This is a genomic window from Nocardia sp. NPDC003726, assembly GCF_053586955.1.
On record NZ_JBSFNF010000005.1, the window covers coordinates 181,367 to 237,015 of the forward strand.

The window sequence follows — 55,649 nt, forward strand, 5'->3', positions numbered from 1 at the left end:
GATCACGTCGGCCCAGTGCGCCGTCGCGCCCGCGGGGACCCGATCCGGCCCGAGCGCGCGTTCGTAGACCGTGCGCAGGTCGTGCACGGACCGCACCCGGCGGTCGGTCAGCGCGGCCAGATCCTCCGGCGTCGCGTTGTTCAGCTGCCCGGTCCGATACACGAGACCGGTGCGCACGGTCCTGCCGTCGGTCGTGCGATACCCGCCGATGTCCCTGGCGTTCTGCACCCCTTGCAAGTGCAGGGAGGGATCGGCGACGACGGCCGCGGGCGGGTCGGCCTGCGCGATGGCGGATACCGGCCCGAAGGCGACCGCCAGGCCGGCCGCCATCGCGACCGGGGCGCGGAAACGAGTGGCCATTCGGCTGCTCCTGTCATCGGGACTGCACGGCTTGCTTACTCGTAGACCGGATCGGCCTTGGTCAGGCCGCGACCTCGAATCGCGACAGCGCGAGCAAACGGGAGATGGCGCGCAGGTACTTCTTGCGGTAGCCGCCCTCGAGCATCTCGGCGGAGAAGATCTCGTCGAGCTTCGCGCCGGATACCGTCACCGGCACGCTCGCGTCGTAGAGCCGGTCGGCCAGCACCACGATGCGCAGCGCCACGGCCTGATCGGTGACCGGATGAACGCCGGAGACGAACACCGACGACACCCCGGAGATGAGCGCGCCGTACTTCGACGGATGCAGGGTGCTGAGGTGCTTCAGCAGCGCGTCGAACTCGTCGAGCGTGGAACCCGGCGTGCTCGCCGCCCGTTCGGCCAGCACCTCGGGGGCGGTCGGCTCCGGCGCAGGCGGCAGGTCGCGGTGGCGGTAGTCGGGACCGTCCACGCGCACCGCCTCGAAGATGGCGCCCAGCTTCTTGATCTCGCGCATGAAATCCTGTGCCGCGAAACGTCCTTCCCCGAGCTGCCCCGGCAACGTGTTCGACGTGGCCGCGATCGAGACACCGGCCGCCGACAGCTCGGTCAGCAGGCGCGAGACCAGCATGGTGTCGCCGGGATCGTCGAGTTCGAACTCGTCGATGCACAGCACGCTGTTGCCCGACAGCCGTTCCAGGGCGTTGGCGAAGCCGAGCGCGCCGACCAGGTTGGTCAGCTCGCCGAACGTGCCGAACGACTTGGGCGCGGGCGAGCTGTGGAAGATCGAGGCCAGCAGGTGGGTCTTGCCCACGCCGAACCCGCCGTCCAGGTACAGGCCCGCGCCGCTGACCTGCTTCTTCTTGCCGAACAGGCTCTTCTTGCGCGCGGCCTTGCTGATCTTGGCGACCTGCCCGGCGAACTCCTCGGCCTTGCTCACCGCGGCCGCCTGGCTCGGTTCCTTCGGATCGGGGATGTAGGAGGCGAAGCTCACCTCGTCGAACATGGGCGGCGGCACCATCTGGGCGACGAGCTGATCGGCCGGGACCTCCGGGTGACGATCGACGAGGCGTTCTTGCATGGACGAAGCCTAAAGACGTGGTGAGATCTGATTTCATGCAGCGTAGCCAGAATGCGATCCAGCTCACAGCGCTCGGCCCGGACGACCTCGCGGGAATGTACGCGTTCCCCGCCGCGCTCGACGCGCCTTATGTCCGCGCCAATTTCGTCTCCAGCATCGACGGCGCCGCCACCAGCGGCAACCTGACCGAAGGGCTCGGCACGCCCGCCGACCGGACGGTGTTCATGTTGCTGCGCGAACTGGCGGAGGTGATCGTGGTCGGCGCGGGCACGGCGCGCGCGGAGAACTACGGCGGGGCGCGCACCGACCCGGCGCGGCGCCGCGCGTTCCACGAGCGCGGGATCGGCGGGCATCCCGACGGCGCGCCGCCGCCGATCGCCGTGGTGACCGCGAGCGCGGCGATCGACCCCGGCGCGCGTCTGTTCACCGATACCCGGGTGCCGCCGCTGATCATCACCACGGCCACCGCGCCCGCCGACCGCAAGCAGCGATTGGCGGACGCGGGCGCCGAGGTGATCGAAGCGGGTGACATCGCGGTGACACCGGCGGGCCTGCTGCGGGTGCTCACCGAGCGCGGCCTGCTGCGGGTGCTCACCGAGGGCGGCCCGCACCTGTTCGGCGAACTGCTGGAGGCCGACGTGGTCGACGAGCTGTGCCTGACCACGGCGCCGCTGCTGGTCGGCGGCGCGGCGCGGCGAATCTCGCTGTCCGCGCACGAGTTCCGCGTCCGCATGACGCGCGCGCACGTGCTGCTGGACGACGACGGCACGATGCTCACCCGGTGGGCCCGTCGATGAAAGAACCGCCCGAACCTGGCAGGCTGTAGCAATGCGCTGGACTCGGGCCGCCGTGCTTGCCGCCACCCTCTCGATCGTGACCGCAGGTTGCGGCGCGGGACCGTCGGATCGTCCCGGCGTCGCGGTGCAGCGTCCTCCGGTCGCGGGCACCGCGACCACCTCCGCCGCGCCCGCTCCCCCGCCGAACGCCGAGCTGCCCAGAACCGACCTCAGCTGGCGCGAGTGCACCCAGCCCACGTTGGATCAGCTCGGACTCGGCCCAGCGCCGGCCGGGCTGGTGCTCGACTGCGCCGAATACTCCACCCCGATCGACTCGACGGGCGCGGTGCTTGGCAGCTTCCGCGCCGGCGCGTTGCGGGCCAGGCTGGCGCAGACCCCGGCCGACGCGCCGCCGCTGGTGCTCACCTCGGGTTCGGATCGCTCCTCGTCCGCCACCCTGGCCGGGCTGGCCGCAGGCCCGGCCTCGGCACTGCTGGCCGCGCGACCGATCGTCGCGGTGGACCGGCGCGGCATCGGCAGCTCGCAGCCGATCGACTGCCTGCCGCCGGAGATCCGCCGCGGCCTGGCCGACAACGCCCAGTCCGGGCCCGGCGCGGGCGACGCGGTGGCGCGGATGACGAAGCTGAGCCAGGACGGCACCATCGCCTGCCGCGACTTCCTGCAGCCCTACGAAGGCACCTTCGACGCGCCGCACGCCGCCGACGACATCGAGCAGTTGCGCAGGCAGTGGCAGGTGGACCACATCGCGCTGCTCGGCACGGGCAACGGCGCGAAGGTCGCGCTCAGTTACGCCCGCAAGTACGGCGACCACGTCGCCCGGCTCGTGCTCGACTCCCCCGAGCCGGTCGGCACCGATGCCGTCACCCGCGCCGAACAGGCCGTGCAGGGCGCCGAGGCCGCGCTGACGGCGTTCGCGCAGCGCTGTGTCGGCGTCGGGTGCTCGCTGGGGGCCGATCCGCGCGCCGCCGTCACCGATCTGGTGAACCGGGCCGCGACCGGCGAATTGGGCGACATCTCGGCGAACGCGTTGCTGACCGCGGTGTCGGGCTTCCTCGGCAGCCCGCGCGCCGACCAGGCCACCCGGGTCACCGAGCTGTCCGACGCGCTGGCCGCGGCCGGACGCGGCGACCGAGGACCGCTGAACACCCTGATCACCCGGGAGGCCGCGGCCACCGAGAGCGACGGCCAGTTCGTCAACCGGTGCACCGATACGCAGCTGCCGCCAACGCCGGACAAAGCCAACGAGCTCGCGGGCACATGGGCGGGCAAGTACCCCGTCTTCGGCAAAGCCGCGGCCATCGCGCTGATGGAATGCGCGGCCTGGCCGGTGTCGGCTGCGCCCGCGCTGCCGGAAAAGCTGGGTATTCCGGTGCTCGTGCTGGGCGGGGTCGCCGATCCGGTTGTCGGCAACGGCGGTCAGTCGTCGGTGACCGGCGCGATCGGTTCGGCGGGCGCCAGGCACGCGGCGGTGTCGTGGCAGGGCTTCGGGCATCCGGTGTCCACGCATTCCGGCTGCGCGCAGCGGGCGGTGCTCGACTATCTGAAGGATGGCAAACTTCCCGCAGACGGTACCGCCTGCCCGGCGTAGCCCGGCGGGAAGAGCCGCTCGAGCGGCGCGCCGGGCAGGTCCGGCCAACCACCGGTAACCCGTCCGGTGTACCGTGCCCCAGTGTTCCTTCGACAGCTCGAGCCCCGGACCGCTCGCACCACCGCCGAGGTGATCAAGTTCGCACTCTGGCCCCTTGCGGTCATGACCGTGCTGAACCGGGTTTTCATCAAGGCTGTCAACGGCTTCATCACCGACGACTACAAGCCGGTTTACCAGGCGTCCTTCGACTTCCTGAACGGACGGCCGGTCTACACCGCCAACTTCGACTCGGTGGACCCGCACTACCTGTACCCGCCCAGCGGCACCCTGCTGATCGCGCCGATCGCGGCGATCGACTACGAGAAGTCGCGCTGGCTGTTCATCGCCCTGAACGCGATCGCGATCCTCATCGCCTGGTATCTGCTGCTGCGGCTGTTCCGGTACACGCTGAACTCGGTCGCCGCGCCCGCGCTGTTGCTGGCGATGTTCTCCTCCGAGACCGTGATCAACACGCTGGTGTTCACCAACGTCAACGGCTGCGTGCTGCTGGCGGAGCTGATCTTCATCCACCTGCTGCTGAAACGACGCGACCTGTGGGCGGGCGCCGCGCTCGGATTGAGTATCGCGGTCAAACCGACGCTGGCTCCCTTGCTGTTGATCGCGCTCGCGCGGAGGCAGTGGAAGGTGTTCGTGACGGCGCTCGGCGTGCCGCTGGCGATGAACGCGATCGCCTGGCCGCTGGTGAAGGACCCGGAGAAGTTCATCACCCGCACCCTGCCCTACCTCTTCGAATCCCGCGACTACTTCAACAGCGCGATCGTCGGCAACGGCGAGTACTACGGACTGCCACCGTGGTTGACCTGGGGCATGCGCATGGTCCTCGGCGTGCTCGTGCTGATCTCGCTGTGGTTGCTGTATCGCTACTACCGCGAGGACGAACTGTTCTTCGTCTGCACCGCCTCCGGTGTGCTGCTGACGGCCTTTTTCCTGCTCAGCTCGCTGGGGCAGATGTACTACTCGATGATGCTGTTCCCCTTCCTTATGACCGTGGTGCTGCGCAATTCGGTGTTGCGCAACTGGCCGGCCTGGCTGGCGATCTTCGGGTTCATGAGCTACGACAAGTGGCTGTCGGATCGCTGGCAGCACATCGGTCGCAACCTGGAGTACCTGCGCATCACCTTCGGCTGGGGCCTGCTGCTCATCGTCGTGTTCTGCGTGCTGGGCGACCGCTATCTGGCCGCACGGCGGGCGGGCAGGCTGCCGTTCGGGATCGATCCCGCGTGGATGAGTTCCGCACCGGACCCGCGCGGTGAAGAACCGCAGCCGCCGGTCCCCGCGGCCGTCCCGGCCGGAACCCCCGGACCGCAGAACGGTCCGGCGCCCGCGGAGCAGAATCGTATTAGCGTGGAGCCATGAGTTCCGAAGCCGATACGTCCCTGCCCGCGCCGCGCATCCAGCTCTCGCCGCAGGAATGGCGATCGAAGCTGAACCCCGAGGAGTACGCGGTGCTGCGCGAGGCCGCCACCGAGCGGCCGTTCACCGGCGAGTACACCGACACCAAGACCGAAGGCGTCTACGTGTGCCGGGCCTGCGGCACCGAACTGTTCCGCAGCACCGAGAAGTTCGACTCGCACTGCGGCTGGCCGTCGTTCTTCGATCCGGCGGCGTCCGACGCGGTGATCCTCCGCTCGGACGACTCGCTCGGCATGCACCGGGTCGAAGTGCTGTGCGCGAATTGCCACAGCCACCTCGGCCACGTGTTCGAGGGCGAGGGGTACAACACGCCCACCGACAAGCGCTACTGCATCAACTCCATCGCCTTGCGACTGCACCCCTCGGACAGCGCAGCGGAGTAACCAGCCCGACGCTCACCGGCAGCGTACGAAGCCCCGGCGCTGGGCGCATGCCCCGAAAACTCTGGGCAAGCGTTTGCCTGCGCCGAGGCGGGACGCGTCAGGGCAGGGCGGCGATCAGCTTCTCGATCTCCACGCGAGGACCGGTGAAGAACGGGATCTCTTCGCGCACGTGCCTGCGGGCGTCGGTGGCCCGCAGGTCGCGCATCAAATCCACGATCCGGTGCAATTCCGGCGCCTCGAAGGCCAGGATCCACTCGTAGTCGCCGAGCGCGAACGAACTGACCGTGTTCGCCCGCACATCCGGGTAGCCGCGCGCCGCCTTACCGTGCTCGGCCAGCATCCGGCGGCGCTCGTCGTCGGGCAGCAGGTACCACTCGTAGGACCGGACGAACGGGTACACGCAGATGTAGGCGCCCGGCTCCTCACCGGCCAGGAACGCCGGAATGTGGCTCTTGTTGAACTCGGCGGGACGGTGCAGCGCCACGTTGCTCCAGACCGGCGCACTGGCCCGGCCCAGTTCGGTGGTGCGGCGGAAGTCGGCGTAGGCGGCTTGCAGGTCCTCGACGCGCTCGGCGTGCGTCCAGATCATGAAGTCGGCGTCGGCGCGCATCCCGGCCACGTCGTAGACGCCGCGGACCACGACCTCGCGGTCGGCCAGACCGTCGAAGAACGCCGTGGCCTCCTTGGTCGCCGCGTCCCGGTCCTCGCCCAGCACTCCTGGCTGCACCTGGAAGACCGAGAACATCAGGTAGCGAATGGTGGAGTTGAGAGCCTGATAGTCGAGTCGCGCCATAGCACTATCGTGCCACTCGCTCGGGAGCGCCCGCGTCGCCGGGCGTGAACTGCTCGATGTGCACGCGGGCGTCGGGGATGTCGAGGGCGCGCAGTTGGCGTCGCATATCGCGCAGGAACCCGGTCGGGCCGCAGACATAGACGTCGGCGTCCTCCGGCATGGCCAGCACCGAGAGGTCGGCCCGGCCGTGCCGAGCGCCCGCGGTCTGTTCCTCGTACCAGATCTCGACCTCGGCCTGCTCGAGCCGGGCGGTGAGCTCCGAGAGCCGATCGCGCAGCGGGTGGGTGCGCGGCGCGCGGTCGGCGTGCACGATCAGCGTGCGACGGCATGGGGCATGGGCGGCGAGATAATCCAGAACGCCGATCGTCGGGGTCACACCGATGCCCGCGGAGATCAGCACCAGTGGCGTCTGCGCCGCGGTATCGAGGACGACGTCACCGAACGGAAGGGTGACCTGCAGCGGATCGCCAGGGCGTAGGCGCTCGTGCAGCCAGGAGGACACCTCGCCCTCGGGGCAACCGCCGGCCGCGTCGACCCGCTTGACGGCGAACGACAACGCGCCGTCGCGCGGCCTGCCCACCAGGGTGTACTGACGCAACTGGCGCGCACCGTCGGGCAGCCGCACACCGACCGAAACGTACTGGCCCGGCGCGAATCCCGGCAGCTCCACGCTCGGGTCCGCGGATTCGACGGTGAAGACCGCGACGCCGGAGGGGTCGTCCCGGCGGGTCACGACGCGGGCATCCCGGAACACATCGCCGGAATCCACACCCGCCTCGGCGTAGAGCCCTTTCTCCTGGTCCATGAGCGTGTCGGCCATCATCCAGTAGACCCGATCCCACGCCGCCGCGACCGCGTCGTCGACCACGTCGGCGCCGAGCACTTCCACGATGGCCGCGAACAGATTCTCGTGCACGATCCGGTACTGCTGCGGAGTCACCCCGAGCGAGGCGTGCTTGTGCGCGATGCGCGACAGCATCGTGGCCGGGTGCGGCAGCGCGGGGTCGACCAGGTAGGCGGCGAAGGTGGCGATGGACGCGGCCAGCGCCCGCTGCTGACTGCCCTGTGCCTGATTGCCCCGGTTGAACGTGTCGCGCAGCAGCTGCGGGTGCGCGCCGAACATGGTGCGGTAGAACACGGTCGTGATGCGATCGATGTTCGCCGCCACCAGCGGCAGGGTCGCGCGGACGACCTCGGCGTGCCGCGGTTCGAGTTCCGGTTCGGCGCGGACAACGCTGTCCAGGTTCATGAAACTTCCTTCATCTCAGGGGTGACACCCGCCGTGGAGCGGACGAGTAAATGCAGCAACCCGGTCGCCTGCGAGGTGACCAATTCCTCTATCGAATAGCGGTCGAGTTCGGTATAGAAGGCTTTCTTGGCGTCGGCGAGAATTCGACGCAGCTTGCACGCGCCGACCAACGGACACGGATCAGGTTCTCCGCACTCCACCACGTCGCGGTCGCCTTCCAATTCCCGGACGAGCGCACCGACCGACACCGCGCGCCCGGCCGCGGTGATGAACAATCCGCCGGACCGTCCGCGGTGCGCCTCGACGAGGCCCAGCTCGACCAAGCGCGAAACGGATTTGGCCACATGCTTTTCCGATGCGCCGACCTGTCGCGCGATCAGTTTTGTGGTGACCCGGGAATTGTTCTCGTCCTCCACCGCGAGCCGCATGATGGTGCGCAAACCGATATCGGTGAAGTGCGAGAGCTGCATGGTTATCACGCTACCGGCGAATTCCGCCGATCCCGCACGTCTGACGAGTGTGCTTAATTACGCCGATTCGTGCGTAATTTCAGTGCGTTGCGCACGAATCGACTAGGACCGTCGAAAATCGGCCCGATCGGGGCGACGCGGCAATTGCGCGATCGGTATCGCATCGCGCTTGCGCGAGGACCACCGACAAGTGGGGCGGACCGGTCAGCGTGCGGCGCCCGCGCCGACCTCGGTCGCGATGCGTTGCGCGGCGGCCGTGCCGGACGCGACGCAGGCGGGCACGCCGACGCCGTGCAGGTACGCGCCTGCCACCGCGAGCCCGTCCAGCGACGTGACCTCGGCTTCGACGGCCGCGATGCGGGCCGGATGGCCGGGCGCGTACTGGGCGAGGCCACCCGGCCAACGCTGGACGACGGCCGCGACCGGCTCGATCGCGGCCCCGGTGACGGTGGCCAGATCCGCGGTGGCGGCGGCGACGAGATCGGAGTCGGGCCACGAGAGTGGTGAGTCGTCGCCGAACTTGCCGAAAGAGACGCGCACGAGCGCCGTCTCACGGTGCGCGAGATGGGTCCATTTGCGGCTGGAGAGCGTAAAGGCTTTGGCGCGCAACGGCTCTCCGGTGGCCACCAGGATGCCGGAGTTGCGCGGCAGAGCGGTCGCGCGGGGTAGCGCCAGCGCGACCACGGCCGAGGATGAGAGTTCGACGCCCGCCAGTTCCGCCGACGCGACCGGGGCGACGGCGGCGAGCAGGCGAGCGGTCACCGGCGCCGGGGTGGCGAGCACCACCGCGTCGACGGCGCCGATCGGATCGACCACCCAGCCGCGCAGCCCCCTGGCCAGACGCGTTGCGGGCGTCGCGGTCACGAACCGCGCCCCGGAGCGTTCGGCGAGTGCTTCCAGCAGCACCCGGTACCCGTCCCGGATACCACCGAAGACCGGAGCGTTCGACGGGGGCGGCAGCGCGGCGCCGACGGCGGCGCTGAGGCTGGGCGCGCCGTTGTCCAGCGCGGCGGCCAGGGTGGGCAGCGCGGCGCGCACCCCGATGGAGCGGGAGCTGCCCGCGTACACGCCGCCGAGCAGCGGGTCGACGCTGCGCTCGGCGACTTGCGGGCCGAAGCGGTCGGCGACCAGGCGGTATACGTCGGTGTCGGAGCCGGGCTCCCAGACCAGTGGCCGGCCGGGTTCTGCGGCGATCCGGGTCAGCGTCTCGGCGTCGACCAGTCCGCGCATCGATTCCGCGTTCGCCGGGATACCCATCAAGGTCCCCTCCGGCAGCGGATGCGCTGTCCCGGCGGACCACACCAGCGGCCGCAGCCCCGCGGGGGTCACCAGCTGCGACTCGAGCCCGAGTTCGCGTAGCAGCGCGGGCACCTCCGGCCGCCGCCCGACGAACGCCTCCGCGCCGAGATCCAGTGGCTCCCCGGCCAGTTCACCGGTGTAGAGGATGCCGCCGACCCGTTCGGCGCGATCGAGCACCAGCACGTCGGCATCCGGCCCGAGCAGTGTCCGCAACCGATACGCGGCCACCAGCCCGCTGATCCCACCGCCGACCACCGCGATACGCATGCCTCGACCGTATCGCGTGCCGCGAGGTGACCGCTGGACGGTGGGCGCCCGGATGACTCGGAACACACCTGTGCCCGGCCTCGCGCCCGCTCCGTCGACCGCTGGGCGGCCTGTCGGTTCCCCGGCTTACAGCTCGTGAACGAGTTCCACCAAGGCCGTCAGCACGCCGGGATCGGTCTCCGGAAGCACCCCGTGGCCCAGGTTGAAGATGTGCCCGGTGGCGCCGAGGGTGATCGCCTCGTCCGCTTCCCGCGCGATCCGCCGGGCCTGCTCCTCGATCGCCTGCGGACCGGCGAACAGCACGGCGGGATCGAGGTTGCCCTGCAACGCTTTTCCCGGACCGACGCGGCGGACGGCCTCGGTCAGCGGCACCCGCCAATCGACGCCGACCACGTCGGCGCCCGCCTCGCTCATGGCGCCGAGCAACTCACCGGTTCCCACCCCGAAGTGGATGCGCGGCACGCCCGCCTCGGCGATCTCGGCGAACACCCGCTCCGAATGCGGGAGCACGAAGCTGCGGTAGTCGGCCAGCGAGAGCGCGCCGGCCCAGGAGTCGAACAACTGCACCGCGTCCACGCCCGCCGCCAGCTGGGCCTGCAGGAACGCGATGGTGATGTCGGTGAGCACGCCGAGCAGCTCGTGCCAGGTCCGCGGATCGGCGTACATCATCGCCTTGGTGCGCTCGTGGTTCTTGCTCGGACCGCCCTCGACCAGGTAGGAGGCGAGGGTGAACGGCGCGCCCGCGAACCCGATCAGCGGCGTCTCCCCCAACGCGTCGATCAGCAGGCGCACGCCGTCGGTGACCGCGCCGACCTCCTCGGGTCGCAGCCGGGGCAGCGCGCGCACGTCGTCGACCGTCCGCACGGGCGCGGCGACCACCGGCCCCACGCCGGGCACGATGTCCAGATCGATGCCCGCCGCCTTCAGCGGAACGACGATGTCGGAGAACAAGATCGCCGCGTCGACCCCGTGCCTGCGGATCGGCTGCAACGTGATCTCGCACACCAGCTCGGGGTCGAAGCAGGACTCGAGCATCCCGATGCCCGCACGCACCTCGCGGTACTCGGGCAGCGAGCGTCCGGCCTGGCGCATGAACCACACCGGACGCCTGCTGGGCGTCGCGCCGGTGGCGGCGGCCAGGAACGGGGCATCGGTCAACCGGCGGCGGGTATGAGTGCTCATCACGGCTATCGTATGCGGGCCCGCGCGAGGGAGCGGACGCGGAGGCGGCAGCGATGACCGCGCGGACGCCGCAGGGCCCGTAGCGGCGCGCCTCCGACTGCGCCGGGTGCACAAGGTCTACCGTCAGCATTCGTGACACCGCTCGACTTCCGCGACGGCGCCGCACCGACCGAAGGACCTCATGGCGAGCCAGCTCAGTTTCGCGCCGCGGTCGAGGCGATGGGCACCGCTACCGTGCACCCTCGGATCGAGCTCGCGCCCATCCGGCCGCCGCAACGACTCGCCCCGTTCTCCTACGCGATCGGCGCGGAGGTCGCACATCCGGAAACCCCTGTCGTACCGGCCGATTCCGAAGGCGACGCGTTCGGCAGACTGATCCTGCTGCACGACCCGGACGGCGACGACACCTGGCACGGCACCCTGCGCCTGGTCGCCTACATCCAGGCCGACATCGACGCCGCACTCGCGACCGATCCCCTGCTGCCCGAGGTGGCGTGGAGCTGGCTGGTGGACGCGCTGGAGTCGCGCACCGAGCCGTTCACCGCGCTCGGCGGCACGGTGACCTCGACCAGCTCGGTGCGCTACGGGGACATCGCAGGCCCGCCGCGCGCCCATCAGCTCGAGATCCGCGCCTCGTGGACGCCGGTCACCACCGACATGCGCCCGCATCTGGAGGCGTTCTGCGAGGTGCTGGCCTACGCGGCGGGGCTGCCGCCCGCAGGGGTGACCCAGCTGCAGATCAGGCCCGGCCTGTCCGGCGACCATCCCTGAGCGCGCCGCTCGCATGCGGTGACCTGCGCCGCAGCCGCCTGTACCCGATCCGGCGGGCCCTTGGCGCCCGATGCACCGACACACTTATGCGCCGATAGGACGGCGGCGCGGTTGCGTCGGCACGTAAAGTTCAACACCATGTCCGTACCAGACGAATTCGAACCCTCGGCCGCGACGCCGCTGCTCGCGCCGGTGGAGGGGGTGCCACCGGTACTGGACACCGCCGCCGAGATCGGCGCGGCCGCCGCCCGGCTGGCCGCGGGCACCGGCCCGCTGGCCGTGGACGCCGAGCGCGCCTCCGGGTTCCGCTATTCGGCGCGCGCGTATCTGATCCAGCTGCGCCGGGCCGGCGCAGGCACGTTCCTCATCGACCCGATCCCGGTCACCGACGCCCTCGGCCCGCTGGCCGAGGCGATCAACGGACTGGAGTGGGTCCTGCACTCCGCGGACCAGGATCTGCCCGGCCTGGCCGAACTGGGCTTGCGCCCGGCCCGGCTGTTCGACACCGAGCTGGGCGGACGCCTGGCGGGCTTCGAACGCGTCGGGCTCGCCGCGATGGTGGAGCGGCTGCTGGGCCGTGCGCTGCGCAAGGGACACGGGGCGGCCGACTGGTCCACCCGGCCGCTGCCCGCCGACTGGCTGAACTACGCCGCCCTGGACGTCGAATTGCTGCTCGAACTGCGCGACGCCGTGGCCGCCGCGCTCGACGAGCAGGGCAAGACGGATTGGGCGGCACAGGAATTCGAGCACATTCGCACCTTGGACCCGCCCGCGCCGAAGGCCGAGCGGTGGCGGCGCACCTCGGGCATCCACACACTGCGCCGCACCAGGCAACTGGCGGTGGTGCGCGAGCTGTGGACCGCGCGGGACGCGCTGGCCCGCGCCCGCGACGTGGCGCCCGCCCGCATCCTCCCCGACTCGGCGATCATCGCCGCGGCGGCCGCGGAACCCCGATCCATCGCGCAGTTGCGCACGCTTCCGGTGTTCGGCGGGCCGCGTCAGCGCCGGTACTCCCGCGAATGGCTCGCCGCGATCGAGCGCGGCCGCACCTTGCCCGACAGCGACCTGCCGCCGCTCACCCAGCCGTTCGACGGCCCGCCGCCGGTCAACCGCTGGGAGCGCCGCGACCCGGCCGCGGCGGCGCGCCTGACCCGGGCCCGAGCAGCCATGGCCGAGTTGTCGGCGCAGTACTCGATCCCGGTGGAGAATCTGCTCGCGCCAGACCTGGTCCGCCGCCTGTGCTGGGACGGATTGCCCGACTACGAGTCGGTCGAGCCCTCCGCCGTCGACGGATTCCTGAAGTCCGGCGGCGCCCGGCCGTGGCAGCGGGAACTGGACGTCCCGCGATTGACCGCGGCGTTGCCGCCTGCGCGCTAGCGCCCGATGCTCGCCCGCGTCAGCGAGCGGCCAGCCACCCGCTGATCCGCCGGGCGATGTCCGGGCCGGTGAGGCCGAGTCCTGCGTGCACCTCACCGCGCGAGGCATGGTCCAGGAACTGTTGCGGCACACCGAGATCGCGGGTCGGGATGTCGAGCCCGGAGTTGCGCAGGCGGGCCGACACCGTGGAGCCGATACCGCCGTGCAGGCCGCCGTCTTCCAGCGTGACCACCAGCCGGTAGTTCTCCGCGAGCTTCAGCAGGGTGTCGGAGACCGGCAGCACCCAGCGCGGGTCGATGACCGTGACCGAGACGCCTTCGGCATCCAGCAGCTGCGCCGCCTCCAGCGCGGTGCCTGCGAACGAGCCGACCGCGACGAGCAGCACGTCGCCGTGCACCGCCTGCACCGAGCCGCCGTCCGGCTCGGCCATCCGGAGCACATCGATGCCGTCCAGCCGTTCCACCGCGGAAATGTCCTCGGCGACACTGCCTTTCGGGAACCGCAGCGCCGTGGGCCCGTCGTTGACGGCCAGCGCCTCGGCCAGTTCCTCCCGCAACGTCGCGGCGTCGCGCGGAGCGGCGACCCGGATGCCGGGGATGATCCCGAGGACCGACAGATCCCACATGCCGTTGTGGCTGGCGCCGTCGGAGCCGGTGATGCCCGCACGGTCCAGCACCACGGTGACCGGCTGCTTGAGCAGCGCCACGTCCATCAGCAACTGGTCGAAAGCGCGGTTGAGGAAGGTCGAGTAGATCGCGACCACCGGATGCATGCCGCCGAGCGCCAGCCCCGCCGCGGAGGCCATGGCGTGCTGTTCGGCGATGCCGACGTCGAACATCCGGTCGGGAAAGCGCTCGCCGAACGCCGCCAGTCCGGTCGGGCCAGGCATCGCCGCGGTGATGGCGACGATGTCGGCGCGACGCTCGGCGTGCGCGATCAACTCCTCGGAGAACACCGAGGTCCATCCGCGCGCCTTCGGACCGCCGACCGGGACGCCGGTGAGCGGGTCGATGGGGTCGCAGGCGTGCATCTGGTCGGCGACGTGGTTCTCGGCGGGCGCGTAACCGCGGCCCTTCTGCGTCACGGCGTGCACCACGACGGGGCCGCCGAAGTCCTTGGCCCGGCGCAGCGCGGCCTCCAGCGCGACGACGTCGTGGCCGTCCACCGGCCCGACGTACTTCAGGCCGAGATCACTGAACAGTTCCTGCGGGCTTACCGCGTCCTTGATGCCCGCCTTGACCGCGTGCACCATCGAGTACGCCGATTCGCCCACCCGGGGGATGGCCTTGAGGATGCGCTTGCCCGTGTCCAGGGCGTGCTCGTAGGCGGGCTGGGTGCGCAGCGCCGTCAACCGCTCGGCCAGGCCGCCGATGGTGGGTGCGTAGGAGCGGCCGTTGTCGTTGACCACGACGACCACGGGGCGGTCGGAGGCGGCGATGTTGTTCAGCGCCTCCCAGCACATGCCGCCGGTGAGCGCGCCGTCGCCGACGATCGCGACCACGTGCCGGTCCTGGCCGCTGAGCGCGAACGCCTTCGCCAGACCGTCGGCGTACGACAGCGCCGCCGAGGCGTGCGAGGACTCCACCCAGTCGTGGGCGCTCTCGGCCCGGCTCGGGTAGCCGGACAGGCCGCCCTGCTTGCGCAGCGAGTCGAATTGATCTTTGCGCCCGGTCAGGATCTTGTGCACGTAGGCTTGGTGCCCGGTGTCGAAGATCAGCGGGTCGGCCGGCGAGTCGAAGATCCGGTGCAGGGCGATGGTGAGTTCGACCACACCGAGGTTCGGACCGAGGTGCCCGCCGGTCGCGGCGACTTTGCGCACCAGGAACTCGCGGATCTCCTCCGCCAGCTCGCGTACCTGCGGCACGGTCAGCCTGCGCAGATCATCGGGCGTGTCGACCCGGGAAAGCACTCCCACCTGAACTAGCTCCCTCCGGATAGCGCATCTGATCCGATCAGTCTACGGAGCGGCGGCCGGTGCTCCCGCACGAGAACGATCACACCGACCGGCATGGCGTCGAAATGTGAGCCTCGACATACGGTACCCGGCCCAGAGTGACAGGGCGATCCGGCCCGAGCAACTCTCGCGCGCAATCGAACCGGGGCAGCGGCACGATCCGCCACGAGCGTGCGCACCGGCTGCCCAGCTGTCGGCCGGTTCGCCCGAGCCTTCGCGCAGACCGGCGCGAATGATCCCGGCCCCGGCGCGACCACTGAGCGGGCACGATGGTGCGGTACGGATCGACCGCGACCGACGAGGAGAGCTCCGTGGACGACAACACCGATTCGCGTGCGGGCACCGTCACCACCTACGGGCACGGCGTCGCCCGCGCCGTGCCCGACCTCATGCGGGTGACGATCTCGGTCGAATCGCGCGCGAGCAAGGTCGCGCTCGCCTACCGCCGGGCCGGTGAGCGGGTGGCCGCGATCACGCGATCGCTGCGCTCCGACGGCGTCGCCGGCGTGGACATCGCCACCAGCGGACTGTCGGTACAGACCGAGACGGTGTGGACCGAGGGACAGGGCAACCGCGTCACGGGGTACCTCGCGAGCACGTCGCTGACGGTCGCTTTGCGCGATATCGGCCATGATGCCGACCCCGGCCCCGGCACGGTCATCGCCGACTGCGTCGAGGCGGGCGGTGACGATGTCCGCCTCGGCGGTCTGGTCCTCGCCTTCGCCGATCAGGAATCCCTGCTCACCCGGGCCCGCGATGCCGCGTGGGACGACGCCGTCGCCAAGGCCGAGCAGTACGCCCGGCGGGCGCGGCGCTCGCTCGGAGAGGTGGTCGAGATCACCGAGGACACCGCCGCCGCGCCGCCGGTGCCGCGCGCGCAGTCCCTGTCGGCCCCGATGGAGGCCTACCGCGCCGTCGCCGTCCCGGTGGAGCGGGGCGAGAGCGAGATCCGCGCGGACCTGCGCGTCACGTGGCGACTGGCCTGACAGCTGCTGTTTCCGCCGCGCCGCGGTCCGCCAGGAACTCCAGCCGATTGCCCACCCCGTCGCGGGTGTGGAACCGCCGCCGCCCCGGAATCTCCGCCGGATCGGCCCAGACGACCGGATAGCCGGCCGCGGCGACCGCGGCAGCGACGGCGTCGATGTCCACCACGAACGCCGGATGCGCTTTGGCGGCCGGGCGGAAATCGGCTTCCACACCGATGTGCAGTTCGCCGTCCGGGCCACCGCGGCCGGGGACGCGGAACCAGCAACCGCCCCTGGCGGCGAGCAGCGGCGGCTTCGGGAGTTCGGCCCATCCGAGCACTCCGGTGTAGAAGGCGCGCTGCCGGTCTTCCGCACCTGCGGGACAGCACAATTGGACGTGATGGATCATGCTTCCATCGTGCCCGAGGCCGGGTTCACGAACCGTGACCCAGACCTCGCACCAGCAGGGTGACCGTGTCCGCTCCGGCGTGCCGATCCTTCGAGATCTCCTGGTACTCCGGCGAATCGGCCCAGGCGCGGAAGGACGGCTCGTCCGGGAAGGAGATCAGCACCACCTTCTCGCGATCGGTGACGCCCTCGATGGTCTGCGGGGACTCGTCGGCGGCCAGCAGTGTCCCGTTGTAGCGGACGAAGACGTCCAGGAAGCGTGCCTGGTAGCGGTCGTAGGCGGCGCGATCGGTGAACTTCAGTTGCGCAATTGCGTACACGGTCATGGCTGTGACTCTAATTGGACGGTCCGGCGGCCCCGCACCGGTTCGGCGGCGCCCCGCGCGAATTCACCGCTGCGCCGGGCCCGGCGTGCCTATATTGAGGTCGTCACCGTCCAGGAGGTCGCATGTCGTTCGTGCTCATCGACAAACCACGGCCCCATATCGCCCTGGTGACGCTGAACCGGCCCGAACGGATGAACGCGATGGCGTTCGACGTGATGATCCCGCTGCGCGAGGCGCTGGAGCGGGTGCGCGCCGACAACGACGTCCGGGTCGTCGTGCTGACCGGCGCGGGACACGGTTTCTGTTCCGGAGCCGACCTCACCAGCGCGGGAAAGGTGCCGAACGTCGACGGGCTCACCGTCACCAGTGTCGCGCGCCGGTCGATGGATCTGCTCAACGACGTGCTGATCGCGCTGCGGCGGATGCACCAGCCGGTGATCGCCGCGGTCAACGGCGCGGCCATCGGCGGCGGGCTCTGCCTGGCCGTCGGCGCCGATATCCGCATCGCCGCCGAGGACGCGTACTTCCGCGCCGCCGGCATCAACAACGGCCTCACCTCGGCCGAACTGGGTCTCAGTTATCTGCTGCCCCGTGCGGTCGGCGCGTCGAGGGCATTCGAGATCATGCTGTCCGGCCGCGACGTCGACGCCACCGAAGCCGAGCGCATCGGTCTGGTCTCCCGCGCCGTCGCGGCGGCGAAACTGCTGGACACCTGCTACGACCTTGCCGAACGCATCATCGGCTTCAGCCGGGTCGGCACCGAGCTCACCAAGCGCATGCTGTGGAGCGGCATGGAGGCGGGCGGCTTCGAATCGCACATGCAGCACGAGGGCACTGCGCAGCTGTACGTGCGCCTGACCACCGGCAATTTCGACGAGGCGATCCGCGCCCGCCGGGACCGCAGGCCCCCGGTCTACGAGGACTGACCGCTCAGCGCTCCAGCAACGCGAGGCATTCCACGTGGTGCGTCGCGGGGAAGGCGTCGAAGGCGCGCAGGTCGGCGAGCCGGTAACCCGCCGCCTGGTACAGGCCGAGATCGCGGGCGAACGCGGCGGGATCGCAGCCGACGTGGACGATCCGCCTCGGACCGCTGGCGGTGACCGCGCCGATCACCTCCTTGCCCGCGCCCGCGCGCGGTGGATCGAGCACCACGACGTCCGGGGCGGCCGCGCCGACGTGCTCGAGCACCCAGCGCTCCACCCGCTGTGCCCGCAGTTCCACCCAGGGCAGGTCGCGCAACGCGGCGGCGCCGTCGGCGACGGCGGGACGGGCCGATTCCACCGCGAGCACCACACCGGTGCGCCCGGCCTGTTCGGCGAGGCGCGCGGCGAACACCCCGGCGCCACTGTAGAGGTCCCACGCGCGCCCGCCGGGCCCGAGTTGCGACCACTCCGCGATCAAATCCGAATAACGTTGCGCCGCACCGCGATGCGCTTGCCAGAAGCCCGTCGCGGCGACCTCCCAGCGCCGCCCGGCCACGTACTCGACCGCGCGCCCGCTGCCCTCGAACACCCACTCCTCACGCGCCGCGTGCGCCGCCGCACGTCGCGCGGACGCCGCGCGCCGGTCGTCGCGGCCTGCGGACTCCGCGGCGGACCGGTCTCCCCCGCGCCGATCCCGCCCGTGCGGACGGTCGCGTCGACCTCCGCCGCGCCGATCCCGGCCACCCGGCTCCGATCGCCGCCCGCTTCCGCCGGGGCCGCGCCGATCCCCGCCGCGACCGCCCGGTTCGGCATCCGCGGCGGGCGCCAGCTCGACGACGTGCCGGATCCCGTCCCCGTCCACCGCGATCACCAGATCGGCGCCGGGCGTCCATCGCCGCTGCGCGAGCCCCTCCAGCGCTCCCGTGACCGGTTGCGGGCAGCGCAGATCCGGGATCACGTCGGTGCTGCGATAGCGGTGCACCCCGGCACGTCCGTGCGCGTCGACCGCGAGGCGCACGCGGGTACGCCATCCGCCGCCCGCGTCGCCGGGCCCGATGGACTCCACCACCACGTCGCGCTCGATCCCGGCCACCCGCCGCAACTGCTCGGCCACCACCGCGGCCTTCAGCGCGCGTTGGGCCTGCGGCGTGGCGAAGGAGAAATCGCAGCAGCCCGCGCCGCCGGGACCGGACACCGGACAGGTGGCAGGCACCCGATCCGCGGACGCCTCCAACACTTCGACCGCGTCGGCGCGGAAGAACGAACCGCCGCGATCCTCGGTGACCCGCGCCCGCACCAGCTCGCCGGGCAACCCGTGCCGGACGAACACCACACGTCCCTCGTACCGTGCGACACAGAACCCGCCGTGACCCGGCGGCCCGAGCCGCACCTCGAACGTGCCGGTCCGCCGATCGCTCATCCCGAATGCTCCGCGGACGTCATGTCCGATCCTCGTACCCGCGCCGCACCGCGCCGGGAGCGTTCACCACGCCCGGGGTGCGCGCCCGCGCCGACGAACTCAGCTGCCACGGCACGCTGGTCACCATCACGCCCGGCTCGAACAGCAGCCTGCCCTTCAAGCGCAGGGCGCTCTGGTTGTGCAGCACCTGTTCCCACCAGTGGCCCACCACGTACTCGGGGATGAACACGGTCACCACGTCGCGCGGGGCGTCTTTGCGCACGCGCTTCACATAGTCCAGCACCGGCTTGGTGATCTCGCGATAGGGCGATTCGATCACCTTGAGCGGCACCGTGATGTCGCTGTTCTCCCACTCCCGCACCAGCGCCCTGGTGTCGGCCTCGTCGACGTTCACCGTGACCGCCTCCAGCGTGTCGGGGCGGCTGGCGCGCGCGTAGGCGAGAGCGCGGCGCGTCGGCAGATGCAGCCGGGACACGAGCACGATGGAGTGCGAGCGGCTGGGCAGCACACCGTCCCACTCGTGCTCGTCCAGCTCGCGGGCGACCGAATCGTAGTGCCTGCGAATCAGTTTCATCACGACGAAGATCGCCACCATGGTGAAGATGGCGATGTAGGCGCCCGCGAAGAACTTGGTGATCAGCACGATCACCAGCACCGCTCCGGTCGCGCTCAGACCGACCGCGTTGATCACCCGCGAGCGCTTCATCCGCGCGCGCTGCGCCGGGTCGGTCTCGGTGCGCAGCAAACGGGTCCAGTGCCGCAGCATGCCGGTCTGGCTGAGCACGAACGAGACGAACACGCCGACGATGTACAGCTGGATCAGCTTGGTCACCTCGGCGCCGAACAGCACCACGAACGCGATCGCCGCGCCGGACAGGAACAGGATGCCGTTGCTGAAGGCCAGCCGGTCGCCTCTGGTGTGCAGCTGGCGCGGCAGGTAGCGGTCCTGCGCCAGGATCGAGCCGAGCACGGGGAATCCGTTGAACGCGGTGTTCGCGGCGAGCACGAGGATCAGCGCGGTCACCGTCGTGATGAAGAAGAAGCCGAGCGGGAAACCGTCGAACACGGTCTCGGCCAGCTGCGCGATCAGCGTCTTCTGGTGATAGTCCGACGGTGCGCCGGTCAGGTCGGCGACGTCGTGCGCGTACACCACCCCGATCTTCTGGGCGAGGATGATGATGCCCATCAGCAGGACGATCGCGATCGTGCCGAGCATCAGCAGGGTGGTGGCGGCATTGCGCGACTTGGGTTTGCGGAACGCCGGCACGCCGTTGCTGATCGCCTCCACACCGGTCAGCGCGGCGCAGCCGGAAGAGAACGACCGCGCGATGAGGAAGGCGAACGCCAGGCCGTAGAGATGCTCGTGCTCGGCGATCAGGCCGAAGCCCGCCGATTCGGCCCGCAGGTCGTCCCCGAGCACGAAGATCCGGAACAGACCCCAGCCCAGCATGATGAACATGCCGATGATGAACGCGTAGGTCGGAATCGCGAACGCCGTGCCCGACTCCCGCACACCGCGCAGATTGATCGCGGTCAGCAGCGCGATGGCCACGACGGCGAACAGCACCTTGTGCGTCGCGACGAACGGAATGGCCGAGCCGATGTTGGACGCGGCCGATGAGATCGACACCGCGACGGTGAGCACGTAGTCGACCAGCAGCGCGCTGCCGACGGTCAGGCCCGCGTTGGGCCCCAGGTTGGTGGTCGCCACCTCGTAATCGCCGCCGCCGGACGGGTAGGCGTGAACGTTCTGCCGGTAACTGGCCACCACGACAGCCATGACGAACGCGACGGCCAATCCGACCCAGGGTGCGTACAGGTAGGCCGCGACCCCGGCGGCCGAGAGCACGAGGAAGATCTCTTCGGGGGCGTAGGCGACCGATGACATCGCATCGGATGCGAACACCGGGAGCGCGATTCGCTTCGGCAACAGCGTGTGGCCCAGCGAGTCGCTACGGAAAGGCCTGCCCAGCAGCACTCGCTTCGCTGCCGTCGTCAACTTGGACACTGGAGCGAGCATAGGCCCCCGCACGGGGGATCGCGCGCGTGGCTCGCAGGTTTGCTCGCCGGCTGGAGGGGGAACGTGGCCGGTGGAATCATTCGACGGGTAGCGTTCGACCGAACAATGAAGCAGACCGAACACCACGGTTCCAGGAACGAGGTTGCACGGTGTACGTAGTGATCATGGGGTGCGGGCGCGTCGGCTCGTCGCTGGCCCACGCCCTGGTCCGCGTAGGTCACGAAGTCACCGTGATCGACCGGGACCCCAGTTCCTTCCTACGCCTCGGATCCGACTTTCCCGGCGAGCGCGTGACCGGTGTCGGATTCGATCGAGATGTGCTGATCAAGGCCGGGATCGAGCGGGCGGACGCGTTCGCGGCGGTGTCCTCCGGCGACAACTCGAACATCATCTCCGCCCGGGTCGCCAGGGAGATGTTCGGCGTCGAGCGCGTGGTGGCCCGCATCTACGACGCCAAGCGCGCCGCGGTCTACGAACGCCTCGGCATCCCCACCATCGCCACGGTCCCGTGGACCACCGACCGCTTCCTGCGCGCGCTCGTCGGCGACACCGGCACCACCACTTGGCGCGACCCCACCGGAACGGTTGCCGTGACCCAGCTGACGCTGCACGAAGAGTGGTATGGCCGCACCGTGCGCGATCTGGAGCAAACCGTCGCGGCCAGGGTCGCGTTCATCATCCGGTTCGGCCAAGCGCTGCTGCCCGACAGCAAGACCATCGTCCAGGCCGACGACATCGTGTATGTGGCCGCGGCTTCCGGCGCCGTGGGCGAGGCCGTCGCCTTGGCCGGAAAGCCCCCAGCGAGCGAGGACTGAATATGAAAGTGGCCATCGCCGGAGCAGGCGCCGTCGGCCGATCCATCGCCAGGGAGCTCCTGCGCGGCGGGCATCGGGTCATGCTGCTGGAGCGTGCGCTCGAGCACATCGACTCCGACGCGATTCCCGACGCGGTCTGGGTGCACGCCGACGCGTGCGAACTCGCGCTGTTGGAGCAGGCCGGTCTGGAGACCTACGAGGTGGTCATCGCGGCCACCGGTGACGACAAGGCGAACCTGGTGCACAGCCTGCTGGCCAAAACCGAGTTCGGGGTGCGCCGGGTAGTGGCGCGGGTGAACGATCCGCGCAACGAATGGCTGTTCGACGGTTCCTGGGGTGTCGACGTCGCGGTGTCCACACCCCGGCTGCTCGCCTCGCTGGTCGAGGAGGCGGTGTCGGTCGGAGATCTGGTGCGGCTGATGACGCTGCGCCAGGGCCAGGCGAATCTGGTCGAGATGACGCTGCCCGCCGACACCGCGCTGGCCGGCAAACCGGTGCGCACGCTCACGCTGCCGCGCGACGCCGCGCTGGTGACCATCCTGCGCGGCGGGCGCGTGATCGTGCCGCAGCCGGACGACGCGCTGGAAGGCGACGACGAGCTGCTGTTCGTGACTTCGGTGGAGGCCGAGGAAGACCTTCGGCTGGAACTCGCCAACCACGGCATCAGACCGTAACTCCCCGTGACACGGCCGGACGCGCATGCTCGGCGCGGCGCTGCCGGACCCCTACGCGGCCACCTTCAGCTGCGCGCGCAGCTTGTTCAGCGCGCGGTGCTGCATCACCCGGACCACGCCGGGGCTGGTGCCGATGGCCTCGGCGGTCTGCGCCGCGGACCAGCCCAGCATGATGCGCATCACCAGCACCTCACGGTGCGCGGGGGCCAGTACCTGCATGAGTTCTCTTGTGGCGTCGCGCCGTTCGGAGGCCAGCGCCCACTCCTCCGGCCCCGCGGCGGAGGACGCGTGGTCCGGAACGTCGGCCACCGGGTAGGCCGGGTGCTGCTGTGAGCGGCGGAACGCGTCGGCGACCTTGTTGGCCGCGATGCCGTAGACGAAGGCCAGGAACGATTTGCCCTGGTCACGGTAGCGCGGGATGGCGTTGACGGTGGCCAGCAGGACCTCCTGCACCACGTCGTCGGCGGTGACCTGCAGATGGGCGGTGTTGCCGAGACGCGCGCCGCAGTAACGCCGCACCAGCGGATGGACGATCCGGATGATCTCCGCGACCGCCCGGCGATCGCCTTCGGCCGCCGGACCGATCAGCTTGTCCAGCTCGGCCGAGATCCGCCTGCTCTCCGAGAGCGCGGAGTTGTGGGCGACGGGCAGCGCCGTGGTGTTGTGCTCGGTAGTCACGTCCGAGTCCTTTCTCGCCGATCAGTGCGTGTTTTCCTACGCATAGATCGTCTGATGAACTCGGAAGGGCGACCAGTCACCCCAGGGTGGGGAAGCACCCACCTCGGCGGTGGGTATCTCACCACCCCTGTGGTTTTCGCCGGAGGGCGGTGGAGGGTTAACGCTCAGCCGGTTCGGTGGCGCGCACCGTCTTGGCGGGCAGGTGGCCGGCCCGGCGCACGGCCCAGATCGTGACGGCCAGCGCCACCGCGGTCAGCGGCCAGCCCATCGCGATGCGGGCGAAGGCGAGCCAGCCGGTGCGGTCGGTGTCGTAGAGTTCCGACTGCACCAGGTAGCGCGCCCCGAACACCAGAATCCACGTGGTGGTGGCGAGGTCGTAGAGACGCACCGAGCGCGGATCCGACCGCCAGTCGGAGCCGTGGCCGTTGAGCACACCCCAGATCACGCCGACCAGCGGCCTGCGGACCAGGATGGACGCGAGGAACACCCCGGCGTAGACGAGGCTGGTGTAGATCCCGAAGAGAAAGAAGCCTTTCGCCTCGCCCATCCGGTAGGCGATGAAGGCGCAGATGCCGACGCCGAAGAAGCCCGAGATGGCGGGCTGCAGGGGATCGCGCCGCACCAGACGCCACAGGAGGATGGCGGCGGCCACGCCGAGGGCCGACCAGATCGCGGCGGCCAGCCCGGCGAAGCTGTTCACGGGAACGAACACGACTACGGGGAGCGTCGAGTAGATCAGGCCGCTGAAGCCGCCCAGTTGTTCGAGGAGGGTCTGTTCGGCACGTTCCTCGTCACGGTCGGGCGAGTCGAGCCCGGTGCGGTCGTCCGATCCTGCGTTGTCGTTGCTCGAAGGCATACGTCAGCTGTTCCCGCGCAATTCGTAGTAGGGGTTGAAGATCACTTTGCGACCGTCGCGGTCGCCGACCCGGCCACGGACGAGGATGCGCCTGCCCGGCTCGATGCCCGGAATGCGCCTGCGCCCGATCCAGACCAGCGTGATCGCGTCGGTGCCGTCGAAGAACTCGGCCTGGACGCTGGCGCCCGCCGACTTGGGACACGCTTCGACACTGCGGAGCCTACCGAGCATGGTGGCCTCGTCACCACGCCGACACTCCGACGCGCGGCATGCTCCCGAGGCTTCGGATGTCTCGGCCAGCTCTTCGGCATCCAGCTGATCGATGTCTTCGGTCAGCCTGCGGCCCAGACGTCGAAAATACCCTGAGGCTGCGGATGACATTGTGCACGCTCTCCTGCATAGAGCAGATGGCGTGGGTCGCACACCATCGTGAGGGATCCGATCCGCACGGCCCGCTGTGGCCGTACAACGCCACTGTAGATGGGCAGGGCCACCCCCGCTACGCTCGGACCGATGTTCGACTCCCCACACCCCGCTCGCGTCGCGGCGCTGCCCGGCACCGGGTCCGACGCCGATTTCGCCCGGCGCGCCTTCGGGCCCGCGTGCGCCGCACGCGGCCTGGATTTCGTCGCGGTGGAGCCCGACCCGCGCCGGGTGGTTGCGAGCTGCCGAGCAGCGCTGGAGGAGGCAGCGGATGCGGGGCCGGTGCTGGTGGCGGGCATCTCGCTCGGCGCGGCGATCGCGCTGGAGTGGGCCGCGGAGCACCCGGAACGCGTCGTCGGGGTCGTGGCGGCGCTGCCCGCCTGGACCGGGCCCGACACCGCAGCCTGCCCCGCGACGCTGAGCGCGGCGGCCACCGCGGCGCAGCTGCGCGCCGACGGTCTGGCCGCGGTCATCGACCGGATGCGGACGAGCAGTCCCCGCTGGCTGGCGGACGCGCTGACCCGATCCTGGCGGGCGCAGTGGCCGGATCTGCCGCGGGCGCTGGAGGAGGCCGCGGACTACAAGTGGCCCGATGCCGAGTTGCTGTCGGCTTTCCAGCCGCCGCTGGCGGTGGTCACCGCGGTCGACGACCCGGTGCACCCGCGCGCGGTCGCCGAGGAGTGGGCGGCGCTGGCCCCGCGCTCGCACCTGCACCGGATCACCCTGGACGAACTCGGCGCCGATCCCGCGATCCTGGGGCACGCGGGTATCGGCGCCTTCGACTGAGATCGCCTGCTCAGTTCAGGCCGAGTTGCTGCATGGCAGAGCCGTCCGCGCCCCGGCGCGGGCCCTGCGGCAGCCGCGGCACCACCGGTTGCGCACCGGTCTGCGCCGCCACCTGCGCGGCCATCGCCTGCTGCTGGGCTTCCACCTGCTGCTGATGGGCGGCGGCGAGTTGCTCGGCCAGCTGCTGCGGCAACACCACCGGCAGCGGGTCCCGCACCGGCAGCGGGTCCTCGCCACGCCGCACCACCGTCTCGCTCAGGATCGCCCGCGCCGCCTTCACCAGCGGGCTGCCGTCGTTCGCCGCGCCCGAGGGGCCCGCCGCGACCAGCCGCACCATCCAGCGATAGCCGTCCACGCCGATGAAACGCAGGTCGGCGCCTTCGGTCAAAGCCAGCAACTCCCGGCCCCACGGCCCGTTCTCGACCGAGACCCTGGCGCCGTCCTTGCGCAGCGAGTCGGCGAGATCCGCGGCGACCAGCCGCCACTGCCCTGATGTCTTGGGCGCGGCGTAGGCGGCGACGGTGATGCGGCCGTGCTCGGTGGCCAGGTGCACCGCCTGCGGCTGCCCCTCCGGGGTCATCTCGACCTGCAGTTGACCGCCCGGCGGGACCGGCAGCAGCACCGACCCGAGATCCAGCCGCTGCTCGGACACCGAATCCAGCAGGTCGGCGACCTCGTCGTAGTCGTACGGACCCGGCTTGCCGTGCGGCCGGGCGACGTCGAGATCCACCCCTTCGTACGAGCGTTCGTCGGTGGGGGCGTCGTCGTAGAAATCGTCGTCGTACGCGCCCTCGTAGGCGGACTCGTAGTCGGCGTAATCGTCCGCCTCGTCGTACCGGTCGTCCGCGGCCCGGCTCGACTTCTTTCGCTTTCCGAACATTCCCGTCATGCCTCCTCGCCGGTAGCCCGGCCCGCCCCGTTCGTCCACGCGGTCAGGCTCGCGTGACCGCCGCTGGAGCCATAGCCGCCCGCACCCCTGGTCGTCTCGTCGAGCGAGTCGACCTCGACGAAATCCACCAGCTCCACCCGCTGCACCAGCAGTTGCGCGATCCGGTCACCGCGCCGCAACTCGACCGGCGTGCGCGGGTCGTGATTGATCAGGCACACCTTGATCTCACCCCGGTATCCCGCGTCGACCGTGCCGGGGGTGTTCACCACCGACAGCCCGGTCTTCGCGGCCAGACCCGAGCGCGGATGGATCAGGCCGACGGTGCCGACCGGTAGCGCTACGGCGACGCCGGTGCCGACCAGCACCCGCTCCCCCGGCTCCAGGACGACGTCCTGCGTGGTGCACAGATCCACGCCCGCGTCGCCCGCATGGGCGCGCGTTGGCACGGGTATGCCGGGGTCCAGCCGCAGCAAGGGTATGGGTGAAAGTGCGCTCACGTTGGACGAGCCTACGCGTAGGCTGTCTGCCCTCGTGACTTAGTGTTGACTCGTGTCGGACCAGCCCAACCCCATGCCAGCGGACCAGAAAGCGCAGCCAGCCCACCGGTACCGGGAGCGCCTGTGGGTGCCGCTGTGGTGGTGGCCGGTGGCGTTCGCCATCACCGGATTGCTCGCGGCGGAGATCCACATGGGCGCGCCGGGCTTGCGTGCGTGGCTGCCCTACGTGCTGCTGTTCCCCGTGCCGGTCTGGGTGCTGTTGTGGCTGAGCCGCCACCGCGTCGAAGTGGCGCCGGACGCGAACGGCACACCGGAGTTGCGCGCGGATCGCGCACATCTACCGGTGAATTTCGTCGCCCGCGCGGCCGCTGTCGCCCCCACCGCGAAAAGCGCGGCGCTGGGTCGCCAGCTCGACCCCGCCGCCTATGTCCAGCATCGACCCTGGGTCGGGCCGATGGTCTTGCTCGTGCTCGACGACCCGGACGATCCGACGCCGTACTGGCTGGTCAGTACGCGGCGGCCCGAACGGGTCCTCGCCGCGCTCGGTCTACCGAGCGCGGGCTGACACTCTGTTCGATCTCGTCGAGATCAGGCGGCGCAATCCATGCAGATCATCTGGCCGCCCTTCTCACTGGCCAGCCTGCTCCGGTGATGAACCAGGAAACAGCTGGAACAGGTGAACTCGTCGGCCTGCTTCGGGATCACCCGAACCGTCAGCACTTCCTCGGACAGGTCGGCGCCGGGAAGCTCGAACGACTCCGCGGTATCGGATTCGTCGATATCCACGACGGCGGACTGTGCCTCGTTACGACGAGCCTTCAGCTCCTCCAGCGAATCCTCCGACACATCGTCGGATTCGGTGCGCCTCGGTGCGTCATAGTCGGTTGCCATGTCGTCTTCCCCTCGTCCTAACTCCGTGTATCCCGGACCGGTCCGCTCACACCCGATTCCTGCCGGAATCGCCGCGACCGGTACCGCCCCGCCGGTGGTGCACGTCACACGTACACCGGTCGCCTATCAGGGCGGATCATGCCGATCCACTCCGGATAGCGCTGGGTAAACGCAGGACATGCCCTTCTTGTTCCCGCGACCGACCACTGATTCCGAACCGGTGATTCGATCTGGGCCGCCAGACAATAGCGGACGCCGGAGCAAAAGTCGCAATCAAAACACAGCCGAGTCGAAAAAGAGGGGCAATCGACACCTTCTGGGGAACGCACCGAGACCTTGCGTCGCGGCCCCGCCACATTTCCGTACAGTGTGCTGGTGGTTTCACTGATCACCGAAGGCACCGCGACGGATTCGCAAGGTCGGCCGTTCGTGCGCCGCCGCCCCCAGCCCTGGCTCATCATGCTCGGCGTTCTCGCTCTGATCTGCGGGATCGTCTGGATCAAAGCCCTCACCACGCACGACACCGATCACACCGCGATGGCGTGCAACTCGCCGAGCCCGGCCTCGGATCCCGGTGCGGCGCAACCGACTCCGCTCGGTCAGCGGGTCGGCGCCGGCCGCCTGCAGGACGTGGAACCCGCACCGCTGGCCGCGAGCAAGGTGCGCGTGCTGAACGCGAACAACCAACGCGGACAGGCCGCGCACGTCGCCGCCCAGCTCGGCGACCTCGGCTTCGCGAGCGCTCCCGGAACGCAATACGGCAACGATTCGGTATACGTCAACGGCGACCTGGAATGCACCGGGCAGATCCGCTTCGGCGTCAACGGCCGCCCGGCCGCCGCCTCCGTGCAGCTGGTCGCGCCGTGCGCCGAGCTGATCGAGGATCAGCGCGGCGACGACACCGTCGATCTCGTGCTCGGCTCGCTGTTCCGGGACATCCGTCCCAGCAACGACGCCGAGGAAGTGCTGCGTTCGCTCAAGAACCCGGCGCCGGGCAACTCCACATCCATCGATATCAAGCTGCTCGACGCGGCACGGAAAGCACGCTGCTGATCAGCGGTCCGGAATCGGCTCGGTAGCGCCGATCCGGGCCAGCAGCTCGCCCAGTTCGTCGGCGATGCCGGGCGCGGCGGCCACCACCAGGTCGCCGTCGGCGCCCGGCGCCGTCGCGGGCGGCAGCGTCAGCCGCGCGCCCGCCTCGGCGGCGATCAGCGCGCCTGCGCCCCAATCCCAGGCGTTGAGGCCGTGCTCGTAATAGGCGTCGACGCGGCCAGCGGCGACATGACACAGATCCAGCGCCGCCGCGCCGAAACGGCGGATGTCGCGCACGTGCGGCAGCACCTGCGCGACCAGCTCCGCCTGCCTGCTCCTGCGGTGCCTGCCGTAGGCGAATCCGGTGGCGACCAGGGACATCGCCACCGACTCGACGGGCGTGCAGCGCAAGTGCTCCACCACGCCGTCGGCGTCGACACGCAGCGCGCCCAGACCGAGCCCGGCGCTGTAGGTGGCCGCCCGCGCGACGTCGACCACGGCGCCCGCCACCGGCCTGCCGCCGCGCAGCGCGGCCACCGACACGGCGTAGCCCGGCACGCCGTAGAGGAAATTGACGGTGCCGTCGATCGGATCGACCACCCAGTGGACGGTGTCGGCACTCGCGTCGTCGATGCTGCCGCCGCCTTCCTCGCCGAGGATCGGGTCGCCCGGGCGCTGTTCGGCGAGCAATTTTCGGATGAGCTCTTCGGTCTCGGTGTCCACGATGGTCACCGGGTCGGTCTCGTGGCTCTTGGACTGCACCGCGCCTTCGGCGTGCGCGCCCGCGGGCCCGAACACCTCGGGACGGCGGGCGCGGACATGGGCGGCGGCCGTCTCGGCGATGTCGACCGCGACGCGGCGCAGGTCGGCTTCGTCGCCACGCGCGACGATCGAGACGAACGAGTCGGCGGTGTAGTCGGACACTGGCGATGAGGTTTCCGGCACGCCCTTTATCGCATCACACATCCTCGCCGAACGCCCAGCCTCGTGGTCCCATTACTCTTGTCGTGCACGACACAGCGCCGTCGTCGGGCATCCCGTCGCAACGCCCGCCGTGGCGTCCCGGGCCCCGTGCAGCGCTGTCATCACATCGGCCAGCACAGGGAAACGAGGGGTTAGTCATGTCCGCTCGGGGGCACGCATTCGGCATCGACATCGGCGGCAGCGGCGTCAAAGGCGCCACGGTCGATCTGGACACCGGCGAGTTGGTCCACGAGCGCATCAAGATCGCGACGCCGCATCCTGCGACTCCGTTCGCCGTGGCCGAGGCGGTGGCCGAACTGGTCGAGAAAGCCCAGTGGACCGGGCCGGTCGGCATCACCCTGCCCGCGGTGGTGCTCGGCGGCGTGGCCCGTACCGCGGCGAACATCGACAAGTCCTGGATCGGCACCGACGCGCGGGCGCTGTTCTCGGCCGCGCTCGGCGGCCGTCCGGTCACCGTGCTCAACGACGCGGACGCCGCGGGCATGGCCGAGGACCACTTCGGCGCGGCGCGCAATTTCGCGGGCCTGGTCATGCTGCTGACCTTCGGCACCGGCATCGGCTCGGCGTTGCTCTACCACGGCACGCTGGTGCCCAACACCGAACTGGGCCACCTGGAGGTCAAGGGCATGGAGAGCGAGCATCGCGCGGCGGCCTCGATCAAAGAACGCGACGACCTGAGTTACGAGCAATGGGCAGCGCAGGTCAGCCTGGTGCTGACGACGCTGGAGAACCTGTTCTTCCCGGTGGTCTTCGTCGCGGGCGGTGGCATCAGCAGGGACTCCGAGAAGTGGATTCCCCTGCTCACCAACCGGACGCCGGTCATACCGGCCCGCCTGCGCAACACGGCCGGCATCGTCGGCGCCGCCATGGCCATCGCGGGGGGCGTCGCGCCGTGAGGCGCGCGGGTACCGCAAGGATGCCGTTCCAGGCATCGTGCCGTAGGTACCCTGGTTAGATCGTTACAATGGAACGTGCCCGGCGCAGCCGGAGAAACCCCGACCGGCCCTCCGCCGGTGAAACCCGACAGATCGCTCCGCCGGAACACCACTCTGGCGTGACGCCGCACGAGACCGTCACGAAAGGGCGTACGTGGTAGCCACGAATACCCGTCAGACCGCCGAATCGGCCGATGCCGACTCCGCAGATGTAACCGCAGCACGGCCGGTCCGTAAGGCTGCCGCGAAGAAGGCTCCGGCGAAGAAGGCCGCCGCCAAGAAGGCGCCTGCCAAGAAGGCCGCCAAGGCGGCCAAGGCTCCCGCGAAGAAGGCCGCCACCAAGAAGGTCGGTCCGGACGGCGAGCCCGGCGCCGAGGAGACGCTCGAGGACGAGTCGCTCGATCTGGACGATCTCGGCGATCTGGAAGTCTCCGAGGAGGATCTCACCGAGGGCGACGATCTGGTCGACGTCGCCGAGGACGCCGAGACCGAGGAAGCCGAGGGCGAGGAGTCCGACGAGCCGAGCGCGGCCGACAAGGCCTCCGGCGATTTCGTCTGGGACGAAGAGGAATCCGAGGCGCTGCGCCAGGCCCGCAAGGACGCCGAACTCACCGCGTCGGCCGACTCGGTGCGCGCCTACCTCAAGCAGATCGGCAAGGTCGCGCTGCTCAACGCCGAGGAGGAGGTCGAACTCGCCAAGCGGATCGAGGCCGGTCTCTACGCCGCGGAGAAGGTGCGCGAGTTCGCCGAGCAGGGCGAGAAGCTGCCGGTCGCGATGCGCCGCGACTACAACTGGATCGTCCGCGACGGCAACCGGGCCAAGAACCACCTGCTGGAGGCCAACCTGCGCCTGGTCGTCTCGCTGGCCAAGCGCTACACCGGCCGCGGCATGGCGTTCCTGGACCTGATCCAGGAGGGCAACCTGGGTCTGATCCGCGCGGTGGAGAAGTTCGACTACACCAAGGGCTACAAGTTCTCCACGTACGCCACCTGGTGGATCCGGCAGGCCATCACCCGCGCCATGGCCGACCAGGCCCGCACCATCCGCATCCCGGTGCACATGGTGGAGGTCATCAACAAGCTCGGGCGCATCCAGCGCGAGCTGCTCCAGGATCTCGGCCGCGAGCCGACGCCGGAGGAGCTGGCCAAGGAAATGGACATCACGCCGGAGAAGGTGCTGGAGATCCAGCAGTACGCGCGTGAGCCCATCTCGCTGGACCAGACCATCGGCGACGAGGGCGACAGCCAGCTCGGCGACTTCATCGAGGACTCCGAGGCCGTGGTCGCGGTGGACGCGGTGAGCTTCACGCTGCTGCAGGATCAGCTGCAGTCGGTGCTGGAGACGCTGTCGGAGCGGGAGGCGGGCGTGGTCCGGCTGCGCTTCGGCCTCACCGACGGTCAGCCGCGCACCCTCGACGAGATCGGCCAGGTCTACGGCGTCACCCGCGAACGGATCCGTCAGATCGAGTCCAAGACCATGAGCAAGCTGCGCCACCCCAGCCGCTCCCAGGTCCTGCGCGACTACCTCGACTAGATCGCCTCCGCCTCGACGCCCGCATCCGTCGTCCGCTCGATTCGTCCAGCGGCCGGCGAATGCGGGCGTCGCGCTTTCCGGCGTGCGGCCCCCGGATGTGCTGGCAACGTCCTTCCCTTAGCACGCCTACTGGCTGACGCATGTCGATTCCCCTTGCGCTGCAGTGCGTTCCGCTCGCGTCCCGGACTTCGCCGAGGATCGACGCCGACCTGCCAGGTCCGGTAGTTTCGGCTCAGGTCTCAGGGGATGATCATCGCCGTGCAGACGTTTCCGCGCGGTGCGCCGCGGCGGGATCACGGCGGCCGACACACCTGCCCAAGGGGTGACCGGAGGCGGTGTTCTGCCCTTCTCGCCATGCAGCTCGCTCCTGTGCGGTTCTCCTGACATCGCGGCTGTGCGGTGCGCCGGAGCGGGATGCCCTGAAGCGTGAAACGGCCGTCATGGTCGCGCACACCGACCCGTGACACAGCGCACACCGGCGCCTGCCGCCGCCCCTGCGCCCCGCCCGGCAGACTTGCGGGGTGGTTGCCTCGACCTCGACTCCGAGCTGGCTCCGGTCACCGTGGACGCGGACGGTCGACCTGCGCGCCGAGTTGCGCGACGGTTCGGCCTGGCTGCGGCGTCCCGGGCTGCCGCGGCGGCTGCTGCCCTCGATCCGCGCGCATCTGGGGGCAGCGCCCGCCAGCACCGCTTACGCGTTCACGCTGTTCGTCACGTGGTGGACGCTTCGCGGGGTCGGTGACTCGGTCGAGCGCCGACTGATCTTCTCCGCGTCGACCAACCTCTACAACATGCGGCACAACCCGGTGCAGGTGCTGGTCGCCTCGGCGTTCTGGACCGACGGCGGATTTCCCTGGGCGACCATCGCCGGGTTCCTGGTCGTCATGGCGTATGCCGAACGCTGGCTGGGCACCGCGCGCTGGATCCTGCTGTTCGCCACCGGGCACATCGGAGCGACGCTGCTGACCGTCACCGGCATCTCCCACGCCATCGACCGCGGCCTCATCCCGCTGCGGGTGGCGGTCGCCGCGGATGTCGGGACCAGCTACGGTTTCTCGGCCGTACTGGCGGCGCTGGCTTTCCGCTTCCGCGGCAAGGCGCGGCTGGTGTGGGCGTGCGCGCTCCTCGCGGCGCTCGGGGTGGCGCTGTGGGTCGAGCCGACGTTCACCGACTACGGCCATCTCTGCGCCGCCGTGATCGGGCTGGCGGTCGGCGCGATCGCGAGCCTGCTCTGGCGGCGGCTGGAGCGGACCGCCGCCCGTCGAGCCAGCGTGGTCGAGGACTGATCAGGAGACCTGGGGTGCGGGGCGGCCGCGGTTCTGCAGCACCCCGACCACGGGCTCGACCACCCGCGCCGCGATCGGGCCGAGCACCGCCATCAGCAGGACGTAGGTCGAGGCGAGCGCGGTGAGCTGACCGTCCATCGCGCCCGCGCTCACGGCGAGTCCCGCGATGACGATGGAGAATTCGCCCCGTGCCACCAGCGCAGCGCCCGTCCGGGCCCGGCCCATCCGCCGGATGCCCTCGCGCGCGGCGGCCCACCAGCCGGTCGCCACCTTCGTCACGACCGTGACCGCCGCCAGCGCGATCGCCCAGCCCAGCACCGGCGGGATCGCTCGCAGGTCGGTGTTCAACCCGAAGGCCACGAAGAAGATGGCCGCGAACAGGTCGCGCAGCGGTTCGAGCATCTTCGCCGCCGCGTGCGCGGTCGAGCCGGAGATCGCGATGCCCAGCAGGAACGCTCCGACCGCCGCCGACACGCTCAGCGCCGAGGAAACGCCTGCCACCAGCAGGGCCGCGCCGAGCAGCGTGAGCAGAAAGACCTCACGGTCGGCGCTGTCCACGATCGCCGAGACGTACCGCCCGTAGCGCAGGGCCACCAAGAGCACCAGCGTGATGGTGATCAGCGCCACCGTAAGGGCACGCAACCCGCTGATCCAGCTGAGCCCGGCCAGCACCGTGGTGAGAATCGGCAGGTACACCGCCATCGCCAGGTCCTCGAAAACGAGGATGGACAGGATCACCGGTGTCTCCCGGTTGCCCAGGCGCCCGAGGTCGTCGAGGACTTTCGCCACGATGCCCGAGGACGAGATGTAGGTGACCCCCGCCATCGTGATCGCGCCGTCGAGACCCCAGCCGAGCATCAGCGCCACCACCGCCCCGGGCGAGGCGTTGACCACGATGTCCACCACACCGGCCGCCCACGAGCGGCGCAGGCCGGTGACCAGCTCCGCCGCCGTGTACTCCAAGCCGAGCAGCAACAGCAGCAGCACCACGCCGATCTCGCCGGCGATATGACCGAAGTCGTGGGCGGCCCGCAGTTCGATGAGCCCTCCCTGGCCGAAGGCGACACCACCGAGCAGGTACAGCGGGATGGGCGACATGCCGATCCGGCCCGCTACACGCCCCAGCATGCCGAGAACGAAAAGAACCGCTCCGAGCTCGATCAGGGCGAGCGCGGTGTCCGTCACGGCTCAGCCGTGCGTCAATATCTTCGCGGCGGCATCCAAGCCCTCCGGGGTGCCGACGACCACGAGCAGGTCACCCGCGGTGAAGGTGAAATCGGGTCCGGGCGAGGGATGCAATTGCCCGGCCCGCATGACGGCCACGATGGAGGCCTTCGTGCGCGTGCGCATCTCGGTCTCGCCGAGGGTGCGCCCGTCGTAGGGCGAATCGTCCCCGATCGGGAGCTGGCGCGTGGTGATCCCGGGCATGTCGCGGTGGTCGTCGTTGAGCTTGGCGACCAGCTGCGGCGCGCCGAGGAGGTTGGCCAGCACCGCCGCCTCATCGGTGGTCAGGGGGATCTGCGCGGCACAGGCGTCGGGATCGTCCAGCTTGGAGACGATCAGGTCGATATCACCGTCGCGGTGGGCGACCACGCCGATTCGGCGACCGGAACGCACTTCGAAGTCCTTCCGGACACCGATGCCGGGTAGTGCGGTGACGTCGACGTTCACGCCTCCAGATTAACCGGATCACCCCCTCGGCGAACGGATCGGTCATCACTTCGGCCGATGGCGCGTCGCGGACGCTGTGCTGTGATGGAGGGCGTGCGGCGGTGGGCGGATGTGCCGGAGCGGATGCGGGACGCGCTGGGCGCGGTGATCGCGTTCGCCGGCGGCGCGGCGCTGTATCTCGCCGGTCTGTCCACCATGACCGAGCGGGGCGAGCACGTGTCGTTGTGGGTGCGGTGCGGTGTGCTGGCCGCGCTGTGCCTGGCGACCTCCTGCCGGCGCCGGACGCCGGTCGCGGCCATGGTGGCCGGCTTGGTCCCGCTGGCCGTCGACATCCGGCTGGGCGCCACGGTGCCGGTGTGGATCGTCTACGCCGACCTGATCTACGCGGCCGTGCTGTACGCCGGGCGCAGGGCGTCGCGGATCACGGCGCTGACGTGGTCGGCGCTCTCCGCCGTCGTGGTGGCGCTGACCATGGCGCTGACCGGCGACCTGCGCGCGGTCGCGGTGGCGCTGGTGGCGGTGTTCGGTTTCGTCGCGACGCCGATCTGGTGGGCGAACTCGGTGCGCACGCACAAGGAGGTCGCGCACGCCGAGCGCACTCGCGCCGAGGCGCTGACCTTGGTCGCCGAACTCGACCGCCGCGCGGCCGTCGCCGACGAGCGCACCACGATGGCGCGTGACCTGCACGACGTGATCGCCGGGCATCTGTCGGCCATCGCCTTGCACTCGGAGGCGGCGCTCGGCGTACTGGCCCGCCCGGACGCCGACCCGGCGGTGGCCGGGATCGTGCGCGCCATCCGCGCCAACAGCGTCAGCGCGCTGGAGGAGATGCGCACCATGATCGGATTGCTGCGCAGCGACGACGGCGCCGCGGAGGTGGCCGCGCCGCGCACCCTGGCGCAGTTGCCGATCCTGGTGGACGCCGCGCGCGCGGCGGGGATCTCGGTACGGGTCCACGAAGCACTCGACGCCACCACGCTGCCCAGCGCGGTCGACCAGGCCGCCTATCGCATCGTCCAGGAGGCTTTGACCAACGCCATGAAACACGCTCCGGGACAAGAGGTCTCGATCGACGTGCGCACCGGGGAGCAGATGCTGACCATATCCGTCCGAAACCGGACCGCGCCCGCGCGGCCGTCCCGGTCCGTGGCTCGCGCCGGGCGCCGCGGCTTGGTGAACATGCGCGAGCGGGCCGCGGCGCTCGGCGGAAGTCTGCGCGCGGGAAACGATGCCGGCCATTGGGAAGTACTGGCCACCCTGCCGCTCGGAAGCACGGGCCCCGCATGACGATTCGTGTGGTGATCGCCGACGACCACGCCGCGATCCGTGCCGGCCTGCGGATGATCCTGGACGTGGAGCACGATATCGACGTGGTCGGCGAGGCCGCCGACGGCGATGTCGCGGTGGCGCAGGCCAAAGCGCTACGGCCGCAGGTGGTGCTGATGGACGTGCGCATGCCGGGAGTGGACGGGATCACCGCCACCGAGCGGATCACCGCGGACGGCCTGGCGCAGGTGCTGATCCTGACCACGTTCGACCTGGACGAGTACGTCTTTCGCGCACTGCGGGCGGGCGCTTCGGGGTTCGTGCTGAAATCCACGTCGGGCCGGGCGCTGGTCGAGGCGGTGCGCGCGGTCGCGGCGGGGGACGGCGTGCTGGCTCCGGAGGTGACGCGGGCGGTGATCTCGGCGTTCGCCGCGTCGAATCACGCTGCGGTGCAGTCGGCTCCTCCGGGGCTCGGCGAACTCACCGAACGGGAACGCGAAGTGCTCGATTGCCTCGGCGACGGTCTGTCCAACGCGCAGATCGCAGGCCGGCTGTTCATCGGTGAGACGACCGTCAAGACGCACGTCTCCCGGGTGCTGGCGAAACTCGGTGTGCGGTCGCGGGTTCAGGCCGCCATCGTGGCGCGTGAGCTCCGCGACCGGTAGTCACGCCGGGAGCGGGGCGAATGTCCCGTCCGTGCCGGGCAGGTACTCCGCGACCCCGGTGACCGCGCCCACCGGCAAAGGGCCGTACAGGTGGGGGAAGAGCATCGACTCCGGATCGGTCGGGACCCCCGGCTCCCATTTGATCGGTGACCCGACGCGGCGGGAGTCGATCCGCAGCAGCACCAGATCGCGCCGCCCCGCGAACAAGCGATTCGCGGGCAGGTGCACCTGCTGCGGCGAGGAGAGATGGATGAACCCCGCTTCGGCGAGTGAGGGGGCACGGTACTCCCCTGTTTGCCGCGCGGAAAGCCATTCATCCAAAGTGCATAGGTGAACCAGCGTGTGAGTGTCACAGGTCACGGGTAATCTCCCGGTAGACAACTTAATCGGTCGATCGAGGTTGTGATGCAGCACACATCGGCGGCAGGACCTGTGGCGTTCGCCTGTAGCGAAATCCCTGGTCGTGTTATCGAAAACACACTGCTTCATCCGCGGGAACAAAGTCCCCCGTCCCGAACGTCTGACAGAGTAGTCAATACCCCTGCTGGGAAGTAGCGGTAGCGAGCTCGTGGTGAGTGACCACGGGCCCCACACCAGGTGAACGGTCGTCGGGACCGGGAGCCAGGACGGAGGAGTCATGCCAGGAACCCTGACAAGCACCCCACTGACCGCGGTCGATCGTTGCGACCGCTGCGGGGCGGCAGCCCGAGTGCGCGCCGTACTGCCCGCGGGTGGAGAGTTGCTCTTCTGCCAGCACCACGCGAACGAACACATGGATCGGCTGCGTGAGCTGGACGCCGTGATCGACACGGAGTCCGCTCCCGCGCTCTGATCTGCTCCTCGCGTCCTGACACAACAGCATCGGACAACAGAACACCGTTTCCACCGGCAGCGGGCGACCCACAGGTCGCCCGCTGCTCATGCGTCCGGCGGCGATCGGTCCGCGCCGAGGATGCCGTCCAGCAGCCTGGCCAGGCCGTATTCGAACGCGCCGTCCGGGTCGGCGGGCGCCTGGTACAGCTCGCCCACCGCCGCACCGACGCGTGCGGCCAGCGGGAACCGGCTCGGCGGCATCACCTCGGCCAGCAGCGGTCCGTGCACTTCCCACCAGCGCGCGTCGCTCATGCGCGCGGTCTCCCGAGCGGCCGCCACCGCCATGCGCGCGTTTCCGGTGGCGAACTCCGACAGCACGGCGATGGCCCGGTCCATCGCCACGTCGGGCAAGCCGAGCCCGTCGATCGCGGCCAGCTGGCGTTCGTACCGACGCATCCGTCCCGGCCCGAGCACGAGCCGCCACGGCGACACCTCGAGCAGCCAGGGATGCGCGAGGAGTTCCGCCCGGATCTGACGGGCCACGGCGGCGAGGCGCTCCCGCGGCGGCAGATCCGCGGGAATGGGAGCGTCCTCCTCGGCCACCGCGTCGACCATGAGCGCCGTCAACGCCTCCTTGCTCGGCACGTAGGTGTAGAGACTCATCGGCCGCAGCCCCAGCTCGGCGGCGACCGTGCGGATGGAGACCTTCTCGTAGCCGTGCCGGTCGGCGAGCGCGACCGCCGCCGCGACCACCGCGTCCACACTGACCGTCTGTTTCGGTCCACGCCCCGCCGGACGCGGCGGAAGTTCGTGCCGCCACAGCAAGCTCATCAGCCGCTGGGCCTCGTCGGAGGTGACGTCGTCGCTCACTGGCTCCTCGGAACCTATCCGGTACGGTGGGCGTTACACTACTCCGTACACCATACGTTGATTTGAGGGGTTGGATCCTGTTCAGCACACAGGTCACTTATCTACCGGATCGGCACATGTTCGCGCTCTGGACCTGGCTCGGACACACTCCCGGGCCCGCTCCGACCGGCCCGGGTGACCGCGAGACCATCGCGCTGGCCGCCCCGATCGGCGTGGACGGAGCCCTCGAGGTCGTCGACGTGGACGCCGCCTTGGTGGATCCCGAGACCTTCGCCGGCTCGCGTCTCGAACACCCGGGAGAGTCGGTCCTGGCCTGGCAGCGGGTGATGCGTTCCGTGCTCGCCGACCCTGCCTGCGAACCGCAGGCCCCGGACTCCGATGCCTTGCCCATCGCCGCGCACGCCGTTCCCGACGCCTCCGGCACGGCCGTCGTCTCCGCACAGCGGGCGCTGGGCGTCCTGCGCGACACCGAGGCGGTCGCCGCGGACTTGCGGGCCACGTTGAAGGCCCGGCTGCGGCCTTACCAGGCCCGCGGTGTCGGCTGGCTGCGCGAAACGGTGGCCGCCCACGGCGGGGCGGTGCTCGCCGACGAGATGGGCCTCGGCAAGACCGTGCAGACCATCGGCTTCCTGCTCGACCGGGCCGAGGCCGGTCCCCAGCTGGTGGTGTGCCCCACCTCGCTGGTCGGCAACTGGGCCCATGAGATCGGCCGGTTCGCGCCGGGGCTGCGCGCGGTCGTGTGGCGCGGCGGAGCCGTCGACGCCGACGCCGACGCCGCGACGATCGTCATCGCCGGTTACCCGACGCTGCGTCTGCACGGGCAGCTGCTGTCGCGGCGGAGCTGGGCGACGGCGGTGTTCGACGAGGCGCAGGCGCTGAAGAATCCCCGCACCCAGGTCGCGAAGGCGGCGCGCGCGATCGACGCGGCCGCGACGGTCGCGTTGACCGGCACGCCGGTGGAGAACCATCTGGAGGAGCTGTGGGCCCTGCTGCACCTGGTGGCGCCGCGGTTGTTCGGGCACCGGACGCAGTTCCGGCGGCGCTTCGTGCGGCCGATCCACGAGGGTTCGGCCGCCGCCGCGGCGCGGTTGCGCGACAGCATCGAACCGGTGGTGCTGGTCCGCACGAAGCGTCAGGTCGCCGCCGCACTGCCCGCGAAGATCCACAGCGACCTGCTCTGCGACCTCACCCCCGAACAGGAACTGCTCTACGACCAGCTGCTCGACAAGGCCGTCGACGACGGCTTCGGCACGGGCATCGAGCGCCACGGCCGGGTGCTGGCCGCGCTGACGGCCCTCAAGCAGGTGTGCAACCATCCCGGGCTGATCACCGGCGAGCTCGACGAGCTGGCAGGCCGGTCCGGGAAACTCGACCTGTGCACCGACATCATCGCCGCCAACCTCGAAACCGCGAGCCCGACATTGATCTTCACGCAGTACCGGCAGACCGGTGAGCTGCTGGTGCGGCATCTCGCCGAGCGGTTCGGTGTGCGCGCGCCGTTCTTCCACGGCGGGCTCTCGCAGGCCGAGCGCGCCGAGATCGTCACCGGCTTCCAGGCCGAGGACGGGCCGCCGGTGCTGGTGCTCAGCCTGCGCGCGGCGGGCACCGGACTCACGCTGACCCGCGCCGCCGACGTCGTCCATTTCGATCGCTGGTGGAACCCGGCGGTGGAGGCGCAGGCCTCCGACCGGGTGCACCGGATCGGCCAGACCCGCACGGTCACCGTCACCACGCTCACCTCGACCACCACCGTGGAGGAGCACATCGCGGGCATGCACGGCCGCAAGGCGGCGCTGCGCGACCTCGCCGACGCGGCGGGCATCGCGGCGCTGGCCGCGCTGGACGACGCCCAGCTGATCGAGATCCTGCGCCGCAAGAGGGAGAACTGATGGCGGACAACGAATTCGGCTACACGGCATGGGGCATGGACTGGGTGCGGCTGGCCGAGCCGCTGCACCAGACCCGGCCGGACCCGCTGCTGCCCCGCGCCCGCAGCATCGCGCGCAACAACGGCGTGCAGGCCACCGTCGAGGGAGGCGAGGTGCGGGCCACCATCCACCGGGGTGGTCAGGCGTCGGTGACGCAGGTGGAGGTGGCCCCGCTGTCCCGGCAGACCATCAGCGCGATCGCCGCGGTCGTGACGGAACCGGCCATGCCCACCGACGACATGCATCGCGCGATCAGCGCGGCCGGGATCGCGCTCGCGCCCGTGCTCGCGGGGACCGACTGTTCGTGCACGGCGCGCAAGACACGGTGCGTGCACGTCTTGGCCGTCTTCTACGAGATGGCGCGGCGAGTCGACGAGGACCCCCGCCTCGGCTTGGCGATCCAGGGGTATTTCGCCATGGCGCCGGGGAATTCGGACGAGCCCGCACCGGCGACGCGATGGACGCCGATCAGCGCGCTCGACCCTCGTCGCTTCTTCACCACGACGCCGCGCTGAACCGCAGGACGGCCTCGGGACCCGCAGGGCCCGGCTCACTCCGGCTTCCTGGCCCGGAAGCGGAAACTGCTTGCGCCGGAATCGATCTCGACATCGGTGAAGCCGACGCGGCGCAGCCGGTCGGCGGCGGTCTCCGGCGGCACGGGCACGCAGGTGTCCCCGAGGTGTATGAGCCGGAACATCCGGCCGTCGAGCCCGTCGCTGCCCGCGAACACCCCGCCGGGGCGCAACACCCGCAGGGCTTCGGCGAACAACGCGTCCTGCCTGCCGGGCGAGGGCACGTGGTGCAGCATGGTGAAGCAGACCACCGAATCGAATCGTTCCTCAGGCAAAGGCATGTCCGCGCCGTCGCCGTCGATCACCGTCATCGACCGGCCGTGCCGGTCGCGCAGCCGCGCGGCCAGCGCCGGATCGATCTCGACGCCGGTGAGCGCCGAGGTCCTGGCCCAGCAGCGCGGCGACGTTGGCGCCGTAGCCGGGGCCGATCTCCAGGGTGTCGGCGCCGAGGTCGAGACCGGACAGCGCCCACGGCACGATGCGCGTCGCACTGGTCTTCTCCCACATCGAGGAGCGGCACAGCAATCGGTGAAGTGTGTTCATCGCCATTCCTGTGACGCTAGGGACGGACCGCGCCTGGCACGACAGGCTACGGTGACACGTTGTGTCGCAGAACGGCCATGCCGTGGTCCATCCCGCTCCCACCGGCGCGTCCGCCATGGTGTTCGGGATCGGGGTGCTGCCCGCGGGGCACTGGTTCGAATGGCATGAGCATCCGCAACACCAGATCGCCTGGGCGTCTCGCGGCGTCCTCGCGGTCGAGGTGGGCGACAACCGCTGGGTCTTACCCCCGACCAGAGCACTGTGGGTTCCCGCGGGCACCGCGCACCGCACCGGCACCTGCGACGGCGCGGCGATGCGCGGCATCTTCCTGGACCCCGGCCGGTGCCCGCTCGATTTCGGCGCGCCGACCATGTTGCGCGTAACCCGGCTCCTGCACGAACTGTTCGATCTGCTCACCACGGCCGACGCCACCCCGCAGCGGCGAGCGCGTGCCGAGGCGGTGGTCTTCGATCTGCTCGAGCCCGTGTCGGTGATCCCGATCGGCGCGCATCCGCCCACCGATCCCCGGGCGCGGCAGGTGGCCGACGCGCTCGCCGCCGATCCGGCCGATCCGCGCACATTGGCCGAGTTCGCCGCCCACGTCGCCGCCAGCCCGCGCACGCTGGCGCGGTTGTTCGTGGCCGAGACGGGTCTGGGCTTCGGCCAGTGGCGCACCCAGATCCGGCTGGCGGCTTCGCTGCCGCTGCTCGCCGCGGGCATGCCGATCGCGCGGATCGCGGGCCGGGTCGGTTACGCGACGCCCAGCGCGTACGTCGCGGCTTTCCGGCGGGCGGTCGGGGTACCGCCGGGGCGGTATTTCACCGGTTGATCAGGCGTTGGTGCCGCTGTCCACGGTGAGGAACGCGCCGGTCACGCTGCGGCCGGACGGCCCGGCGAGGAAGGCGACCGTGGCCGCGACATCGTCGGCGGCGCCGAAGCGGCCGAGCGCGGTGAGGTCGCGCTGCCGCTGCGCGTGCGCGCCGTCGACCGGGTTCATATCGGTGTCGGTGGAGCCCGGCTGCACGAGATTCACGGTGATCGCACGCGGGCCCAGCTCACGCGCCAGCGCCTTGGTGAAGCCGTTGAGGGCGGACTTGCTGAGGTTGTAGAGCGTCACGCCGTCGAACGGGGCGTGATCGGTCAGGTTGGTTCCGATGCTGATGATCCGCCCGCCGTCGGTCATGTGCGCGACCGCGGCCTGCGCGGCGACGAACGCCGCACGTGCGTGCACGGCGAGCGCGTTGTCGACCTCCGCGACGGTGAATTCCGCGAACGGCTTCGCCGGGAAGATCCCCGCGTTGTTGACCAGGATGTCCAGTCCGCCGAGTGCGGACGCCGCGTGGTCCACCGCCGCCCGCACGGCGGTGGCGTCGGCGCTGTCGGCCCGGATCGCGACGGCTCGGCGCCCGAGCCCCTCCACCTCCCCGACCACCGTCTTCGCCTGCTCTTCGGCGTGCTGGTAGGTCAGCGCCACGTCCGCGCCCGCAGCGGCGAGGCGGCGCGCGATCGCAGCGCCTATCCCGCGACTGCCCCCGGTGACCAGCGCGACCTTGCCCGTCAGCTCCGCCATCGGTACTCCTCCAATTTTTGTGTCGATCAGTACATAAATAGCCAAGCGCATTCGCCGCGGCGATGTCAAGGGGTATATTTAACGATCGACACAGAAAGGTCGGGCATGGCTGAACGGGGACGACCGCGCGCTTTCGATCGTGCCGAGGCGTTGCGCCGCGCCATGGAGGTGTTCTGGGAGCACGGCTACGAGGGCGCGTCGATGAGCGACCTCACCGCCGCGATGGGGATCAACTCACCCAGCCTGTACGCCGCGTTCGGCGGCAAGGAGGCACTGTTCCGCGCGGCCGTCGAACTCTACGGGCACACCGACGGCGGCCACACCGCCCGCGCGCTGCGTGAGGAACCCACCGCGCGGGCGGCCGTCGAGGCGATGCTGCGGGACAACGCGGCCGCCTACACCGAAGCGAACAAGCCGCACGGGTGCATGGTGGTGCTCGCGGGTTCCACCTACACCACCCGCAACACCGGCATTCGCGACTTCCTGATCGACAAGCGCCGCGAGACCACCGAAGACATCCGGCGACGGCTCGAGCGCGGCGTCGCCGAGGGCGATCTGCCGCCGCGCACCGACACCGCGGCGCTCGCCGGTTTCTACACCACGGTCCTCTACGGCCTGTCCATCCAGGCGCGAGACGGCGCGTCGCTGGCGGAACTCACGGCGTCCATCGACTGCGCCATGGCCGCCTGGCCCGTCCCCGCCCGCTGACGACTACTTGCGGCGCAGCGCGGCGATGCGCTCACCGAGTTGCTCCGCGGTGGCCAACGCGGTCGGCGGCCCGCCGCACTCGCGGCGCAACTCACCGTGGATCACCCCGTGCGGCTTGCCGGTGCGATGGTGATGCATCGCCACCAGGCTGTTGAGTTCACGCCGCAGCTCGCCGAGCCGATCGGCGGTGGCGACCCGCTCCGCGGCGCCCGCCACCTGCGGGCCGGGATCGGGGACGGGCGTGCTGCGCTCGGCGACCTGCTTGGCCTGCCGCTCACGCAACAGCGCGCGCATCTGCTCGGCGTCTAGCAGGCCGGGAATGCCCAGGTAGTCGGCTTCCTCATCGCTTCCGGCGAAGGTCGCGGTGCCGAAGGATGAGCCGTCGTAGATCACCTGGTCGAGCTCGGCGTCGGCGGCCAGCGCGACAAAGGACTTCTCCTGCTCGCCGGGCTCGTCCTGCTGCTTGTTCGCGTCGATGAGCAGCTCGTCGTCCAAGCCGTTCTTCTCCCGGTGCGGCTTGCCGATGACGTGGTCGCGCTGCAGTTCCAGTTGCGCGGCCAGATCCAGCAGCACCGGCACCGAGGGCAGGAACACGGTCGCGGTCTCGCCGGACCGACGGGCGCGCACGAAACGCCCGATCGCCTGCGCGAAATACAGCGGCGTGGAAGCGCTGGTCGCGTACACGCCGACGGCGAGGCGCGGCACGTCGACGCCCTCGGACACCATGCGGACCGCGACCATCCAGGGCTGAGTGCTGTTGCTGAACTCGGCGATGCGATCGGAGGACGCCGGGTCGTCGGACAGCACCAGCGCCGGCTTCTCACCCGAGATGTGTTCCAGCAGTTCGGCGTAGTCGCGGGCACGGTCCTGGTCGGTGGCGATCACCAGGCCGCCCGCGTCGGGCATGCCGGAAGCGCGCTTCTGGCGCAGCCTGATGTCGGCCGCGCGCAGCACCGCGGAGATCCAGTCGCCGGCCGGGTCGAGCGCGGTCCGCCAAGCGCGCGCGGTCTGCTCGGCGTTCAGCGGCTCGCCTAGGCGGGCGGAGTACTCCTCGCCCGCGCTGTCGCGCCAGTGCGCCTCGCCCGAGTAGGCCAGGAAGACCACCGGCCGCACCACGCCATCGGCGAGCGCCTCGGCGTAACCATAGGTGTGGTCGGCGCGGGACTTCGGGAATCCGGACTCGTCGGGTTCGTAGACGACGAACGGAATCTGGCTGTCGTCGCTGCGGAACGGGGTACCGGTCAGGGCGAGGCGGCGGGTGGCGTCGCCGAACGCCTCGGCGGTGGCCTCCCCCCAGCTCTTGGCGTCTCCCGCGTGGTGGATCTCGTCGAGGATGACCAGTGTCCTGCGATTCTCGGTGCGCACGCGGTGGCGCGAGGGATGCGCGGCGACCTGCGCGTAGGTGACCACGACACCGTGATAGTCCCCCGAGGTGCCGCCGGTGGAGTTGGAGAACCGCGAGTCGAGGGCGATCCCGGCGCGCGCCGCCGACTGTGCCCACTGGTGCTTGAGATGTTCGGTGGGCGCCACCACGGTGATCTGGTCCACGGTGCGGTCGGCCAGCAGTTCGGCGGCCACGCGCAGCGCGAAGGTGGTCTTGCCCGCCCCCGGGGTCGCCACGGCGAGGAAGTCCCGCGGTTTGGTGGCCAGATACTTCGTCAGCGCACGTCGCTGCCAGGCGCGCAGGGAACCACCGGAGGCGGTGGTCACCGCTTTGGAATCGCCCGGCGTCTCTGCTTCTCCCGCCACAGCGGCGCCACCCGACCCAGTCACGCAGACGACCCTAGCGGCCCGGCACGGCGTGTCGCCAAACCGACGCGGCGGGCGCGATGGGCATCACACGGCCACCAGCCAGGACGCTGGAAGTTCACCCGGCGCCCACCGACACATCGCGCACACCCGATGCCGATCGCCGAAGTGCGCGATGCTGTAAGGACGATGACCGAGCACCACGCCCTCCCGGGCGACCCGCCGCGGACCGACGCACCGCCGACGCGCGCCGTCGCCGTGCGCTCGCCCACGTGGGCCGACCGCGCGAGCGCACGGGCCACGCGGGTGAGCAGGCGGGCCGCGGCGCTGAGCATGCGGGTGGCGGAGAAGGCCTGGGCCGACTCCATCTTCGCCAAGTCGGCCGCCGCGGCGTTCTGGCAGACGCTGTCGCTGGCGCCGCTGTTGCTCGGCCTGCTCGGCAGTCTCGGCTACGTCGGGGGCTGGTTCGGCCCGGACACGGTGCAGATCGTCGAGTCCAAGATCATCGCGTTCAGCCGGGATCTGTTCAGCGCGAACGTGGTGACCGATCTCATCGAGCCCACGGTGCAGGACGTCCTCGGGCGCGGGCGCGGCGCGGTGGTGTCGGTGGGCTTCGTACTGTCGCTGTGGGCCGGATCGTCGGCGATGGCGACCTTCGTGGACTCGATCGTGGAGGCCCACGATCAGCAGGACGCGCGGCACCCGGTATGGCAGCGCATCTTCGCCCTGTTGCTGTACGTGCTGTTCCTGGCGGCGTCGGTGTTCATCCTGCCGCTGGTGGCGCTCGGGCCGACGCTGATCGGGCGGGTGCTGCCGACCGCTTGGCGGGCGACCGGACTGCAACTGCTGGATTTCTTCTACTACCCGGGCGTCGGCCTGCTGCTGATCGTCGGGCTCACCACCCTGTACAAGCTGGCACTGCACACCTCGTTGCCCTGGCACCGGCTCTTCGGCGGCGCACTGGTGGCCGGCGTGTTCTTCATGGCGGCCAGCGAAGTGCTGCGCCGCTACCTGTCCTGGGTCAGCCGCACCGGCGTCACCTACGGCGCGCTGGCGACGCCGATCGCGTTCCTGCTGTTCACGTTCTTCCTGGGCTTCGCGGTGATCCTGGGCGCGGAGTTCAACGCGGCGGTGCAGGAGTTCTGGCCCGCCCGCGCGACGCGCATGGAGCAGGTCAAGGAGTGGATCGCCAATCAGGTGCGCGGAGAGAGCGGAACCGACGCGGACACCGCGGAGCGGGACGAGCCCGCGCCGGATCCGGACGACACGGACCCCGACGGCCGCCGCGCCGTGCTCGACCTGCGCGCGGCGCGGTCCTCGCCCGGCGAGTAGCGCTTCGCCTCAGTCGCCCTTGCGTAGGCCGTCGTAGACCTTCTTGCACTCCGGGCACACCGGAGAGCCGGGCTTGGGCGAGCGGGTCACCGGGAAGACCTCTCCGCACAGCGCGACCACGTGGGTGCCGAGCACGGCGCTCTCGGCGATCTTGTCCTTCTTCACGTAGTGGAAGAACTTCGGGGTGTCGTCGCCCGTCGTCTCGTCGGTCGTCGTATCCGGGCGAACCATGGTGTCGGTGCTCACGCACTCCATGATGCCGCATCCCGCGACAACCCCGCTGACCACGGTGTCACCCGGGAGACGACCACGATTGCGAACCCGGTGAGCCGACCTCGGTATCGCCTCGAGCGCACCACTGAGAAGCGGGAACCGGCCTCGGTATCGCATCGAGCGACACCATCGCAAAACCGGAAAACGACCTCGGCATGTGCGCGGGCGGACCCCGAGTGGAAGACTCGGGGTATGCAGCAGAACGGCGATTCCTCATCCGCCGACGGCCGCGACCGCGAAGAGCACCCCGACGTGACGATGCCGACGCAGCCCCGCCGTTCCCCCGGATACTTCCCAGGCAGTGACGACAAGCACCCCGCGTTGATCACCGAGGCGGCGCCCTCACTGGACGACCAGCACCGGGCCCGGGTGCGCCGGTACACCATCATCATGGCGTTCCGCATACCGTGCCTGGTCCTGGCCGCGATCGCCTACAGCGCGTTCGGCAACCCGCTGCTGTCCATCCTGATCATCGCCGCGTCGATTCCGCTGCCCTGGATCGCGGTGCTGATCGCCAACGACCGTCCGCCGCGCCGCAAGGACGAGCCGAGCCGGTGGGACCGTCCGCGCACGGCCATCGAGTCGCGCCCGCACAACGCCATCGACGGCTGAACCCGCCGGGAGCGGATCACCCCGCCGCGGCCTGCGTCCTGCGGATGACCGCCGACATCACGGCGGCCGTGGCGCACAGACCGCCCGCCAGGTACCAGGCGAGGTCGTAGCCGCCCTGCAGGTCGCGGATGAGGCCCGCGCCGGTGGCCGCCACCGCCGCGCCGATCTGGTGCGAGGCGAACACCCAGCCGAAGGCGACCGGGCCGTCGGCGCCGAACAGTTCACGGCACAGCACGACCGTCGGAGGCACCGTGGCCACCCAGTCCAAGCCGTAGAAGACGATGAACACCCACAGGCTCGGCTGCGTGTCCGGACCCAGCAGCGCGGGCAGGATCAGCAGCGACAGGCCACGCAACGTGTAGTAGCCGATCAACAGGTAGCGCGGATCGATCCGGTCGGTCAGCCAGCCCGAGGCGATGGTGCCCGCCACGTCGAAGATGCCGACGAGGGCCAGCAGGCTCGCCGCGGTGGTCGGCGGCATGCCGTGATCGTGCGCGGCGCTGACGAAGTGGGTACCGACCAGCCCGTTGGTGGACGCGCCGCACACCGCGAACCCGCCGGCCAGCAACCAGAAACCGGGACGGCGCGCGATCGCGGCGAGCACCGTGAGCGCCCGCGACGCGCCGGCGGCGGCGGGCACGCGCAGACCCGCCGTGCTGTCCGGTTCGGCGCCGTAGGCGCGCACGCCGAGGTCGCTGGGGTAGTCCCGGATGAACAGCAGCACCAGCGGCGCCACGGCCAGCGCGGCGCCCGCGACGATCAGCGACGGCACCCGCCAGCCGTGGGCGTGCGCCAGCGCGGACACCAGCGGGAGGAAGACCAGTTGCCCGGTCGCGCCCGCGGCGGTGAGCACACCGGTGACCAGACCGCGCTGCCGCACGAACCACCGTCCGGTGATCGTGGCGACGAACGGCATCGACATCGACCCGACGCCGATACCGACCAGCAGCCCCCAGGTCAGCACGAGATGCCACGGCCGGGACATGAACACCGTCAGCCCGCTGCCCGCGGCGACCAGCAGCAGCGCACACGCCACCACCCTGCGAATGCCGAAGCGGTCCATCAGCGCGGCGGCGAATGGCGAGATCAGGCCGTAGAGCAGCAGATTCAGTGAGACGGCCGTCCCGATGGTCCCGTGCGACCAGCCGAACTCCTCGTGCAGCGGGTCCATCAGCACGCTGGGCACGGAGCGGAACCCGGCCGCGCCGAGCAGGGCGACGAAGCCGACGGCCGCGACCAGCCACGCCGGGTGCAACCGCAGGCGCGGCGGGGAATCGAGCGAAACAGGGGGCGGCGTCTGCAGTTCGGTCACCCGACGAGCGTGCCCGAACTATGCGTCCGCAACGAGTGGCTGAAATGCCACTTAGCATCAAATTCGCGCCAAACTCAAGGGCGCGGGTATTTTCTCGACAAGCCGGGCACGTGTACCTAGGGTCGCATGCAGCCTCGCTCACCATGATCACCGGACACGCGGGCGACGAGACAGGAGTGCACATGATTCGGTGGATCTGGGTCTTCCTGGACCGCCCGGGGCAGCGTTTCGACGACTGCGCGAAGTTCTGGTCCACGGTCACCGGCACCGAGCTCTCCCCTCGGCGCGGTGCGAACGACGAGTTCCTCACCTTGTTGCCGGACCCGGCGCTGTTCGCCGCGGCGAGCGTCAAGATGCAAGCGGTGACCGGTCTCGGCGGAGTCCACCTGGACCTGGACGTCGACGACATCCCGTCCGCCGTGCGCACCGCGCTCGACCTGGGAGCGGAACTGGTCGCCAACCATCCCGACTACGCCGTGCTGCGCTCCCCCGGCGGCCAGACGTTCTGCCTGACGCCAAGCGGCCGCGCGACGAGCACGCCCGCGCCCGCCGTGCGGGCTCCCGACGGCACGCTGTCGCGCCTGGATCAGGTGTGCCTGGACATCGGCCCCGACGACCACGAGGTCGAGACCCGCTTCTGGAAGCTGCTGACCGGGTGGTCCTACCAGCAGGGCAGGCGGCCGGAGTTCGCGCGGCTGCGCAGCGCGGAGCGCCAGTTGCCCGCGCAGCTGCTGTTGCAGCGCCTCGGCGAGAACCGCCCGACCAGCGCGCATGTCGATCTGGCTGCCGAGGATGTGGAAGCCACCGCCGCGTGGCACGAGTCGCTCGGCGCGACCGTGGTGGAACGCCACGAGCACTGGATCGTCCTGAGCGACCCCGGCGACGCGCTGTACTGCGTCACCGGACGCGACCCCACCGGCGTCTGACCCAGTCTCCGGCGGCCACGGAGTCATCGCGGCGCCGTGACACAGCGGGCGTCCGACTCGCGTCCGGCGGTCGCGGTGGCAGAGTACCGGTGTGCCTACGAACCGATCGATGACCACCGGATCGCTGCTCACCGCCTTGTGCCCGGATCTGCGGACCGCGCTCGTGCGGGCGGGCTACGACGCCGACACCCTGCTCGCGGTGCTCGGCGACGCACACGCGGCACTGGGCCGGTCGGAGCCCGTGCCCGTGCGCAGGGCGGCCCGCGCGGCCGGCGAGCTCGGCACCCTCATCCGCCTGTTGCTGCTCGGCGACGCGCTGCCGGAGCGGGAGGTGGCCGTCGCGCTGGCACCCGTGGACATCGACCGCGCGGTCGCCGCCGGCCTGCTGGAGCGCGACGGCGACGAAGTGCGTGCGGCGCTCGACCTGCGGCCGCTGGACGCGGGCGCGGGGACGCGGTGGGTCCTGTCCGACCTCGACGACTCGATGCGGCGGCGCACGCTGACCGAGGATCACGTCCTCGGCGTCGGCCACGCCTCCCTCTCGCTGCTGCGCGCCACGCCCACCCGGCCGGTGGGCACGGTGCTCGACCTCGGCACCGGGTGCGGCGTGCAGGCGGTGCACGCCGCCTCCTACGCGCGGCGGGTGACCGCCACCGACGTCAACCCCCGCGCGTTGTGGCTGGCCGAGGCCACCGCGGCGCTCAACGAGCTGGACATCGAGCTGGTGGAGGGCTCCTGGTTCGAACCGGTGCGGGGCAGGCGCTTCGACCAAGTGGTGGCGAATCCGCCCTTCGTGGTGGGTCCGGGCCGGGTCGAGCACACCTATCGCGATTCCGGTCTCGCGCTCGATGGCGCGAGCGAGTTGGTCATCTCGCAGGCCGCCGACCTGCTCGCCCCCGGCGGCACCGCCGCGATGCTCGCCGCGTGGGTCCATGTCGACGGCGAGGATTGGCGCGCACGTGTCTCGTCCTGGTTGCCCGCGCACGGTGTGGACGCCTGGGTGGTGCAACGCGATGTGGCCGACCCGGCCCTGTACGTGGGCACCTGGCTGCGCGACGCGGGCGCCGACCCGCGCGATCCCGCCGCGCAGGCCCGCGCGGAGCGCTGGCTGGACGCCTTCGAGGCCGCCGACGTGGCGGGGATCGGATTCGGATTCGTCTACCTGCGCGCCATCGACGGCCGGACCGAACTGCTCGCCGAGGACCTCACCCACGGCTTCGACGATCCGCTCGGGGCGGAGGCCATCCGGTACTTCGAGCGCTCGGCCTGGTTGCGAGCCGTCGCCGGTGACGAAAATCTCGCCTGGTCTTCGCGTTTCGCCGTGGACCCGGCGACCGCGCTGGAGCGGGTGTACCTGCACGGCGCCGAGGGGTGGGCGCCCCAGGTGGCGCGGCTGCATCGCGGTGACGGCCCCCGCTGGCAGCACGAAGTGGATGAGACCACGATCTCGCTGCTGGCGGGAATGCGTCCCGAAGGCCTGCCGTTGTACGAGCTGATCGAACTGCTGGCGCTCGCCCACGGATCCGACGAGGTGGGCGCCGAGTTCGCCGCCGACGCGTTGTCCGTGGTCACCGGGCTGGTACGGCACGGATTGATCAAGCCCGTGTGAGGCAACGGCAGCCGCGCGCCGGCCGGTGCAGGTCCTGGCCGGGGATCGTCCCCGCGCTGCGGCGCTTCTCAGGAACTTCTCAGACGAGAGGGGCGAAAACCGCTGATCAGAGCGGTTTATGCCAGCCGTAACGGGGAACTTTCTCCCTGTCGGGTCCGTTTATCGGAGTGAGACACCACCGACAGGAGGCAAGTCATGACAAGCCCCGCCACCACTCGTGTGCGCACCAGCGATTCGGACCTCGACGCTCAGAGCCCTGCCGCCGACCTGGTACGTGTGTACCTGAACGGGATCGGCCGCACCGCACTGCTCACCGCTGCCGACGAGGTCGAGCTGGCCAAGCGCATCGAGGCGGGCCTCTACGCGCAGTACCTGCTGGAGACCGGCAAGCGACTGTCCGCGTCCCGCAAGCGTGATCTGGCGATCATCGTGCGCGACGGCCAGGCCGCCCGGTCGCATCTGCTCGAAGCCAACCTGCGCCTTGTTGTCTCGCTCGCCAAGCGGTACACCGGCCGCGGCATGCCGCTGCTGGACCTGATCCAAGAGGGCAACCTCGGGTTGATCCGGGCCATGGAGAAGTTCGACTACGCCAAGGGCTTCAAGTTCTCCACCTACGCCACCTGGTGGATCCGGCAGGCCATCACGCGCGGCATGGCCGATCAGAGTCGCACCATCCGCCTGCCCGTCCACCTCGTCGAGCAGGTGAACAAGCTGGCCAGGATCAAGCGCGAACTGCATCAGCAGCTGGGCCGCGAGGCCACCGACGAGGAACTGGCCACCGAATCCGGCATTCCGGTCGACAAGATCTCCGATCTGCTCGACCACAGCCGCGACCCGGTGAGCCTGGACATGCCGGTCGGCAACGACGAAGAGGCCCCGCTGGGCGATTTCATCGAAGACTCCGAGGCCACCTCGGCCGAGTCCGCGGTCATCGCCGGCCTGCTGCACCACGATGTGCGCAGCGTGCTCGCCACCCTCGACGAGCGCGAACAGCAGGTCATCCGGTTGCGTTTCGGCTTGGACGACGGCCAGCCGCGCACGTTGGACCAGATCGGCAAGCTCTTCGGTCTCTCCCGCGAGCGGGTGCGTCAGATCGAACGTGAAGTCATGGCGAAGCTGCGCAAGGGCGAGCGGGCCGACCGGCTCCGCGCTTACGCCAGCTGACCGTCCGGCGCCGGCCGTCTCGAGACAGCGCCGGCGTTCGGCTCGGTGACCCTTCCGCCGGGGTCACCTTCCCGCGCCGACCGGTATGCGCGCGTGCCCGTCCCCTCCGGGCGTCGCGCGAGCCGGTCGGCGGTGTCGTATCCCCCGCTTACATCCTTCTCGGCCTCAGCTCTGGTCCACCGCGATGTCGTACTTCACGGTGTCGCCCTCGACGGAGGTCACCGTCAGCAGCACACCGAGGGTGTCCCCGCCCGCGGTGAGCGTGCAGCGCATGGTGGTTCCCTCTTTGCCGGTGAGATCGCCGGGGCAGTCGATCGCGTCGGGTTCCTGACCGACCTTCTCGCTGAGCGAGTTCTTGACCGACTTCTCCAAGTCGGCCTCCTGGACTTTCGGAGTGCCGACGCTGACGGAACACGCGGTGAGCGCCGCCGCGAGCAGCGACAAGAGGGCAACACTGCGAATCTTCATGGCGAGCAGGCCTTTCTTTCGGACGAACGTGCCATCCTTCAGATCGCGGCATCGGCGATCGCCCGTTATCGGACCGCTCCGCTGTGACGTGTGCGAGCCGATGTCGCACCCGCGCCATACTCGGGGCAGTTCGCCCGGTCGATCCCCAGGCTCAACCCAGTCGGCGCGGACCGGTGTCGAAACGGCTGGGCTCCGGACCGATACGGGCGCGCGCGTAGAGGATCTCCGCGGAGGTCGGCGAGGCCAGCACCGGATCGAAGGCCAGTTCCCGCATCTCCGGCAGGTCGTCGAACAGGGCCGAAATGCGCTGCGCCAGTTCGGCGAGCGCGGCTTTGTCCACGCGCGGGCTCGCCGGAGTGCCCGACAGCAACGGCGCGGCCCGCGGCGCGTCGATCAGGGCCGTCGCCTCATCGGCGGTCAACGGCAGCGCGCGGTAGGCGCGGTCGCCGAGCAACTCGATGATCAGGCCTGACAGGCCGAATTCGATCACCGAGCCGAACGACGGGTCGTCCTGCACGCGCAGGATGCAGCCGACGCCTTTGGTGGCCATCCTCTGGATATGCAGCACCGGATCACCGCACAGCTCCGCCAGATCCGCGTATCCCTGCCGGACCGCTTCCGGTCGCCACAGATCGAGGCGGACGCCGGTGAGATCCGGTCTTCGCCGCCACAATTCACCCGTCGCCTTGGCCGCCACCGGATAGCCGAGTTCTTCCGCGGCCGCCACCGCCTCCTCCGCGCTGCGCACCTCGCGGAACTCGACGACCGAAATGCCGTAGCAGGCGAGCAGTTCCACCGTCTCCAGATCGGTGAGCCGGCGACCGCCCGAGCCGGCCATCCAGCCGGCAACCAATCGGCGCGCGCGGTCGGTGTCGATGCCTTCCGGACGCACCACCGGCGAGACCGGCTTGGTTCGCCACTCGGCGTATCGCCGCACCCTGGCCAGCGCCCGGGCCGCGCGTTCCGGATCCGGATACGACGGGATGGAACCGTGCGCCGCCGTGGCGCCGGGACCGCGCACCGCGAGCAGGTTCGGAATGCCCTGCTCGGCGACGAACGTGGTGAGAATCGGCTTCGTCGCCTCGGGCACCGCAGCGGCCGCCGCCCGGATCGCGTCGGCGAATCCCGCGGTCGGCAGCGGCACCGGAGGGGCGAAAACGACGATCACGGCGTCTGTCTCGTCCGAGCGCAGCGCCGCGACCAAGGCGTCCAGATACGCGCCCGGCGTCGCCTGCGGGCCGAGGTTGATCGGCTCACCGACCTCGAGGCCTTCCCCCTGGGCCGCGTCGACGGCAAGCCAGTTCAGCGCCGTGCTGTTGCCGACCACCGTCAGCCGCGAGCCGCGCGGCAACGGCTGATAGCCGAGCAGAGCGGCGCAGTCGAACAGTTCGGAGATCGAGTCGACCTGGACGATTCCGGCCTGGGCGAACAGGTCCCGCACGATCGAACGATCCATGTCCCCCGCGGGCTGGGCGACCGAGCGGCCGCTGCTCACCGCGACGATCGGCTTCGTCCGCGCCACCCGGCGCGCGATCCGGGAGAACTTGCGTGGATTGCCGAAACTTTCCAGGTACAGCAGCACCACATCGGTGTCCGGATCGCTGTCCCAGTACTGCAACAGGTCGTTACCGGAGACGTCGGCGCGGTTTCCAGCCGATACGAATGTCGACAAACCGAGATTGCGGGCAGCGGCCTCCCCCAGAATGGCCGCGCCCAACGGCCCGGACTGGCAGAAGAATCCGATTCGTCCGCGACCGGGCAACACCGTGGCGAGCGTCGCGTTCATGGCGACCGCCGGGTCGGTGTTCGCGATGCCGAGCGCGCTCGGCCCGACCACACGCATGCCGTGACCACGAGCGGCCGCCACGAGTTCGCGTTCGGCCGCCAGCCCCTGTTCACCGGTCTCGCCGAAGCCCGCGGTGAGCACCACGAGTCCTTTGACGCCCTTGGCCATACAGTCGTCGAGCACCGACCCGATCGCCGCGGGCGGCACCGCCACCACGGCGAGATCGACCTCGTCGGGAATCTCCCTGACCGTCGCGTATGCCCGTACCCCGCGCACCGACTTGCGGTTCGGGTTCACCGGGAACACCGGCCCCTGGAACAGGCCCGACAGCAGATTCGCCAGCACCGCCCCGCCGACCCGCCCGGTCGCGGGGGTGGCGCCGATCACCGCCACCGACCGCGGCGTGAGCAGGTTGCCCACGCTGCGCGC

Annotated in this window: 57 protein-coding genes and 1 pseudogene (2 of these 58 running past the window's edge); 28 read left to right on the forward strand and 30 right to left on the reverse strand. The window is 70.3% G+C overall.

The genetic code is table 11. The features are described 5' to 3' along the window. Both ACWDMM_RS09050 and zapE read right to left on the reverse strand, forming a co-directional pair. Positions 1-360, reverse strand: the 5' end (the start) of a protein-coding gene (locus tag ACWDMM_RS09050; protein WP_357107955.1) for a tyrosine-protein phosphatase. It extends 423 nt beyond the left edge of the window; only the first 360 of its 783 coding nucleotides appear in the window; its start codon is at positions 358-360; its stop codon lies beyond the left edge, outside the window. 61 nt (positions 361-421) lie between these two features. Further along, complete coding sequence (gene zapE, locus ACWDMM_RS09055) at positions 422-1,438, reverse strand: cell division protein ZapE (protein WP_195082245.1); 1,017 nt, start codon at positions 1,436-1,438, stop codon at positions 422-424. 17 nt (positions 1,439-1,455) lie between these two features. Between zapE and ACWDMM_RS09060 the strand changes: the two genes are divergently transcribed. The 4 genes from ACWDMM_RS09060 to msrB all read left to right on the forward strand — a co-directional run bounded on the left by ACWDMM_RS09060 (position 1,456) and on the right by msrB (position 5,679). Next, a complete protein-coding gene (locus tag ACWDMM_RS09060) occupies positions 1,456-2,235 on the forward strand; it encodes a pyrimidine reductase family protein (protein ID WP_323124424.1) in 780 nt (259 codons plus the stop codon). Between the two features lie 31 nt (positions 2,236-2,266). Continuing rightward, positions 2,267-3,823, forward strand: a complete 1,557-nt coding sequence (locus ACWDMM_RS09065; protein ID WP_195082244.1) for an alpha/beta hydrolase — start codon at positions 2,267-2,269, stop codon at positions 3,821-3,823. A gap of 81 nt (positions 3,824-3,904) precedes the next feature. Then, complete coding sequence (locus ACWDMM_RS09070; protein WP_357206751.1) at positions 3,905-5,239, forward strand: glycosyltransferase family 87 protein; 1,335 nt, start codon at positions 3,905-3,907, stop codon at positions 5,237-5,239. Further along, positions 5,236-5,679 (forward strand): peptide-methionine (R)-S-oxide reductase MsrB, encoded by a 444-nt coding sequence (gene msrB, locus ACWDMM_RS09075; protein WP_195082243.1) that lies wholly within the window; start codon positions 5,236-5,238, stop codon positions 5,677-5,679. The genes ACWDMM_RS09070 and msrB overlap by 4 nt, the downstream gene beginning before the upstream one ends. 97 nt (positions 5,680-5,776) lie before the next feature. Here msrB and hemQ read toward each other — a convergent pair whose 3' ends face one another. From hemQ to hemE, 5 genes are all read right to left on the reverse strand, one after another. Then, on the reverse strand, positions 5,777-6,472 hold the full coding sequence (gene hemQ, locus ACWDMM_RS09080; RefSeq protein WP_195082242.1) for a hydrogen peroxide-dependent heme synthase: 696 nt from the start codon (positions 6,470-6,472) through the stop codon (positions 5,777-5,779). A gap of 4 nt (positions 6,473-6,476) precedes the next feature. Then, positions 6,477-7,721: a globin domain-containing protein gene (locus ACWDMM_RS09085; protein WP_357107964.1), complete on the reverse strand. Its 1,245-nt coding sequence runs from the start codon at positions 7,719-7,721 to the stop codon at positions 6,477-6,479. Beyond that, entirely contained in the window at positions 7,718-8,191 is a 474-nt protein-coding gene (locus ACWDMM_RS09090) for an RrF2 family transcriptional regulator (protein WP_195082240.1), read from the reverse strand. Before ACWDMM_RS09090 ends, ACWDMM_RS09085 begins: the two co-directional genes overlap by 4 nt. Positions 8,192-8,395: 204 nt before the next feature. Then, positions 8,396-9,757 carry a protoporphyrinogen oxidase gene (locus ACWDMM_RS09095; protein WP_195082239.1) on the reverse strand — a complete coding sequence of 454 codons (1,362 nt, stop codon included), beginning with the start codon at positions 9,755-9,757 and terminating at the stop codon, positions 8,396-8,398. A gap of 126 nt (positions 9,758-9,883) precedes the next feature. After that, positions 9,884-10,939, reverse strand: a complete 1,056-nt coding sequence (gene hemE, locus ACWDMM_RS09100; protein WP_435406583.1) for a uroporphyrinogen decarboxylase — start codon at positions 10,937-10,939, stop codon at positions 9,884-9,886. 132 nt (positions 10,940-11,071) lie between these two features. Between hemE and ACWDMM_RS09105 the strand changes: the two genes are divergently transcribed. Both ACWDMM_RS09105 and ACWDMM_RS09110 read left to right on the forward strand, forming a co-directional pair. Beyond that, positions 11,072-11,710, forward strand: coding sequence for a DUF3000 domain-containing protein (locus ACWDMM_RS09105; RefSeq protein ID WP_084823786.1), 639 nt, complete (start codon positions 11,072-11,074; stop codon positions 11,708-11,710). Positions 11,711-11,848: 138 nt separating this feature from the next. Beyond that, complete coding sequence (locus tag ACWDMM_RS09110) at positions 11,849-13,087, forward strand: HRDC domain-containing protein (RefSeq protein WP_195082238.1); 1,239 nt, start codon at positions 11,849-11,851, stop codon at positions 13,085-13,087. 19 nt (positions 13,088-13,106) lie between these two features. Here the strand turns inward: ACWDMM_RS09110 and dxs are convergent, their stop codons facing one another. Then, on the reverse strand, positions 13,107-15,002 hold the full coding sequence (dxs, locus tag ACWDMM_RS09115; RefSeq protein WP_195082237.1) for a 1-deoxy-D-xylulose-5-phosphate synthase: 1,896 nt from the start codon (positions 15,000-15,002) through the stop codon (positions 13,107-13,109). A gap of 350 nt (positions 15,003-15,352) precedes the next feature. Here dxs and ACWDMM_RS09120 point away from each other — a divergent pair, with 350 nt between their 5' ends. Continuing rightward, positions 15,353-16,027: an SIMPL domain-containing protein gene (locus ACWDMM_RS09120; protein ID WP_323124426.1), complete on the forward strand. Its 675-nt coding sequence runs from the start codon at positions 15,353-15,355 to the stop codon at positions 16,025-16,027. Here the strand turns inward: ACWDMM_RS09120 and ACWDMM_RS09125 are convergent. Beyond that, positions 16,008-16,415 (reverse strand): VOC family protein, encoded by a 408-nt coding sequence (locus ACWDMM_RS09125; RefSeq protein WP_195082235.1) that lies wholly within the window; start codon positions 16,413-16,415, stop codon positions 16,008-16,010. The two genes, ACWDMM_RS09120 and ACWDMM_RS09125, sit on opposite strands and share 20 nt — an antisense overlap. Positions 16,416-16,440: 25 nt before the next feature. Next, complete coding sequence (locus tag ACWDMM_RS09130) at positions 16,441-16,740, reverse strand: DUF1330 domain-containing protein (RefSeq protein ID WP_067809898.1); 300 nt, start codon at positions 16,738-16,740, stop codon at positions 16,441-16,443. Positions 16,741-16,862: 122 nt separating this feature from the next. On the opposite strand from ACWDMM_RS09130, the gene ACWDMM_RS09135 reads away from it, so the two are divergent. Continuing rightward, positions 16,863-17,666: an enoyl-CoA hydratase gene (locus ACWDMM_RS09135; RefSeq protein ID WP_195082233.1), complete on the forward strand. Its 804-nt coding sequence runs from the start codon at positions 16,863-16,865 to the stop codon at positions 17,664-17,666. Between the two features lie 4 nt (positions 17,667-17,670). Here the strand turns inward: ACWDMM_RS09135 and ACWDMM_RS09140 are convergent, their stop codons facing one another. Both ACWDMM_RS09140 and ACWDMM_RS09145 read right to left on the reverse strand, forming a co-directional pair. Then, positions 17,671-19,083 carry a class I SAM-dependent RNA methyltransferase gene (locus ACWDMM_RS09140; RefSeq protein ID WP_195082232.1) on the reverse strand — a complete coding sequence of 471 codons (1,413 nt, stop codon included), beginning with the start codon at positions 19,081-19,083 and terminating at the stop codon, positions 17,671-17,673. 19 nt (positions 19,084-19,102) lie between these two features. Continuing rightward, entirely contained in the window at positions 19,103-21,091 is a 1,989-nt protein-coding gene (locus tag ACWDMM_RS09145; RefSeq protein ID WP_449936815.1) for an APC family permease, read from the reverse strand. Positions 21,092-21,252: 161 nt separating this feature from the next. Between ACWDMM_RS09145 and ACWDMM_RS09150 the strand changes: the two genes are divergently transcribed. Then, entirely contained in the window at positions 21,253-21,918 is a 666-nt protein-coding gene (locus ACWDMM_RS09150; protein ID WP_195082230.1) for a potassium channel family protein, read from the forward strand. Between the two features lie 2 nt (positions 21,919-21,920). Beyond that, positions 21,921-22,592, forward strand: a complete 672-nt coding sequence (locus ACWDMM_RS09155; RefSeq protein WP_195082229.1) for a potassium channel family protein — start codon at positions 21,921-21,923, stop codon at positions 22,590-22,592. Positions 22,593-22,643: 51 nt separating this feature from the next. On the opposite strand, the gene ACWDMM_RS09160 is transcribed toward ACWDMM_RS09155, so the two are convergent. The 3 genes from ACWDMM_RS09160 to ACWDMM_RS09170 form a co-directional block, all read right to left on the reverse strand. Then, positions 22,644-23,270 carry a sigma-70 family RNA polymerase sigma factor gene (locus ACWDMM_RS09160; RefSeq protein WP_323124427.1) on the reverse strand — a complete coding sequence of 209 codons (627 nt, stop codon included), beginning with the start codon at positions 23,268-23,270 and terminating at the stop codon, positions 22,644-22,646. A gap of 157 nt (positions 23,271-23,427) precedes the next feature. Then, the gene (locus ACWDMM_RS09165) at positions 23,428-24,126 is read right to left on the reverse strand and encodes a DUF3159 domain-containing protein (RefSeq protein WP_195082228.1); all 699 of its coding nucleotides are present in this window, start codon (positions 24,124-24,126) and stop codon (positions 23,428-23,430) included. A 3-nt stretch (positions 24,127-24,129) separates the two neighbouring features. After that, positions 24,130-24,507: an OB-fold nucleic acid binding domain-containing protein gene (locus ACWDMM_RS09170; protein ID WP_067808861.1), complete on the reverse strand. Its 378-nt coding sequence runs from the start codon at positions 24,505-24,507 to the stop codon at positions 24,130-24,132. Positions 24,508-24,639: 132 nt separating this feature from the next. Here ACWDMM_RS09170 and ACWDMM_RS09175 point away from each other — a divergent pair, with 132 nt between their 5' ends. Further along, complete coding sequence (locus ACWDMM_RS09175; RefSeq protein ID WP_195082227.1) at positions 24,640-25,335, forward strand: alpha/beta hydrolase; 696 nt, start codon at positions 24,640-24,642, stop codon at positions 25,333-25,335. A gap of 10 nt (positions 25,336-25,345) precedes the next feature. Here the strand turns inward: ACWDMM_RS09175 and ACWDMM_RS09180 are convergent, their stop codons facing one another. After that, positions 25,346-26,215, reverse strand: a complete 870-nt coding sequence (locus ACWDMM_RS09180; RefSeq protein WP_195082226.1) for a DUF3710 domain-containing protein — start codon at positions 26,213-26,215, stop codon at positions 25,346-25,348. Positions 26,216-26,220: 5 nt separating this feature from the next. Beyond that, positions 26,221-26,721: a dUTP diphosphatase gene (gene dut, locus ACWDMM_RS09185; RefSeq protein WP_195082225.1), complete on the reverse strand. Its 501-nt coding sequence runs from the start codon at positions 26,719-26,721 to the stop codon at positions 26,221-26,223. A gap of 73 nt (positions 26,722-26,794) precedes the next feature. Here dut and ACWDMM_RS09190 point away from each other — a divergent pair, with 73 nt between their 5' ends. Beyond that, positions 26,795-27,286, forward strand: coding sequence for a DUF3093 domain-containing protein (locus ACWDMM_RS09190; protein WP_195082394.1), 492 nt, complete (start codon positions 26,795-26,797; stop codon positions 27,284-27,286). 23 nt (positions 27,287-27,309) lie between these two features. Here the strand turns inward: ACWDMM_RS09190 and ACWDMM_RS09195 are convergent, their stop codons facing one another. Continuing rightward, positions 27,310-27,612: a DUF4193 domain-containing protein gene (locus ACWDMM_RS09195; RefSeq protein WP_039799153.1), complete on the reverse strand. Its 303-nt coding sequence runs from the start codon at positions 27,610-27,612 to the stop codon at positions 27,310-27,312. Between the two features lie 375 nt (positions 27,613-27,987). On the opposite strand from ACWDMM_RS09195, the gene cei reads away from it, so the two are divergent. After that, entirely contained in the window at positions 27,988-28,665 is a 678-nt protein-coding gene (gene cei / locus ACWDMM_RS09200) for an envelope integrity protein Cei (RefSeq protein ID WP_195082224.1), read from the forward strand. On the opposite strand, the gene ACWDMM_RS09205 is transcribed toward cei, so the two are convergent. After that, the gene (locus tag ACWDMM_RS09205; protein WP_323124428.1) at positions 28,666-29,568 is read right to left on the reverse strand and encodes an inositol monophosphatase family protein; all 903 of its coding nucleotides are present in this window, start codon (positions 29,566-29,568) and stop codon (positions 28,666-28,668) included. Between the two features lie 197 nt (positions 29,569-29,765). Between ACWDMM_RS09205 and ppgK the strand changes: the two genes are divergently transcribed. From ppgK to ACWDMM_RS09220, 3 genes are all read left to right on the forward strand, one after another. Next, positions 29,766-30,524 (forward strand): polyphosphate--glucose phosphotransferase, encoded by a 759-nt coding sequence (ppgK, locus tag ACWDMM_RS09210; protein ID WP_067808872.1) that lies wholly within the window; start codon positions 29,766-29,768, stop codon positions 30,522-30,524. A 193-nt stretch (positions 30,525-30,717) separates the two neighbouring features. After that, complete coding sequence (locus ACWDMM_RS09215) at positions 30,718-32,097, forward strand: RNA polymerase sigma factor (protein WP_195082222.1); 1,380 nt, start codon at positions 30,718-30,720, stop codon at positions 32,095-32,097. Between the two features lie 521 nt (positions 32,098-32,618). Next, a complete protein-coding gene (locus ACWDMM_RS09220; protein ID WP_357206759.1) occupies positions 32,619-33,383 on the forward strand; it encodes a rhomboid-like protein in 765 nt (254 codons plus the stop codon). Here the strand turns inward: ACWDMM_RS09220 and ACWDMM_RS09225 are convergent, their stop codons facing one another. Both ACWDMM_RS09225 and ACWDMM_RS09230 read right to left on the reverse strand, forming a co-directional pair. Continuing rightward, positions 33,384-34,568 (reverse strand): cation:proton antiporter, encoded by a 1,185-nt coding sequence (locus tag ACWDMM_RS09225; protein ID WP_195082220.1) that lies wholly within the window; start codon positions 34,566-34,568, stop codon positions 33,384-33,386. A 3-nt stretch (positions 34,569-34,571) separates the two neighbouring features. After that, complete coding sequence (locus ACWDMM_RS09230) at positions 34,572-35,054, reverse strand: cation:proton antiporter regulatory subunit (protein WP_067808878.1); 483 nt, start codon at positions 35,052-35,054, stop codon at positions 34,572-34,574. Positions 35,055-35,138: 84 nt separating this feature from the next. Here ACWDMM_RS09230 and ACWDMM_RS09235 point away from each other — a divergent pair, with 84 nt between their 5' ends. Both ACWDMM_RS09235 and ACWDMM_RS09240 read left to right on the forward strand, forming a co-directional pair. Beyond that, complete coding sequence (locus tag ACWDMM_RS09235) at positions 35,139-36,341, forward strand: sensor histidine kinase (RefSeq protein WP_449936823.1); 1,203 nt, start codon at positions 35,139-35,141, stop codon at positions 36,339-36,341. Beyond that, complete coding sequence (locus ACWDMM_RS09240) at positions 36,338-36,985, forward strand: response regulator (RefSeq protein ID WP_195082219.1); 648 nt, start codon at positions 36,338-36,340, stop codon at positions 36,983-36,985. Before ACWDMM_RS09235 ends, ACWDMM_RS09240 begins: the two co-directional genes overlap by 4 nt. On the opposite strand, the gene ACWDMM_RS09245 is transcribed toward ACWDMM_RS09240, so the two are convergent. Next, positions 36,986-37,345, reverse strand: coding sequence for a DUF952 domain-containing protein (locus ACWDMM_RS09245; protein WP_323124430.1), 360 nt, complete (start codon positions 37,343-37,345; stop codon positions 36,986-36,988). 277 nt (positions 37,346-37,622) lie between these two features. Here ACWDMM_RS09245 and ACWDMM_RS09250 point away from each other — a divergent pair, with 277 nt between their 5' ends. Then, the gene (locus tag ACWDMM_RS09250; protein WP_036538000.1) at positions 37,623-37,817 is read left to right on the forward strand and encodes a DUF7455 domain-containing protein; all 195 of its coding nucleotides are present in this window, start codon (positions 37,623-37,625) and stop codon (positions 37,815-37,817) included. A gap of 86 nt (positions 37,818-37,903) precedes the next feature. Here ACWDMM_RS09250 and ACWDMM_RS09255 read toward each other — a convergent pair whose 3' ends face one another. Further along, positions 37,904-38,629: a TetR/AcrR family transcriptional regulator gene (locus tag ACWDMM_RS09255; RefSeq protein WP_195082392.1), complete on the reverse strand. Its 726-nt coding sequence runs from the start codon at positions 38,627-38,629 to the stop codon at positions 37,904-37,906. A 155-nt stretch (positions 38,630-38,784) separates the two neighbouring features. Here ACWDMM_RS09255 and ACWDMM_RS09260 point away from each other — a divergent pair, with 155 nt between their 5' ends. Continuing rightward, positions 38,785-40,557 carry a DEAD/DEAH box helicase gene (locus ACWDMM_RS09260; protein WP_449936826.1) on the forward strand — a complete coding sequence of 591 codons (1,773 nt, stop codon included), beginning with the start codon at positions 38,785-38,787 and terminating at the stop codon, positions 40,555-40,557. Continuing rightward, entirely contained in the window at positions 40,557-41,111 is a 555-nt protein-coding gene (locus ACWDMM_RS09265) for an SWIM zinc finger family protein (protein WP_195082216.1), read from the forward strand. The genes ACWDMM_RS09260 and ACWDMM_RS09265 overlap by 1 nt, the downstream gene beginning before the upstream one ends. A 35-nt stretch (positions 41,112-41,146) precedes the next feature. On the opposite strand, the pseudogene ACWDMM_RS09270 reads toward ACWDMM_RS09265, so the two are convergent. Next, positions 41,147-41,717: pseudogene (locus ACWDMM_RS09270) on the reverse strand (class I SAM-dependent methyltransferase). Positions 41,718-41,772: 55 nt separating this feature from the next. Between ACWDMM_RS09270 and ACWDMM_RS09275 the strand changes: the two are divergent. Further along, positions 41,773-42,540, forward strand: a complete 768-nt coding sequence (locus tag ACWDMM_RS09275; RefSeq protein WP_449936829.1) for an AraC family transcriptional regulator — start codon at positions 41,773-41,775, stop codon at positions 42,538-42,540. Here the strand turns inward: ACWDMM_RS09275 and ACWDMM_RS09280 are convergent, their stop codons facing one another. Then, the gene (locus ACWDMM_RS09280) at positions 42,541-43,281 is read right to left on the reverse strand and encodes an SDR family NAD(P)-dependent oxidoreductase (protein ID WP_195082214.1); all 741 of its coding nucleotides are present in this window, start codon (positions 43,279-43,281) and stop codon (positions 42,541-42,543) included. Between the two features lie 105 nt (positions 43,282-43,386). Between ACWDMM_RS09280 and ACWDMM_RS09285 the strand changes: the two genes are divergently transcribed. Next, positions 43,387-43,989, forward strand: coding sequence for a TetR/AcrR family transcriptional regulator (locus tag ACWDMM_RS09285; RefSeq protein WP_195082213.1), 603 nt, complete (start codon positions 43,387-43,389; stop codon positions 43,987-43,989). Between the two features lie 3 nt (positions 43,990-43,992). Here ACWDMM_RS09285 and ACWDMM_RS09290 read toward each other — a convergent pair whose 3' ends face one another. Further along, positions 43,993-45,738 carry a DEAD/DEAH box helicase gene (locus tag ACWDMM_RS09290; RefSeq protein ID WP_449936935.1) on the reverse strand — a complete coding sequence of 582 codons (1,746 nt, stop codon included), beginning with the start codon at positions 45,736-45,738 and terminating at the stop codon, positions 43,993-43,995. A 189-nt stretch (positions 45,739-45,927) separates the two neighbouring features. Between ACWDMM_RS09290 and ACWDMM_RS09295 the strand changes: the two genes are divergently transcribed. After that, a complete protein-coding gene (locus ACWDMM_RS09295) occupies positions 45,928-47,070 on the forward strand; it encodes a YihY/virulence factor BrkB family protein (protein ID WP_449936831.1) in 1,143 nt (380 codons plus the stop codon). Between the two features lie 9 nt (positions 47,071-47,079). Here ACWDMM_RS09295 and ACWDMM_RS09300 read toward each other — a convergent pair whose 3' ends face one another. Next, positions 47,080-47,316, reverse strand: a complete 237-nt coding sequence (locus tag ACWDMM_RS09300) for a DUF3039 domain-containing protein (RefSeq protein ID WP_039799212.1) — start codon at positions 47,314-47,316, stop codon at positions 47,080-47,082. 285 nt (positions 47,317-47,601) lie between these two features. Here ACWDMM_RS09300 and ACWDMM_RS09305 point away from each other — a divergent pair, with 285 nt between their 5' ends. After that, positions 47,602-47,955, forward strand: coding sequence for a DUF3099 domain-containing protein (locus tag ACWDMM_RS09305; RefSeq protein ID WP_449936937.1), 354 nt, complete (start codon positions 47,602-47,604; stop codon positions 47,953-47,955). A gap of 16 nt (positions 47,956-47,971) precedes the next feature. Here ACWDMM_RS09305 and ACWDMM_RS09310 read toward each other — a convergent pair whose 3' ends face one another. After that, complete coding sequence (locus ACWDMM_RS09310) at positions 47,972-49,267, reverse strand: MFS transporter (RefSeq protein WP_449936833.1); 1,296 nt, start codon at positions 49,265-49,267, stop codon at positions 47,972-47,974. A 182-nt stretch (positions 49,268-49,449) separates the two neighbouring features. Between ACWDMM_RS09310 and ACWDMM_RS09315 the strand changes: the two genes are divergently transcribed. The 3 genes from ACWDMM_RS09315 (at position 49,450) to ACWDMM_RS09325 (ending at position 52,966) form a co-directional block, all read left to right on the forward strand. Further along, positions 49,450-50,193 (forward strand): VOC family protein, encoded by a 744-nt coding sequence (locus ACWDMM_RS09315; RefSeq protein ID WP_449936835.1) that lies wholly within the window; start codon positions 49,450-49,452, stop codon positions 50,191-50,193. 109 nt (positions 50,194-50,302) lie between these two features. After that, positions 50,303-51,802 carry a DUF7782 domain-containing protein gene (locus ACWDMM_RS09320; RefSeq protein WP_449936837.1) on the forward strand — a complete coding sequence of 500 codons (1,500 nt, stop codon included), beginning with the start codon at positions 50,303-50,305 and terminating at the stop codon, positions 51,800-51,802. Between the two features lie 195 nt (positions 51,803-51,997). Next, entirely contained in the window at positions 51,998-52,966 is a 969-nt protein-coding gene (locus ACWDMM_RS09325; protein WP_063021056.1) for a sigma-70 family RNA polymerase sigma factor, read from the forward strand. A gap of 165 nt (positions 52,967-53,131) precedes the next feature. Here ACWDMM_RS09325 and ACWDMM_RS09330 read toward each other — a convergent pair whose 3' ends face one another. Continuing rightward, entirely contained in the window at positions 53,132-53,434 is a 303-nt protein-coding gene (locus tag ACWDMM_RS09330; protein ID WP_195082207.1) for a DUF4333 domain-containing protein, read from the reverse strand. Positions 53,435-53,585: 151 nt separating this feature from the next. Next, positions 53,586-55,649 carry the 3' portion of a bifunctional acetate--CoA ligase family protein/GNAT family N-acetyltransferase gene (locus ACWDMM_RS09335; protein ID WP_357108002.1) on the reverse strand. The gene runs 609 nt beyond the window's last position, so 2,064 of the gene's 2,673 nt are visible here — the last part of the coding sequence; its start codon lies beyond the right edge, outside the window; its stop codon occupies positions 53,586-53,588.

Bases quoted from the DNA above. Each gene is read 5' to 3' on its own strand.
- zapE (WP_195082245.1), bottom strand. From the start codon at position 1,438: ATGCAAGAACGCCTCGTCGATCGTCACCCGGAGGTCCCGGCCGATCAG.
- ACWDMM_RS09065 (WP_195082244.1), top strand. From the start codon at position 2,267: ATGCGCTGGACTCGGGCCGCCGTGCTTGCCGCCACCCTCTCGATCGTG.
- msrB (WP_195082243.1), top strand. From the start codon at position 5,236: ATGAGTTCCGAAGCCGATACGTCCCTGCCCGCGCCGCGCATCCAGCTC.
- hemQ (WP_195082242.1), bottom strand. From the start codon at position 6,472: ATGGCGCGACTCGACTATCAGGCTCTCAACTCCACCATTCGCTACCTG.
- ACWDMM_RS09085 (WP_357107964.1), bottom strand. From the start codon at position 7,721: ATGAACCTGGACAGCGTTGTCCGCGCCGAACCGGAACTCGAACCGCGG.
- ACWDMM_RS09090 (WP_195082240.1), bottom strand. From the start codon at position 8,191: ATGCAGCTCTCGCACTTCACCGATATCGGTTTGCGCACCATCATGCGG.
- ACWDMM_RS09095 (WP_195082239.1), bottom strand. From the start codon at position 9,757: ATGCGTATCGCGGTGGTCGGCGGTGGGATCAGCGGGCTGGTGGCCGCG.
- hemE (WP_435406583.1), bottom strand. From the start codon at position 10,939: ATGAGCACTCATACCCGCCGCCGGTTGACCGATGCCCCGTTCCTGGCC.
- ACWDMM_RS09110 (WP_195082238.1), top strand. From the start codon at position 11,849: ATGTCCGTACCAGACGAATTCGAACCCTCGGCCGCGACGCCGCTGCTC.
- ACWDMM_RS09125 (WP_195082235.1), bottom strand. From the start codon at position 16,415: ATGATCCATCACGTCCAATTGTGCTGTCCCGCAGGTGCGGAAGACCGG.
- ACWDMM_RS09130 (WP_067809898.1), bottom strand. From the start codon at position 16,740: ATGACCGTGTACGCAATTGCGCAACTGAAGTTCACCGATCGCGCCGCC.
- ACWDMM_RS09135 (WP_195082233.1), top strand. From the start codon at position 16,863: ATGTCGTTCGTGCTCATCGACAAACCACGGCCCCATATCGCCCTGGTG.
- ACWDMM_RS09140 (WP_195082232.1), bottom strand. From the start codon at position 19,083: ATGAGCGATCGGCGGACCGGCACGTTCGAGGTGCGGCTCGGGCCGCCG.
- ACWDMM_RS09155 (WP_195082229.1), top strand. From the start codon at position 21,921: ATGAAAGTGGCCATCGCCGGAGCAGGCGCCGTCGGCCGATCCATCGCC.
- ACWDMM_RS09165 (WP_195082228.1), bottom strand. From the start codon at position 24,126: ATGCCTTCGAGCAACGACAACGCAGGATCGGACGACCGCACCGGGCTC.
- ACWDMM_RS09170 (WP_067808861.1), bottom strand. From the start codon at position 24,507: ATGTCATCCGCAGCCTCAGGGTATTTTCGACGTCTGGGCCGCAGGCTG.
- ACWDMM_RS09175 (WP_195082227.1), top strand. From the start codon at position 24,640: ATGTTCGACTCCCCACACCCCGCTCGCGTCGCGGCGCTGCCCGGCACC.
- ACWDMM_RS09180 (WP_195082226.1), bottom strand. From the start codon at position 26,215: ATGTTCGGAAAGCGAAAGAAGTCGAGCCGGGCCGCGGACGACCGGTAC.
- ACWDMM_RS09190 (WP_195082394.1), top strand. From the start codon at position 26,795: ATGCCAGCGGACCAGAAAGCGCAGCCAGCCCACCGGTACCGGGAGCGC.
- ACWDMM_RS09195 (WP_039799153.1), bottom strand. From the start codon at position 27,612: ATGGCAACCGACTATGACGCACCGAGGCGCACCGAATCCGACGATGTG.
- ppgK (WP_067808872.1), top strand. From the start codon at position 29,766: ATGTCCGCTCGGGGGCACGCATTCGGCATCGACATCGGCGGCAGCGGC.
- ACWDMM_RS09235 (WP_449936823.1), top strand. From the start codon at position 35,139: ATGGAGGGCGTGCGGCGGTGGGCGGATGTGCCGGAGCGGATGCGGGAC.
- ACWDMM_RS09240 (WP_195082219.1), top strand. From the start codon at position 36,338: ATGACGATTCGTGTGGTGATCGCCGACGACCACGCCGCGATCCGTGCC.
- ACWDMM_RS09250 (WP_036538000.1), top strand. From the start codon at position 37,623: ATGCCAGGAACCCTGACAAGCACCCCACTGACCGCGGTCGATCGTTGC.
- ACWDMM_RS09255 (WP_195082392.1), bottom strand. From the start codon at position 38,629: ATGAGCTTGCTGTGGCGGCACGAACTTCCGCCGCGTCCGGCGGGGCGT.
- ACWDMM_RS09260 (WP_449936826.1), top strand. From the start codon at position 38,785: ATGTTCGCGCTCTGGACCTGGCTCGGACACACTCCCGGGCCCGCTCCG.
- ACWDMM_RS09265 (WP_195082216.1), top strand. From the start codon at position 40,557: ATGGCGGACAACGAATTCGGCTACACGGCATGGGGCATGGACTGGGTG.
- ACWDMM_RS09280 (WP_195082214.1), bottom strand. From the start codon at position 43,281: ATGGCGGAGCTGACGGGCAAGGTCGCGCTGGTCACCGGGGGCAGTCGC.
- ACWDMM_RS09285 (WP_195082213.1), top strand. From the start codon at position 43,387: ATGGCTGAACGGGGACGACCGCGCGCTTTCGATCGTGCCGAGGCGTTG.
- ACWDMM_RS09295 (WP_449936831.1), top strand. From the start codon at position 45,928: ATGACCGAGCACCACGCCCTCCCGGGCGACCCGCCGCGGACCGACGCA.
- ACWDMM_RS09305 (WP_449936937.1), top strand. From the start codon at position 47,602: ATGCCGACGCAGCCCCGCCGTTCCCCCGGATACTTCCCAGGCAGTGAC.
- ACWDMM_RS09315 (WP_449936835.1), top strand. From the start codon at position 49,450: ATGATTCGGTGGATCTGGGTCTTCCTGGACCGCCCGGGGCAGCGTTTC.
- ACWDMM_RS09320 (WP_449936837.1), top strand. From the start codon at position 50,303: ATGACCACCGGATCGCTGCTCACCGCCTTGTGCCCGGATCTGCGGACC.
- ACWDMM_RS09325 (WP_063021056.1), top strand. From the start codon at position 51,998: ATGACAAGCCCCGCCACCACTCGTGTGCGCACCAGCGATTCGGACCTC.
- ACWDMM_RS09330 (WP_195082207.1), bottom strand. From the start codon at position 53,434: ATGAAGATTCGCAGTGTTGCCCTCTTGTCGCTGCTCGCGGCGGCGCTC.